Raw genomic sequence first — 57671 nt, 5'->3', positions numbered from 1 at the left:
ACCGCCGGAGCGCGGCGGAGCTTCGGGTTCACCATGGCGTCGGTGAGACCCTCGGCCAGGATGTTCAGTGACAGCACGGTCAAGAGGATGGTGAGGCCGGCGAAAGTGGTGGCCCACCAGCCGCCGGACAGCACCAGGTTGCGGCCGTAGGAAATCACGTTGCCCCATGAAGGTGCAGGGTCCTGGACACCTGCACCCAGGAAGGAGAGTGAGGCTTCGAGGATGATGGCGTCGGCCACCATCACTGTGGCGAACACCAGCACAGGGGCTGCGGTGTTGCGGACAATGTGCTTGACCAGGATGTAGAAGCGGCCGGCCCCGATCACTCGCTCGGCACGGACGTAGTCTTCGCCGTACTGGGCCAGGACGTTGGCGCGGACCACCCGGGCAAGTTGCGGGGTGTAGATGATGGCGATCGCGATGATGATGGTGGGCACCGAGTTGCCGAACGCCGCCAACAGCACTGCCGCCAACGCGATGCCGGGGAACGCCATGAGGATGTCCATGAGCCGCATGATGATTTCATTCACGGACTTGCTGGACGTGGCGGCGAAGGAGCCGAGGAGTCCACCAACGAGGATGGCCAGGGCAACTGCGCCGAGGCCGATCATCAGGGATGACTGCGCGCCAAAAAGCAGGCGGGAGAAAATGTCGCGGCCCAGCCGGTCGGTGCCGAAGAAGTGCTCGGCGCCCGGAGGAGTGGCGGGAATGAAGGTCTCCAGAGGATCGTGCGGGGCGATGACCGGCGCGAAGATGGCCGCCAGCACAATCAAGATGAGGAAGAGCAGGGCGATGCGGGAGCCCCAGGGCAGGGCCTTGAAACGAATGCCCGGGGCACTTAGCCGTTCTGCGAGCTTGCTGCGCATGAGCTATACCGTCCTGATTCGGGGGTTGATAAGCAGGTAGAGAAGGTCCACCACGATGTTCACCAGAACAAAAGTGACCGAGATGGTGAGAACCACGCCCTGGACCAGGTTGACGTCCAGGTTGGTGATGCCGTTGAGGATCAGCTGGCCCATTCCTGGCAAGGCAAAGATCATTTCAATCACGACGGCGCCACCCAGCAAGTAGCCCACGCGAAGTCCCAGCACGGTCACCGGGGTGACGAGCGCGTTGCGGAGGACGTTTTTGGAGACAACTTCTCGGTAAGGGACGCCGTTGCCGATAGCCGTGCGGACGTAGTCGCGGTCAAGCTCCTCCACCATGGAAGTGCGGACCACACGGATCAGCGATGCTGACACAGGGATGCCCAGGGCAAGTGCCGGAAGGGCCATGGAGTTGAGCCAACCGCCAAAGCCGGATTCCGGCGTCGCAATTCCGCCCGAGGGGAACATCGGGTTCTCACCGAGCGCGAACCACTGGATCAGCAGGATGCCCAACCAGAACGACGGCGTGGCAATGGCGGCGATCGAGAAGACGCGGACCAGCTGGTCCTGCCACTTGTCGCGGTACAGGGCGCCCATGATGCCGAAGGCCAGGGAGAGGACGATCGCGATGAGGACGCCCAGGAATGTCAGTTGCAGTGTCAGCGGGAAGGCCGAGCCGATCATGGACGCCACCGACTTTGCCGGTGGGGTAGTGACGCCGAGGTCCAACTGCAGGAGCTTGCCGAGGAATCGGAAGTACTGCAGGACCAGGGAGTCGTTCAAGCCATTGTCCTGGCGGTATTGCTGCTTCGCTTCTTCGCTGGCGCCATCGCCAAGTGCTGAACTGGCTTGATCGCCGGGAGCGGCTTGAAGGACGAGGAAGACGAGCAACGTGATGCCCAGGATCATCAATGGCAATGCTGCAAGTCTGCGGCCTAGCAAACGCAATATGGTGACCAATGTGTTCTCCGGTTTGGTTGGGGTGCTGCTGGTTGTGGGGCCCGCTCTGCGGGCTATTCGGGGGATTTAAGGCGCAGAGCGGGCCCCACAACGTGAAGGGTGCTTAGGCGGTTCGTCCGACGTCGACGAAGGAAAGGCCAGTGGTGGGCAGGGGCTGGAAGCCGTTGAGCTTCTTCTCATCCCAAGCACTGGGCAGTTGGCGGTGGAAGACCGGGTACAGGGGAACTTCATCGGAGACCATGTCCACGATTTCGCCCACAATCTTCTTGGCCTCTTCACCGGATGCCTGGGAGCCCTTGTTCATGAGTTCCTGCAGTTTGGTGCGTTCCGGGGTGGTCCAGAAGGCGCGCTTGTCCATCCAGGTGGCACCCGAGTAGAACCAGCTCAGGAGGAGATCTGCATCATTGCCGAAGACGGACGGATCGCCGGGTGCTGCCACCACTGAGTAGTCGCCCTTGCCCACGCGGTCGCTGTACAAGGCACCGGACTGGAGGCTCTTCACGGTGACCTTGACGCCCGGAATCTTGTTCCAGGATTCGAGGATCAGCGGTGCAACGTCCTTGACCCATGCAGTGTCCGTGGTGAGGAGCTCGAACTCGAGGTTGGTGACGCCGGCCTGCTTCAGCAGTTCCTCAGCCTTGGAAGTATCAAAGCCGTAGACGTTCTTGGCCTTGACGTAGTCCGGGTGGCCTTCCTGGAAGTAGGACGTGGCGGCCTTGGCGTTGCCGAACAGGGCCTTCTTGATGATGGATTCCTTGTCCAAACCGAAGTGCAGGGCTTGTCGGACCAGCTTGTTATCGAATGGAGCTTTGGCGCAGTTGAACATGAGGAAAAGCAAGCCGAAGGACTGGACTGACTCCACCTTGACCTTGGACTTCAAACCGTCAACGTCCAGGTAAGGAACATCTTCAATCGCCTGGACGCGTCCGGACTGCACGGCCGTGACACGGGCGGCGGCGTCGGAGAGCAGCAGCCAGTTCATGCCCTTGGCCAGTGCAGGCTTGGGGCCGTTGTAGTCCGCGAAGGCTTCGAACACGATCTTGTCGTCTTTGACTGCCGAGATCAGCTTGTAGGGGCCGGATCCCACCGGCGCGGCGTCGAACGCCTTGAGGTCGGTGGCGAGGGCTTTGGGAACGATCTTGACCACAGAGATACGCGGTCCGAAGCCGGGGAAGGCGTACTTGAGCGTGAACTCCACGGTCTTCTCATCCAGCGGCTTGACGTCCTGGATGAAGGGGATGAACTGTGAGAACAACGATTTGTTCGCTGGGTCCATCACGCGGGTGAAGGAGAAGGCAACGTCTTCGGTGGTTACCGGGGAGCCGTCGTGGAACTTGGCGCCGTCGCGGATGGTCACCTGGTAGGTGGTGTCGTTGACCTTCTTGGGGTCCGTGGCCGCCAAGGCGTTGTAAGGCTGACGCGTGGCGGGGTGCAGTTCGATGAGGCCTTCGAAGATGTGCAGGTTGGCGGCCATCGGGGTGGCGCCGGAGGAGCTCAGCGGGTCAAAACCCGTGGAAAGAGCGTACGAGATGCCGGCCTCGATGATGAGGTCCTTGTTGACCGCAGCCGTGTTGGTGGTTGTACCCGTAGTGGTGCTGGCAGCGCCGCCGCACGCGGAGAGGGTTGCCGTGAAGGCGGCTGCTGCACCAACTGCGCCGCTTAGCTTCAGGAAGTTCCGGCGGCTGGCGTCGTTGACCAGCGGCAGGCTTTGAATCGTCTTGCTCATAGGGTGCCTCACCATTCGCGTTTCGTGGGTTATCGGATGTAGGACGTCCGATGCTCGTATGGAAACTGTAAGCGCGGTCACAGCGGCTCGTCAAGTGAGAAAGAGTGGCCATGCGCCGGGAGGGATCGCCGGCTGCGGCCGGTCCGGAAGGGAAATCTCAAGGATTTCACGGCACATAGCTATCACGGAGGTGGGACATCCGATATTGTATGTTGCGAGTCACCCGTTCTTGGGTGGGCACTAAGCTCGCCTCAATATTAACACCGCACATGCTTCCCGAGCTGGCCTACGCCAGCACGGGGGCAGGTGCATCGGCAAGGAGAAAGCCATGACAACTTCCGGTGTAGTTCCGCAGGCGCGGTTCAGTGCACAGGCCCGGCTGCGTGCCTTGCAGTCGGACATTATGGAACTGATCCTTGAGCGCGAGCTCGAAGCGGGCGACCCACTTCCGACGGAGAGCGAACTTTCCGGAGCCCTTGGCGTTGGCCGCAATACGCTCCGCGAATCCCTCAAAGTCCTACAGGCCCTTGGCGTCATTGAGATCCGGCATGGTTTTGGCATGTTCGTGGCACCCAGCAACTTTGATGCCTTGGCTGACGGCCTGACATTCCGCGGGCGCCTTTCCCTGCGCCACCAGGGACTTGAGGCGTTGCAGCTGGTGGACGTCCGCCAAGCGTTGGAATCGGGCCTCATAGGCTCGTCCATGGATGTCATGACGCCCGAGCAGCTTGCCTCCATTGAAGAAGCCGTGAAGCAGATGGAAGAGCTGGCTGCCGCTGGCGAGAACTTCGTCGCAGCCGATGCCGAGTTCCACCGGCGGCTCTTCGAACCTTTGAACAACGAGCTCCTCATCAATCTCATGGGGGTTTTCTGGAAGGTGTACCGGAAAATTCATGTAGAGATCGGTCCGGGCAATGAGGACCTGGCAAAAACCGCCGCCATGCACCGCAGCATCTATGCAGCAGTCGCGGCCGGGGACAAGGTTTCGGCGTCCGAACTGCTCAACCGGCACTTTGATGGCATCCGTCGCCGTATTACCGAGGCCGTGGGGGACTGACCCGCTGCGCATAACGGCAAGGGCCGTCGTCGTACTTCTTTGAAAAGTACGACGGCGGCCCTTGCCGTTTCTGCGTGTGGGTCACCTGCCGCTGCGAGCTACTTGGGCCCGCCCAGGCAAAGCAAAAGACCCGCACCGGCGAACCGGTGCGGGTCTTCATCTGTGCGCCCAAAGGGATTCGAACCCCTGACCTTCTGTTCCGTAGACAGACGCTCTATCCAGCTGAGCTATGGGCGCATTTCGTGTGATTCACGGCGGTCTGTTTCTCTGACCCCCTCGAACCTCAATAAACTTTACAGAAGTTCATGTGAAGTTCCAAATCGAAAAGCTGTAATCTACGCAACTAGACCGGTCTACGTGACCTTCGTCACTTAAATTCCGCTTCTTGGTTCCCAGAACCCTTATTTCTAGCGGTTTTCGCCTCCTGCCCCTTCGGATGTCCGATGTCTGACAGCGGATTGGTCTGGTCCGCGGCCCCTATCGTTTAGGACACACCACTGAACCCGAGGAAGGGAACCGCAATGGGCGATCTGGCGCGACTGCCGCTGCTTGAGAAGGCACCTACTACGCATGCACGCCTTCTGGCCTGGGTTGAGGAAGTTGCCGAGCTGACTCAGCCGGACCGCATCCACTGGGTTGATGGCAGCGAAGCAGAAAACAAGAAGCTCACCGACGAACTGGTCGAGGCCGGCACGCTGAAGCGGCTCAACCCGGAAACGTTCCCGAATTCCTTCGCGGCGTTCTCTGACCCCGCCGACGTTGCCCGTGTGGAAGAGCAGACGTTTATCTGCTCCGAGAACGAGCGCGACGCAGGCTTCACCAATAACTGGATGGCCCCGGCCGAAATGAAGCAGAAGCTGCGCGGACTATTCGCCGGCTCAATGCGCGGCCGCACCATGTACGTCATTCCGTTCGTCATGGGCCACCTGGACGCCGAGGACCCGAAGTTTGGCGTCGAGATCACCGACTCCGCCTACGTTGTGGCCTCCATGCGCATCATGGCCCGCATTGGCACGGATGTCCTTGACCGCATCACTCAGACTGATGCCTTCTTCGTTCCGGCCCTCCACTCGCTGGGCGCGCCGCTGGAAGCCGGCCAGGCTGATGTCGCATGGCCCTGCAACACGGACAAGTGGATTGTGCACTTCCCCGAAGAGCGCTCCATCTGGTCCTTCGGCTCCGGCTACGGCGGCAATGCCCTCCTGGGCAAGAAGTGCTACGCGCTGCGCATCGCTTCGGTGATGGCACGCGACGAAGGTTGGTTGGCCGAGCACATGCTCATCCTCAAGCTAACCTCCCCGGAACAGAAGACCTACTACATCTCCGCTGCTTTCCCGTCTGCTTGCGGCAAGACCAACCTCGCGTTGCTTGACCCCACCATTAAGGGCTGGAAAGTTGAGACCCTTGGCGACGACATCACCTGGATGCGCTTCGGCAAGGAAGGCGAGCTCCGCGCTGTAAACCCTGAGGCCGGCCTGTTCGGTGTGGCACCGGGCACCGGTTGGGGCACCAACCCCAACGCCATGCGTGCAATCGCCAAGGGCAACAGCATCTTCACCAACGTGGCATTGACCGACGACGGTGGCGTCTGGTGGGAAGGCATGACGGAGGAAACTCCGGCACACCTGACCGACTGGCGCGGAGAGTCCTGGACCTCGGACTCCGATGCACCCGCTGCGCACCCGAACTCCCGCTTCTGCACGCCGATCGACCAGATCGACATGCTGGCCGAGGAGTACTTCAGCCCGGACGGCGTGGAGCTGTCCGCGATCCTGTTCGGTGGCCGCCGCAAGACCACCATCCCGCTGGTCACCGAGGCCCGCAACTGGTCGAACGGCATCTTCATGGGTTCAACGCTGTCCTCCGAGACCACGGCAGCTGCCGCCGGTGCCGTTGGCGTGGTTCGCCGCGACCCCATGGCCATGCTGCCGTTCATCGGCTACGACGCAGGCGACTACCTGAACCATTGGGTGAACCTGTCCGCCAAGGCCAACCCGGAGCGTTTGCCCAAGATCTTCCTGGTCAACTGGTTCCGTCGCACGGCTGAGGGTGGCTTCGCCTGGCCTGGCTTCGGAGACAACGCCCGCGTGCTCAAGTGGGCCATCGAGCGTCTCGAAGGCAAGGCTGACGCTGTGGAAACCCCCATCGGTTTCGTACCCACCGGTGAATCCATCGACCTCGAGGGCCTGGACATGACTCCGGCCGAGGTTGAGTCGGCTGTTCGCGTCGATCCGCAGGAGTGGGCAACCGAGCTGGCGTCCATCGAAGAATGGTTCGCCAACTTCGGCGAGTCGCTCCCGTCGGCACTCCAGTCCGAACTGGACGGTCTCAAGACCCGTCTGGGCTAGACCTCTTAGGAACAACGGCGTTCTTAAGTGAACGACGACGGCCCGTCACCTTTTTGAGGAAAGGTGACGGGCCGCCGTCGTTCTTCGTGCAGGTGGGTTGCCGGCCTTTAGTTGGCGAGCCAAACGTCCGGGCCAAAGACTTCGTAGTGAATACGGGTTGCCGGAATCCCGGCGTCGATGGCTTCGTTGCGAATCTTCTTCATGAAGGGAAGCGGCCCGCAAAGGTAAAGCGAAGCATCGGCCGGCATGTCCACTTCGCGCAGTGACATGAAACCCTGGCTGGCCGAGGCGTGCGGTGTTTCGAGCCAAAGCCTGAGATCGGCGTCGATCTTTGCTGCGTCCGCGGTCATCTGGCCGCTGAGGGCCCAGTTTTCCATGGTCTTCTCGGCGTGAAGGACCATGACCTGCCGGTGGGTGCCGTTCTGCGCCAGCGAGCGAAGGATGGACGCCGTGGGGGTGCAGCCAATACCTGCGGATGCCAGGATGACCGGACCATCTCCTTCTTTGAGGACAATTTCGCCGTAAGGGTTCGAGATTTCAAGAATATGGCCAGGTTCGACGCCGGCGTGAAGGGCGGTGGATACTTCACCGCCGTCGTTTAGCTTGGTAGTGAAGACCCTGCTGGTGCCGGCATCACCGGAGAGCGAATACTGGCGAACTTGACGCAGTCCATCCGGAAGTTGGACCTTGACGCTGACGTACTGGCCAGGCTTTGCCGGTGTCACCGGAGTATCGTCGGCCGGTTCCAAAGTGAAGGTCATGGAATCCACCCCTGCGGCCTCTTTGCCGGTCACTCGCCAGGGCATCCACATTTTGTTGTTCGCCTGGGCAGCGTAGAGGTCCTTCTCAAGCTTGATCAGGGCATCTGCCATCAGCCAGTAGACCTCTGTCCATGCTTCGGCGATTTCGGGCGTGATGACCTCGGCCAAGTCCGCGGCGATGGCTGCGAAGAGGTGCTCGTAGACCACTCCATACTGATCCTCGCTGATTCCCAGCGATGCGTGCTTGTGGGCAATGCGGGACAGTACTTGCTCGGGGAGGGTGCCCGGATTGTTGATCAGGTGGGTAGCGAATGCCGCGATGCTCCCGGCCAAGGCCCGCTGCTGATCTCCGGAGCGCTGGTTGGAACGGCTGAACAACCCATCGAGCAACTCAGGGTGCGCTGCAAAGAGCCGATTGTAAAAGTCGACCGTGATGGTGCCGATCCGTGAACCAACCAGGGGCAAAGTGGCTTCGATGATGGGGCGGGACTTTTCCGAGAGCATGGTTCTCCTGGTGTAGGGGCCGATTTCCGGCTGGATATATAAGCATTTGGAATGCTTATATTTACACCTCAATTTCTACACCCTGTAGAAGAGTTGTGCAAACCGTGTAGGACGAAACTACGACTGCGTGGCGGGGGTCCTGATCTCGGGCCGCAGACCTATGGATTGGAACACCGGGTTCATCTGGCGTGCATGGGGGAGGGAGGCAATAACCACCGAATCGAGCTCGGTGTAGAACGCTTCCCTGGCCCTGTTCATGGCATGACGCAGGCCGCACTCATTGATGAGAGGGCAGTTTTTTGTGGGGGACTGGCATTCCGCTGGATCCTGCCTGCTGTCCAGGTGCCGTAGGACTTCCCCAACTGTGGCCCTCCGCCCGGCTTCATTGAGCCGGGACCCGCCGAGCCGGCCCCGTTCAACGTCGATGTAGCCCAAAGCCCGCAAGCGAACCATCGCCTTGCTCACGTGGTTGTACGGAGTTCCCACGGCATCGGCCACTGCTTGGGTGGTCAGCAGGAGGCCTTCGGGAGCCGCAGCCAACACCATGATGGCACGGAGGCTGACATCTGCGAAGGCGTTGATTTTCATGGGATCAGCTCACGGTTAAGGGTCTAGTCCACCCAAATGGATGGTTCATGGGTATCGGGCTCCATGGCGCTGAAGGCGAAACCGTCCACCGTGGGATTGTACGGAATAATCGCTGCAAGGACTTCGCCATCCCTGTGTTCGGCTGCACCATGGATGCCGTCAGATCCATGATCCGGCAGACTGACGTCACTCACAACAGCTACAGCCTTGAAATCGTCGCGGCCTTGGCGCAGGAGTTCCTGGATGTCGATCAACATCTGGCCGGCATCCACCTCGCCATTCTCGTCCGGCTCACCCGGGGCGATCATCACGATCCGCAGTTCATCATCATTCGAGAGTGTGACGCCGAACGGAAAGAAGCCGCCGTTCTGCTGGATGTGCTCCTGGGCTGTCCCCAGTGCTGTACCCAGGGTCTCGCGGAGTTCGCGGTCCTGGACTGATTCTCCCTCGGTGGGCGCGCTGGCAGGCTGTTCGCTCATACGGGTTCCTAGGCCCGGACCAGCGCCAGTACGCGGTCGCGGATCTTTTCCATGGTGGCCTGGTCCTTCGCTTCTGCATTCAAGCGCAGGAAAGGCTCCGTGTTGGACGGGCGGAGGTTGAACCACCAGCTGCCGTCCTTGGCCGTAAAGGTGCTGCCGTCCATGTGGTCGATGTCGATGTCTTCGGTTTCGAAGTCGACACGAACGCGCTCCACGGCACCAACCTTGTCCTCGATCTCGGAGTTGATCTCGCCTGAGGAGACGTAAGGCTCGTATTGGCGGCCGAGCTCGGAGAGCGGACCGTCCTGCTCACCCAGGGCGGCGAGGACGTGCATGGCGGCAAGCATTCCGGTGTCAGCGTTCCAGAAATCCCGGAAGTAGAAGTGCGCTGAGTGCTCCCCGCCGAATACGGCACCTTCCTCAGCCATGACGGCCTTGATGAAGGAGTGTCCAACGCGGGTCCGCACGGCACGGCCGCCGTCCTTGGCAACGAGCTCGGGCACCGCTTTGGAGGTGAGGAGGTTGTGGATGATCACGGGGGTCTCTTCGCCTGCCGCCTGAGCGCGGGCAATCTCCCGCCGGGCCACCATGCCGGTGATGGCAGACGGAGAAACGGGCTCGCCCTTTTCATCAATGACAAAGCAGCGGTCCGCGTCGCCGTCGAATGCGAGGCCGATGTCGGCGCCATGCTTGACCACCGCGGCCTGGAGGTCGCGAAGGTTCTCCGGCTCCAGGGGGTTGGCCGGGTGGTTCGGGAACGAGCCGTCGAGTTCGAAATAGAGGGGAACAATCTCGAAGGGCAGCGCCGGGAGGAGTTTGTCGCCGAGTACGGCAGGGGTGGTGAGGCCGGCCATGCCGTTGCCTGCATCCACCACGATCTTCAGCGGACGGGACCCGGAAAGGTCTACGAGCTTCCGCAGGTACTCGGAGTAGTCCTTCAGGACGTCATGGACCCCGATTTCGCCCCGTGTGGCTGCCGCGGGGATCATGCCTGTGTTCAGGTACTGCTCGGCGAGGGCCTGAATTTCCTTCAAGCCGCTTTCGGAGGAGATGGGCTGGGCGCCGGCCTTGGACATCTTGATTCCGTTGTATGCGGCCGGGTTGTGACTGGCGGTAAATGTGGCGCCGGCAGCGTTCAGTGCACCGCAGGCGTAGTAGAGCTCGTCGGTTGAGATGAGGTCAAGCAACTGGACGTTCGCACCACGCGTGGCTGCCCCGTTGGCAAAGGCTTGGCTGAACTCCGGAGAGGAGGGGCGCATGTCGCCGCCAACCAATACAGTTTCACCTTCCAAGCCCAGAACGTCGATGAAGGCAGCGCCAACGGCCTCGACGATTTCGGCCGTGATGGTTTCACCCACGATGCCCCGGACGTCGTACGCCTTGAAGGAAGCCGAGAGGTCGAATGTCTTGTTCTGCTCACTAGTCACGGGCTCAATCCTACTGTGGCAAGGCAATTGGGGTTGAACTGAATGCCAGGCCTGTGGAAAACCCTTGTCCACATAGCAGAACCGCCGGGTTCTGGCAGTCAGGGTCGGCTGGAATACTGGGTTTATGGCCAACAACTCCCCAGTCTCTGCCGTTTCCGTGCAATCAACAACCCATCAGCAGGCGCTGGCTTGCCTCCGTGAGTTGGTGGGCCACCCCGAAGCACAGTTCCATGACGGACAGTATGAAGCTATTGAGGCCTTGGTGGACGCCGGCCGGAGGGCCTTGGTGGTCCAGCGTACCGGCTGGGGTAAGTCAGCGGTTTACTTCGTAGCATCGTTGTTGCTGCGTCGACGGGGCGCCGGACCAACGCTTATTGTGTCGCCTTTGCTTGCCCTCATGCGTGATCAGGTGGCCGCTGCTGCCCGGGCAGGGGTGCGGGCCGTCGCCATCAACTCCGCGAACGCCTTGGAATGGGACACGGTGCTGGCACGGTTGGCCGCGGACGAGGTAGATGTCCTTCTGGTTTCCCCTGAACGGCTCACCAACCCTTCCTTCAGGGAGAACCAGCTCCCGGAGCTCATTCGTAGGACCGGTCTCCTGGTCATTGACGAGGCACACTGTATTTCGGACTGGGGACACGACTTCCGCCCTGATTACCGCCGCATTGCGGACCTCATTGCCCAGTTGCCGGACTCTGTCCCCGTCCTGGCCACCACAGCCACCGCCAACTCCAGGGTGGTTCATGACATCGAGGAACAGCTTGGCGCGGGAGTGCTGACCATCCGTGGCGCGCTGGGTCGTGAATCGTTGAGGCTCGGTGTCCTGACGCTGCCCGATTCCCGGGATCGCCTTGGATGGCTGTTGACTCACCTTGCAGACATGCCCGGCAGCGGCATTATCTACACCCTTACTGTTTCGGCAGCCGAGGACACTGCGCGGCTACTTTCGGAGGCCGGGCACAACGTCCTGTCCTACACGGGACGGACGGACCCCGCAGACCGGGAGCGCGCTGAGCAACTCCTCAAGGACAACCAAGTCAAAGCCCTTGTGGCAACTTCTGCACTAGGTATGGGTTTCGACAAACCAGACCTTGGCTTTGTGATCCATCTGGGCGCGCCGTCGTCTCCGGTGGCCTACTACCAACAGGTTGGGCGCGCAGGCCGTGGAGCAGCAAATGCGGATGTCCTGCTGCTTCCGGGCTCCGAGGACCGCGAAATCTGGCAGTACTTCGCTACAGCATCCATGCCCTCGGCCGAGAAAGCCGACGCCGTGCTGAGCGTGCTGGGGGAGGCGGGGGCAGCTCTTTCCACTGTCGCATTGGAAGCCCGTGTAGATCTTCGCCGGACACCGTTGGAACTCCTCCTCAAAGTCCTGGCGGTTGATGGTGCAGTGGAACGCGTTGGAGGCGGCTGGCGATCAACCGGCACACCGTGGAACTATGACGCCGAGCGCTACGCACGCATTGCCGAGGCCCGGGTGGACGAACAGGACTCAATGGTGATCTACCAGGACACCGCGGGCTGCCGCATGGAGTTCATTACCTCCGTGCTGGACGACGAAACTGCAGCCGCGTGCGGACGCTGCGACAACTGCGCCGGGCGATGGTTCCCTGTGGATGTATCCGATTCGGCCGCCGATGCCGCGGGCCAAACTCTCCGGCGAGCAGGCATAGCCGTTGAGCCGCGCCTTCAGTGGCCCAGTGGCATGGACCGGCTGGGTGTTGCCGTCAAGGGAAAGATCAAGCCGGACGAGAACGTCTCCGAAGGACGGGTCCTTGCCAGGCTCACGGATCTGGGGTGGGGCGGTGCTTTAAGGGAGTTGTTCGCGGCCGGGGCCCCGGACCGCGCCGTAGATCCAGCCATGTTGCAGGCCTGTGTCCAAGTATTGCGCGAATGGTCAGGGGCAGAAGGGGGAACACCGTGGAGCGGCGTAGGACGCCCCGCGGCGGTTGTCAGTATCCCATCCCGCAGTAAGCCACAGCTGGTGGAATCCCTGGCGCAGGGCATTGCCGGAATCGGGCGTATGCCTTATCTCGGCCAGCTGCAGCCCCAACACGGAGGACCAACCGGAGCACGAGGAGGCAACAGCGCCTACAGGTTGGCCGGCGTCTGGGACCGCCTTGTTGTTGGTCCCGAGCTCGCTCAGGCGTTGGCCGGTGCGGGAGGCCAGCCCGTGTTGCTGGTGGACGACATCATTGACAGCCGCTGGACCATGACTGTTTCTGCCCGGGTCTTGCGCCAAGCCGGTGTCGGCGCGGTCCTCCCACTAGCGCTGGCACAAGCCGGGTAGCTTCCCGACGGTAGTTTTCGGCAGGATGGTCCCTGCGCCGGCACGGTTACGTACTGCTAGGGGCCATGCCCGTAGGACTACGTCATCTTGTGATCGCTCTCATCGCACAAATATAGGATCGAGCAAACACGCCTGCTTATCCATCGCGGGCCGCCAGCGAAGAACTTGGACCGGAGCAATGAGCACAAAACCGAGCGCCGACGTCGAAACTCCCGGCCAAACCAGTTGGCGGCCACGCCTGGCCCTTCTGGTGGCAGCTACGTTCTTCATGGAGTTCCTCGACGGCACCATCCTGACTACGGCCATTCCCAGCATCGCCTCCGACTTCGGCGTGGCACCAGCAGACATCAACATCACCATGACCGCCTACTTGGTGACGGTGGCGATGGGTATCCCGTTGAGCAGTTGGCTGGCCGAGCGATTCGGTGCCCGCAGAATTTTCTGCCTGGCGATCTCGGTCTTCACTATCGCTTCTCTGCTCTGCGCCATCAGCACGGACCTGACAATGCTGACTTTGAGCCGCATAGCCCAAGGAATGGGCGGAGCCATGATGGTCCCAGTGGGCACTCTGGTAGTTCTGAGGGGCACGCCCAAATCCGAGCTTCTCCGCGCCACCGCATATCTCGTATGGCCTGGCTTGCTGGCACCGGTCCTGGCGCCGTTGGTGGGCGGTGCGCTGACCACCTTCCTGTCCTGGCACTGGATCTTCATCATCAACGTCCCGCTGGGCCTCGCCGCCTTCCTTGCAGCACTCCGGCTGGTGCCGCGAACAACGTTTGATGCCAAACGCCGGCTCGACTGGTTCGGGCTCCTTCTCACCACGGTTGGCGTGGGTGCCTTGGTAGTGGGACTGGAAACCCTGGGAGGCCACTCCTCCAATGTGCTCGCTGTGATGGTGGTGGTCGGAGGCCTGTTGTCCTTGGCTGGTGCCGTGTGGTGGATGAGAAAAAGGCGCGTTCCCCTGTTCAATCTCAGCGTCTTTGGCACCCGGACTTTCAGGGCCACCTCCACTGGTGGATTCATCTACCGACTGACCATCAGTTCGGTTCCTTTCCTCCTGCCCCTGATGTTCCAGGACGGCTTTGGCTGGGATCCCTTGAAGGCAGGGGTGATGGTGGCGGCCGTGTTCGTAGGCAACATCGGCATCAAGCCGGCCACCACGCCCTTGATCAGGCGCTTTGGGTTCAAAGCGGTGCTCGTCTTTGCATCGCTTGCTTCGGCTGTGACCTTTGCCTTGTGCGCTTTCCTGGACGCTCAAACACCCGAACCCCTCATCTTTGCCCTGCTGCTGTTCAGCGGCGCGTTCCGCTCCATCGGATTCTCCGCGTACGCCTCGGTTCAGTATGCGGACATCATCCCGGAGCAGTTGCCCTCAGCCAACGCCATTTCCGCAACGCTCGTTCAGCTGGCGGCGGCAGCAGGAATCGCGGTGGGTGCCCTCTTCCTGCGCCTGTTTGAAACCACACATGTGTTCGGGGCGGATCAGGTGGCGGCGTACAAGGGGGCGTTCATTGCCATGGCCGTCCTGATGCTGATCAGCACTGCGGACAGCCTGAGCCTCCACCGTCACGCCGGGGCCGAAGTCAGCGGCGGAAGTAAGGCCGGCGGCGGAGCCAAGCGCGGCTGAGCTCCTGCCCTTGGCGGATACCCGGGCAGGGTGATCCTTAAACGCAAAAGGTCCCGGTTCGAAAACCGGGACCTGTTCGCGGAGACGGGGGGATTTGAACCCCCGGTGGAGTTGTGCCCCACACTTCATTAGCAGTGAAGCCCATTCGGCCGCTCTGGCACGTCTCCCTTTGCTATTGCTAGCCCACCAAGGATACGCAGAACGTGCCGTCCAGCGCAAAACAGCTTCGGCCAAGCTCGCCAATTCGATGATTCCCTGCCAGCCATGCCGAGCGCGCGGCACTCTCAGCAGGGAACCATCGAAGCGGGGAAGGTCAGCGGCTCCCGGCCAAGGAACGCCACAGGAAGTGGTTGCTCCGGGCCTGCAGGGCTGCGGCCTGCCGGTTGTCCGATGCTCCTGCGTGGCCTCCTTCCAAGGCCTCATGGAACCAGACGTTCGGGATGCCCATGGCCTGCATGCGTGCCGCCATTTTGCGGGCTTGGACTGGTCCCACACGGTCATCGGAGGTGGCAGTCCAGATGAACGTCTCCGGGTATTCCACGCCATCGCGCAGCAAGTGGTACGGCGAGAAAGTGCGGATGAACTCCCACTGCGCCGGGACATCGGGGTCACCATATTCGGCAATCCATGAGTATCCTGCGGAAAGCTTGGTGTAGCGGCGCATGTCCAGGAGCGGCACCCCGCAGGACACAGCACCGAACAATTCCGGGTACTGGGTCAGCATGTTGCCCACCAAGAGGCCTCCATTGGAACCGCCGACGCACCCAAGCCTGCGGCGGCTGGTGACGCCCCGCGAAATGAGGTCCTTGGCCACGGCTGCGAAGTCCTCGTAGGCGCGGTGCCGGTTTTCCTGCAGGGCTGCCCGGTGCCAGGAGGGCCCGTATTCGCCACCTCCGCGTATGTTGGCAACCACGTAGACCCCGCCCCGTGAGTGGGCGACGGTACCGTCGTCGGACGCTACACCAGAGGTTCGGCGCTCAAGCCATGCCCGGCCGATGGTTCCGCTGTACGCAGGCGTCCGGGAAATCTCGAAGCCGCCGTAGCCGGACAATTGCGTGGGATTCTGGCCGTCCAGGACCAAGTCCTTGGACGCTACCTGGAAGTAGGGAACCTTGGTGCCATCGGCGGAAACGGCGAAGTGTTGCTGGACTTCGTAGTCGGACTCGTTGAAGAACGACGGCGACCGCTTCACCTCGGCATGTTGGCTCGCCACGCCGGAGTCCCCGGCGCCCTCGGAGTCCCCGGACGTGGAGGCAACAAGCGTCCCGCGAGTCAGCGTAGTGGGCGTGGTGAAGCCGGTTGCCACCAGCCAGAAGTCGTTGCCTTCAGCTCCGGCGTCTTCGTCGTCCACAGCGTAGGCATTGACGTCGTGCAGGGGTGGGCAGGCATCCAGGACGCTGGACGCCCAGCCGCCCTCGGAGTCAACAACAGACGGGTCAAGCACGCGGATTTCGGAGGAGACGTCACGCAGGAGGTTCAGCAGGAGGTAGTCCTTGGTCCAGTTCCAGGACTGCAGTGACGTGTGCGCATCTGGGGTGAACAGGACCAGCATTGAACGGTTGCCTGCCAAGTATGAGTCAAAGTCGGCGGCCAGCAACGAGCCGGCCGGGTGGACAACTCCTGAAACATCCCAGTCTTGCTGCGGACGGAACAGCAGCCAGTCCCGGTGGGCGCTGATGTTCACATCGGTGGGAACGTCGATTGCCACCCAGGAATCGTCGCGCAGCAGGGACGTCCTCCGGTTGTAAAAGTCGATGTAGTCCACGGCGAACGTCCGCTCATAGCCGGGGGTAGAGTCGTGGGCCACCATGGCCAGCATGTGGTCCTCAGGGATTTCGAAGAGCCGCTCAGCCTGGGCAATGGTCTGGCCGCGGCGAAGCTTCACGCCGGTCCGCGCATAGGACGATGTGGTGGCCGGCAGCCCGTCCGCGGTGCTTGAGACGAGCAAAGTATCGGCATCCAGCCAGCTGACATTGCCCTTGGCGGTGGGCAGGTCAAAGCCGCCCTCTACGAAGGCGCGGGATTCGACGTCGAACTCGCGGTGCCTGTCAGCGTCGCCGCCGTCGGGGGAGAGCGAGACCATGGCCAGGCGGTACTCGGAACCATCGGCCGGGCGGAGGAAACCCGCACCATGGAAGACCCACTCAACGCCTTCACTGGCGGCAAGGGCGTCGATGTCCAACAGGACATCCCATTCGGGTTCATCCGTGAGGTAACTTTCCCAGGTGGTGCGGCGCCAGAGTCCCTTGGGGTGCTCCTGGTCTTTCCAGAAGTTGTAGTAAAAATCCCCGCGTTTGGACACCATGGCGATGCGATCGGTGGAGTCGAGGACCTCCAGGATGCCCGCCTCAACCGCCGCATACTCGGAGTCTTCCAGCAGTTCTTCAGTGCGGGCATTCTGCTCGCGGACCCACGCCAGCTGCTCTTCGCCGTGGATGTCCTCAAGCCAAACGTTCTCATCCGTGGGCTCAGGCGCCACGTCCGCTGCATGCCTCGGGCTGCGGGGCGGCGCGGTCTCATTCTCTGGAAGTGGCGACTGATCAGCTTCTGTGGTGGTCATCGCCCCATCCAAGCAACACTCTTCAACGGTAAGCAAGTCATAGGAAGTTAGGCTTGAGCGTGGCTAAATCGCAAACCAACCGTGTTGCCCTGATCGGGGCCGGCCCTCGGGGCACCAGTGTCCTTGAGCGGTTGCTCGCGAATTGGGCCGCGGACAGCCCCACGGGTGCCAGGCTTCGCATCGATGTTGTGGACCCGTACCCCGCAGGTTCGGGTCACGTGTGGCAGCCGGAGCAGTCACGTCTGTACTTGATGAACACTCAGTCTTTCTATCCCACCCTTATTCCTGAGGATCCTGAGCTTGCTCCTCCACTCACAGGTACGTCGTTCGATCAGTGGCGGGAGGCCCGTCGTCGGGATGACGAGGGACTGAACGACGCCGAAAAGGCGGAGTTGTCCACGCTGGAGTCCCACGACTTCCCCAGCCGCGCGCTGTACGGGCGGTACCTTCGCCAAACGTTGGCGGGCTTGCTGGAACGGCTGCCCGACGGCGTCGAGGTCACCTTCCACCAGACGCTCGCCGTTGCTGCGCGTCCTGTGAAGCGGGAAAAAGAAGACGGGTTCGACGTCGAACTCGCCAACGGCGAAAAGCTTGCCGTCGGTGCCGTGGTCCTTGCACTGGGACACATTGAGTCTCGGCTGAATCCGGAGCAGCGATCTTTCAAGAGCGCTGCGGCGGACCAGGGGCTGCTCTATTTCCCGCCCGCCCCACCGGCCGACGTCGATTGGCAGGCTGTGCCGGACAACGAGCCCGTGCTGGTCCGAGGCATGGGGTTGAACTTTTTTGACGTCATGGGGCAGTTGACGGAGGGTCGGGGCGGCAAGTTCGTCGAGGCCGGTTCACCTGGCGCAGGTGTCCTGGAATACCGGGCATCGGGCAGGGAGCCCAAGATCATTGCTGCTTCAAGAAGGGGCACCCCGTACCGTGCCAAGGCGGGGCTGGCCGGCTATTACCCCAGCAGCATCACCATGCGGTACCTCACAGAAGACGCTGTGGACCGGTTCCGCGCAGCCGGTATCCAGCCGGGGTTCGATCATGACCTCTGGCCGTTGCTTCACCGCGATGCACTGTGGGCCTACTATTCCACTCTCGCCCGGTCCCAACCGGCCTCCATCAAAGATCCTCCGCAGTTCCTGGCCGATCTTGAAGATGCACTCCAACCCCATGCGCACACCACTGCCAACTGGGAGATTGAGGTGGGAAACCTCGTTGAAAAACACGTGGTCGCTTCCCGGCGCTTGAATCTGAGGGGCCTTGCAGCGCCGCTCGCGGGAAGGACGTTCGCTTCGCGGGGCGAGCTGGATGCCGCTATCACCGCCTATCTTGATGATGATGCCCGCCGATCAGCACTGGGTGAGGAGGACCCCGTCAAGATGGCCATTGGTGCCCTGCACACTGGACGGGCCATTCTCAAATCCGTGGTGGCGGACGGTGGAATCACCGATGAATCCTGGTTGGCCGGGTTGCGCGGCTGGTTCGAGTCCTTCGTTGAAGGTTTGGCCAGCGGGGCCCCTGCCCTGCGGTCGGAGCAGTTGGCCGCTTTGGCGCGTGCCGGCGTCGTGAGTTTTGTGGGTCCGGACCCGAAGTTCAGTGTGGATCGGGGAGCCAAAGTGTTCCGGGCGGTTTCGCCGTGGGTTCACGACTCTCCGGTTGAAGCACGCACTCTTATCGAGGCGATGTCGCCGGCCAACAGGGTGGGCATCAACCTCTCGCCCCTGCTGGAGCAGCTCATGGCCGATGGCCTGGTGCGCACCAAGATCATGATGAGTGTTGAGGGAACCCCCATGCAGACCACGGGGCTTGATGTGGAACCGCACCCTTACAGGCCGTTGGCAGCCAACGGATCCATCACGGAGAACCTGTACGTCCTGGGCCTCCAACTCTCAGCTTCGCAGTGGGGGACGGCCATTGCCGCGGAGGCCAGGCCCCGCACCGGACCGGCTTACGCGAGCGGGCAGCGGACCCTGCGCGATGCCGACGAGATTGCCCGGAGCATTCTGGGCCGCTAGCGACTCGAGTTGTCAAAGGACCTCCAAGCCAAACAGCAGGGCCCCTCACCGCTGCGGTGGAGGGCCCTGCTGTTGTCAGTGGGTTAGCCCCTCAGGCACCTCTGATACTCCAGCCATGCAAAGGCGTACCGGAGCCATCCCGCGATGTCGTACCACTTGGACGGCTTGGTAGGTGCGGTGCACTGCGGCGGGTTCGGACCGCTCTCAGCCACCTGCACCAGCGCCTTCACCACGGTTCCACTTTCGACGGCGGTGAGCACCAAGGTCCCGGTGCCTGCAGCTGCCGCTGCGGGAACCTTGAGGTCCACCGTGGCGGCCCCCGCAGTGACGGGTACCGCGCCGAGGGCAACTGCCGCGCCCTTGGAATCAACGAGCACAGCGTTCAGCGTTGTGTTCGCCGGGCTGCCGATGGAGGTGAGGTTCAGCTTGGAGACCGCCAGGGCGATGGAGTCTCCGGCCTTCACCTCAGCCGCGGTGGTGTTGGCTACGGCGACGGAACGGCGTGCGAAGTCCGGTGAGACCGGATTGTGCTCGCGGAGGTACTTGATCCATGCATCGCGGTCCACCAAGCCTGTGTCCTTCGTGTTGCTTCCTTCCTTGAAGATCCGGAAGTTGTCACCTCCGGTGGCGAGGAAGCTGAAGGTTCCGATCCGGTACTGCTTGGCAGGATCGATCACGGCACCATTCACCCAGATGCCGGTGATGCGGTCCCCCGCGGGGCGGGCGGCGTCGTAGGTGTAGTTGACGTTTTTGGACACGCCCAGCTGCTGGTAGGGGCGGCTGGGAATGGTGCCGTCGGCGTTGGTCTGCCACTGCTGCTCCAGGAGCGTCTTGAACTGCGCGCCGGTGAGGGACGTGGTCCAGAGGTTGTTCACGAACGGCAGGACCGCATTGGCCTCAGCGTAGGTGATGGTTCCATCCGGCGCATAGTACAGCTCGTTGCGCAGACCGCCCGGGTTCACGACGCCGATCTCCGCCGCACCCAGCTCGGGTGCCTTGAGCGTGTCCACCAGTGAGTCCGCTACGAGGTTTCCGAGCGTGGATTCGCTGGCGCGGTCGTCCCGCTTGGGCGCGCCGCCCACAGGATCCGGGGTGAAAGCAGTGGTGATATCAGCGGTTACGGCACCTACGGGCTGGTTGCCGATGACGGCAGCCTCCGCAAGGGCTTTGTCCACGATGGTCTTCACCGCGGCCACCCGCGGGTAGGCAGCAACGAGGCTTTCAGCGGTATCGGTGGTGCGGTCCACGACTGCGGCCTTGTAAGCCGTCACCGTTTTGCTTGCCGTGTCCACCGTGAGGGTTACGCTGCCCACGTTTTCACCGTAATTGCCGGTCTGCACGATGGGCCGGGTTTTGCCGGTCGGCTGACCGTTGGCGTCCAATACCGGGGCATCCCAGGCATATTCCTTGTGAGTGTGTCCGGTGAAGATCGCGGCAACGTCAGGCGTGGTTTCGTTGACCAGCTTGGCGAACGGTCCGCCGGCTGCGACTTCCTGCTCCAAAGTGGCGCCTTCGGGAGTTCCGGAAGCAGCGCCGTCGTGGTTTTCCACGATGATGAGGTCGGCCAGGTTCTCGGCCTTGATCTTCGCGGCCACCCGGTTGATGGCTTCCACAGGATCGCCGAACTCCAAGTCCGTAATACCGGCCGGCGTCACCAAGGAAGGAACTTCCTGTGTGACAGTACCGATCACTGCCACCCGCATGCCGTTCATGTCCAGGACCTTGTACTCCGGCAGGACAGGCGTGGTGGTGCCCTTCTGGTAGACGTTGGCACCCAGGTAGGCAAATTTTGCGTTGGTACCTCCGGCTACGACGCGATCCCGAAGGTCCGCCCATCCGCCGTCGAACTCGTGATTACCCACAGCGGAGGCCTGCAACTCCAAGGCGTTCAGGACGTCAATGGTGGGCTGGTCCTTCGCTACCGAAGATGCGAAGAGGGAAGCGCCGATGTTGTCGCCGGCGGAGATGAAAGCGGTAGCGCCGGGGGCAGCCGCTGCCCGGAGCTTCTCAACCGTCCCGGCAAAGAGCACCGTGTTGGAGTCGATGCGGCCATGGAAGTCATTGATGCCCAGGAATTGCAGGTCAACGCTTGCCGGTGCCTCGGTAGTCAGGTTCAGGCCCACCACCACGGGATCGTGGTCGCTGGCCCGGAACTCGTCCGGAGCATAGTAGTTGGTCACATTGTTGTTATACCTGCTGTACTCCAAGGCGACGGACTCCACGGAGTTGATGTTCCAAATGTCGGTTCCGGTGACCACCTTGTGGGCGGCAGGGGAAGCCAGGATGTGGTCCAGGGAGCCCACCATCCCGCCGAAGAGGTACGAGTGCTTGCCTGTGCCCACCTCGAGGTCGGTGTAGCCGGCACCGGTGAGGACGTTGATGGGATCTTCCTTGGCGTAGGCGTTGAAGTCACCGATCAGGAAGACCTTGTCCGTGCCCTTGGAGGCCTGGAGGTCCTTGGAGAAGGCGAGCAGTGATTCAGCCTGCTTGGTGCGGGCAATGTTCGAGGCACCCTGGCCCTTGTCCGTGTCATCCGGGGTTGCTGCGGAGCCCTTGGACTTGAAGTGGTTCACGATTGCGATGAACTTCTTGTCATCAGCACCGCCAACCGGTTTGAAAACTTGTGCCAGCGGCTTGCGGGCACTTGCGAAAACCACGGTGTCGTTGTGGATGATGGACTCACCAACGGGCTCGGCCACTGCCTTCTTGAAGATAAATGCAGTACGGATCATGTCCTCATCGCCCAGCGGGGGAGCGTTGGCGGGCGTCCGCACGTAGTCCCAGACGCCGGGAGTCTTGACGTTGAGGGCGTCCACCAGCTTTGACAGAGCGTCGTCACGGTTCTTGCCGAACTGCGCCGAGTTCTCTATCTCTTCAAGGGATACGACGTCGGCGCCGGACTTGGTGATGGCCGCGACGATCTTGGCCTGCTGGCGCTCGAAGTTCTCGGCGTTTGCAGCACCGCGGGCGTTGCAGCCCTCCTTGACCGTGATCGGGTTGCCGTCACGATCTGTGTAGAAGACGCAACCGGCCAACTGGTCGCCGGTGGTGGGGAAGTAGTTCAGCACATTGAAGGAAGCCAGTTTGAGGTTGCCTCCAACATCTGCTGGCCCCTCGGGGCGGGAGGCGGTGAAGCTCGCAGGCTGTACGGAGCCGGCGTTGGCCGGAGTCAGCGCAGTCAACGGCTGGAACTTCCAGGAATTGTTGCCGTAGCCCAGGATGACATCGGTCCTGAACTGCGCCGGGGAGCCCACGCGAACGGGATCAGAGGTGGTCAGGTACGGCAATTGCTGGGCCTTGGTGGTGGCGTCCTTGAGGAAGTTGGTGGACGCGCCGTCGTCGAGCTTGATGCCGCGCAGCGCATTGTCCGCAACCACGGCGGCGTACTCCGCCGAACCGTACGTAGCCACGGCTGTCGGCTGTACCAAGGGGGATGTGCCGGCCGCGAGGCCGATCTCGCCGTACTGGTTCAGGGAGTAGTTGTCCGTGACCGTGAAGTCACCCTGAGGAGCCAGCAGCATGCCCTCCAGGCTTTCCCGTGCAGCCTCATTTGCAGGCAGCGAGAATGGCGTGGGTTTGACCTCCGGTGCCGCCTCGGTGAGTTTTTTCAACCCTGCGGCCTCTACGGTGAGCTGTGTTTGGTTAGCGAATTCGCTGACAACGCCCGTGAGTTGCACGTAGTCGCCGGGCTGGACCGTTGTAGTCGTCGAGGGTGAATAGACGAACAAAGCGTCCGACGCCGTCCTTGCCGCCCCCGCGCCTTCACCGCCGCTTCCGGCGGTCTGGACGTAGTAGCCGTTGAAACCACCGGTTGCGTAGACGGCAGTGACCTTGCCAATGGTTGTTACGGTGCTGCCAACAAAGGGACTGGCTGGACCGGTTCCCTGGATTTCGGCAATGGCCTTCACTCCGGGTTCCGGTTGGGGATCAACCGGTGGAGTCCCTCCGCCGTTGGAGGCAGTGGGGGTGATGGTGGCGCTGAGGCTGAAATCAGCGGCGTTGGAGTCGGTATCCGCGCCGTTGGTGCGGTTCAGGCTCTTGACGTCTGTGTTGCTGCCGGGCGCTGTTGCAGCCGCGGTTTCAAAGGTATTCGAGGTGCCGTAGCCGAGGAGGTCGGCGATGGCGTCGTTGCCCGTCACCGAGCCCACCGGAAGAGGCGAGACCGCCGTTGCCTGCTTGGCCAGGACGAGGGTTCCGGCGGTCCCGCCGGGGTTCAGCGTGCCGGTTGCTTGAACATCCGCGGCGGGCAGTTCCGGCGCCGTGGAAGTGCCGCTATTGGTGGCGCCCTTGACCAGGAAGTATCCCTTGGCAGGAATGCTGCCGGTCAACGGTGTGATCCCCGTGGGCGCTGCCGTAGCGGTGGCTGACCGGTACTGCAGCGACCAGCCCGCCAGGCTGACCGGTGCATCCGAGGAATTGTAGAGCTCCACAAACTTGTTCTTGAACGCGGCACCGCTGCTTCCGCCGCTGAGATACGCCTCGTTGATCATCACCGGGGAGGTTCCGGATGCGGCTGGATCATCCGCCGCCATGGCAGGGACGGCTGTCAGCGGGGCTGCAAGCAACCCCACTGACAGGACCGTTCCCGACAGGTATTTCCAATGCATAAGTTTCATCCGTTTGAACTTTCATCAGTGAGCCCCGAGGGGCTCCATGAATTGCGCCCACTCTTTTGTGAAGTGGGCGAGTGCCGGGAAGTTACTCCCGGGTAAAGCTGCCTCGGACCTAGCTGAACACGAACGGATGAATGGAGGGTTGACCGGGGGTCAACAATGAGGGACCGTGCTAAGGCCCGAATAATTGGACGACTAGGAGGTCTGGCCCAAGTCCTGGATGACCTTGAAAACAGCTCCAGTGGGGTCCGACAACGTGGCCAATCGTCCGAAGGGAGTGTCTTCGGCAGGCTGCATGATGGTGGCCCCCAGGGCAGCGGCTTGCTCTACGGTGGCGTCCGTGTCCTTCACCGCGAAATACACACTCCACATGGAGGGAACCTGTTCGGGCAGGAAGCCTGAGGCGTCCATGATGCCTGCCTTGGCGTTATCACCGGAGCCAAGCGTTGTGTACCGGAATTCGGGGGTGTCGCTCATGACCGACGTCTCCCAGCCGAAGACCTTTTCATAGAAGGTGACAGCGGACCCATAGTCCTTCGCAAGGAGTTCATGCCAAGCCGGAGCTCCTGCTTCCGCTGCTACCTCGTAGCCCTTCATTTCACCGAACTGCCACGCTCCAATGGCAGCGCCGGAGGCATCCCCGTACATGGCCATGCTGCCTTGCTCCGGGACCTCCATGGGTTCCAGAAGCACCTGGCCACCGTTGGCGGAAGCGGCCTCTGTGGTTGCCTTGATGTCATCGGTACGCAGGTAAGTGGACCAGAGGTCCGGCATGGCACCCATGTCCGCCTGCTTCTCCATGATGCCCGCTACCATCCGGCCGTCCTTGGAAGCTGTGATGTACCCGCCGTACTTCTCTTGATCTCCGGTTTCGTAGGTCCAACCGAAAAGTGCCGTGTAGAAAGCCTTTGCCTTCTCCGTATCGGAGGTCATGAGGTCGATCCAGCAAGGGGAACCGGGAGTGATGTCAGGCTTGGGCATATGTGAGGCTCCTGTTGTTATGCCGCGGCCAAGGCTGCGGCTGGTGTCTACGGTATGGAGACAGAAAGAACACTATGCGGGGCCTCTGACAGTTTCAATGATCTTCCGGTTGTCAGTTCTCAGTTCCGTAAGCAGCCCCACCGCAGACACAAAAATGCCCCGGGTCCTCAGACCCGGGGCATCCTCTTGGCGGAAGGTAAGGGATTTGAACCCTTGGTACGGGGTTACCGCACACTGGTTTTCAAGACCAGCTCCTTAGGCCGCTCGGACAACCTTCCTCGCCTAGTAGTGTTTCATAGGGAGTTCGCTGTTCCAAAACATCACGTCTTCCAGCGCCTGCCCCGGAGCTGGAAGACAAGCAAGAAACCGGGAGTTCGTCATGAAAGCCGTCTACATCTCAGAGCCGGGCGGGCCCGAAGTCCTCGAAGTCCGGGAGGTCCCTTCTCCGGTGCCCGGCGAGGGCGAGGTCCTGATCGACGTCGTGGCCGCAGGCTTGAACCGTGCCGATGTCCAGCAGCGCAGAGGGTTCTATCCTCCGCCCCCGGGGGCATCGGAAGTACCAGGCCTGGAAGTCTCCGGCCGTATTGCCGCTTTCGGCCCCGGAGTCACCAAAGCGTTCTCCGTGGGAGACAAGGTGGTGGCACTGTTGTCCGGCGGCGGCTACGCCCAACAGGTGGCAGTCCCGGCGGAGCAAGTACTGCGGGTTCCCGAAGGAGTGGACCTCATAACAGCGGCCTCGCTGCCGGAAGTTGCAGCCACTGTGTACTCCAACCTGATCATGACGGCACAGCTGCAACCCGGCGAGACTGTACTCATCCACGGCGCAACCGGCGGTATCGGCACCATGGCCATCCAACTGGCCAAAGCCTATGGTGCGAAGGTGGCAACTACGGCGGGCACGGACGAAAAGGTCGGCACAGCCAAGGCATTCCTCGGCGCCGATATCGCCATCAACTACACCGAAGAAGACTTTGCTGAAAGCCTTAAGGCACACAACGGAGGTAAGGGCGCGGACGTGATCCTCGACGTCGTGGGTGCCAAATACCTTCAAAAGAACATCGATGCGCTCGCCGATTATGGGCGACTCATTGTCATTGGCCTGCAAGGCGGTACAACGGCAGAGATCAACCTGGGGCAACTCCTCAGCAAAAGGGCCGCCGTCATCGGGACGGCGCTGAGGCCGCGGCCGGTCGCCGAAAAGGGAATCATCATGTCCGCGGTCCGCGAGTTCGTCTGGCCCATGCTGACCGACGGCAGGATCCGGCCGCTCGTGGCCAAATCCTTCCCTTTGGAGCAGGTTCGCGAAGCGCATCAGTACTTTGACTCCGGCGAGCATGTGGGCAAGGTCCTCTTGCTCCTCTGATTCACCCCACCACGTGTGTCCGTCACTGCAGCAAGGAGCCACATGTCCATCCGGCACAGCCTGCTGGCCCTGCTCCAGGACCAGCCGCGGTACGGCTATGAGCTGCGTGTCGAATTCGAGGACCGTACCGGTGCCGCATGGCCCTTGAACATCGGCCAGGTTTACACCACCCTGGACAGGCTCGAGCGCGACGGCCTGGTCAGCAAAGACGGTGACGACGGCGGCGGGCACGTCATCTACAGCATCACTGACGCCGGGGCTGAGGAAGTCGAGGCGTGGTTTGCGGGCGCAGTGGACCGCGGTAGTCCTCCGCGGAACGAGATCGCCATCAAGTTGGCGCTGGCAGTCACCCTCCCGGGAGTGGACACTTCTGCCGTGATCCAGTCCCAGCGCGAGGTCTCGGTCAGAGCCCTGCAGGAGCACACACAGACCAGAAAGATGGTCTCGGCCAATCAACGCTCCTCCGATACCGCCTGGCTGCTGGTGCTGGATTCCTTGATTTTCCAGGCCGAAGCAGAAGTTCGCTGGTTGGATCTCTGCGAGGCGCGCATGGTGCAAGGCCTGGCGAACGGTGGAGCGAGCCAAGCGGCTCCCAAGCGGTAGAGCTGACGTCCGGCGCAAGGAAAGGACCGTTCACCGCGTACCTGCAGACGAATGGCGTGTACCGCCCTATCCTGTCCGTGTCGGTTGTTAAGGTGAGGAGAAAATAGCTGACGCAGCGTTTCCCGCCGCAACAGTCGTGGATGCAGCAACGTGAAGCACCGCAGCAGTTCTCAAGGAGGAGATATGGGCAAGATTTCTGACCAAACCGGACTCGCGGAAGGACTGGATCCCACCCTGCCTCCTCCTGCCGTGGAGGACTCCGTGCGTGAAGCTGAGGAAAACCGGTGGACCCCGGCCAAGATCGGTCTTTGGATTGCCATTTCGCTGCTGGGAGCGGTGGCTTGGTTCATGCTGGCGCTGGTGCGCGGCGAAACCGTTAATGCCATCTGGTTCGTTTTCGCGGCTGTTTGCACCTACCTGATCGGCTATCGCTTCTATTCCAAGGTCATTGAGCGTTACCTGCTCAAACCCGATGACCGCCGCGCTACTCCTGCTGAGTACAAAGCTGACGGCAAGGACTACGTCCGCACTGACCGAAATGTGTTGTTCGGCCACCACTTCGCCGCAATCGCCGGCGCCGGACCACTGGTGGGACCCGTTATCGCGGCCCAGATGGGCTACCTTCCAGGCACTATCTGGATCATCATCGGCGTCGTTCTTGCCGGCGCAGTCCAGGACTACCTGGTCATGTTCTTCTCCATGCGCCGCGGCGGCCGTTCACTGGGCCAGATGGCGCGCGAGGAACTCGGCGTGATCGGTGGCACGGCAGCCCTGGTGGCCACGCTGCTCATCATGATCATCATTGTGGCCATCCTTGCCCTGGTAGTGGTCAATGCCCTTGGTGAAAGCCCATGGGGCGTGTTCTCGGTGGGCATGACCATCCCCATCGCGTTGTTCATGGGCGTTTATCTGCGGTTCATCCGGCCGGGCAAAGTGATGGAGGTTTCCATCATCGGCTTCGTGCTCCTGATGGCAGCCATCATTGGCGGCGGGGCTGTTGCCGGTACCGAGTGGGGTGCGGCCTTCTTCCACCTGGACAAGGTCACCATTGCCTGGGGCATCATCATTTACGGGTTCATCGCCGCGATCCTGCCCGTCTGGCTGCTTCTTGCTCCGCGGGACTACCTCTCCACCTTCATGAAGATCGGCGTGATCGTGATGTTGGCGCTCGCCATCATTGTGGTGCGGCCGGAAATTACGGTCCCGGCGTTCAGTGAGTTCGCCAGCCGGGAAAACGGGCCGGTGTTCTCCGGTGCACTGTTCCCGTTCCTGTTCGTTACTATCGCCTGCGGCGCGCTTTCGGGGTTCCATGCCCTCATTTCTTCAGGAACCACGCCCAAGTTGATTGAGAAGGAGCGGCAGACCCGCTTCATCGGGTACGGCGGCATGTTGATGGAGTCCTTCGTGGCCATCATGGCCTTGGTGGCAGCGATCTCGATCGACCGCGGCATCTACTTCGCCATGAACGCGCCCCTCGCCCTTACCGGCGGCACTGTGGAGTCGGCAGCACAATGGGTCAACAGCCTTGGCTTGGCCAACGTGAACATCACCCCGGACGTGCTGGCTCAGACCGCGAAGGACGTGGGTGAGGAAAGCATCATTTCCCGTTCGGGCGGCGCTCCCACTTTGGCTGTCGGTTTGGCTCACATCATGCAGCAGTTCATCGGCGGGCCCGGAATGATGGCTTTCTGGTACCACTTCGCCATCATGTTCGAGGCACTCTTCATCCTCACCGCCGTTGACGCCGGAACCCGTGTTGCACGTTTCATGCTCCAGGACTCCATTGGCAACTTCATTCCCAAGTTCAAGGAAGCCTCATGACGTCCCGGGGCTTGGCTGTGCACAGCCATCATGGTGGCCGCCTGGGGTGCAGTGCTGATCATGGGCGTGACGGATCCGCTGGGCGGAATCAACACCCTGTTCCCGCTGTTCGGCATCGCAAACCAGCTCCTGGCAGCCATTGCATTGGCTGTGTGTATGGCCATAACGGCCAAGCGCGGAGTGTTCAAATGGCTGTGGATCGTGGCAGTTCCGCTGGCTTTTGCAGCCGTGGTAACCATCACTGCCAGCTTCCACAAGATTTTCTCGCCCGTTCCGGCAGTGGGCTACTTCGCCAATAACCAGGCGTTCTCCAAGGCACTCGCTGACGGAAAGACGGAATTTGGTACTGCCAAGACAGTCGCTGCCATGGAAGCCGTGGTCCGTAACACCATGATTCAGGGCGTGCTTTCGGTAATCTTCGTGACCCTGAGCATCATTGTGATCATCGCGGCCCTCCTGGCAACCATCAAGGCGATCCGTGCAGGCGGCGGCCGGGACCATGAAGACCCGGCTGTTCCTTCCAAGGTATTTGCACCGGCAGGGCTGTTCCCCACGGCTGCCGAGAAGAAGTTGCTCGCAGAATGGAACGCCCTGCCCGCGGAGAAACGGACCCAGAAGGCCGGCCATCACTGATGCAGTCCTCGGCTGATGAAGGAGATAGCTGATGAACACGGTAGTTAGGGGTCTTCGGGGCTTTGCCACTTACATGGGCTCGCTCATGGGTGCTGATGCCTACCGGAAGTACCTTGAGCACTTCGAAGCCAGCGGCCATTCCGGTCCGGCCATGACTGAACGTGAGTTCTGGCGGGACCGGATGGACCGGCAGGACAGCAACCCCCAGGGCAGGTGCTGCTGAGGTAGGGGACGGCACTAAGTTTCGCTACGAACGAAGTCCAAAATCAGGGCTTGGACAGGGGTTCGCGTGAAGCACGTGAGAGTATGAACGGATGAGCGATCTGAACAACATTCAGCCCTCGGATGAGGCTTCGGACGACACCCCTTCGGACGACACCCCGGTGGAGGGAACCACGCTGGACGAGGGCCTTGAGAAGCCCGCGGGACAGCAGCCTCTTGCGGAAGACGTGGCCAAGGATGCCAAACCCAAAGGTAACCTTCACGAACTCGTTGATGAGCCGGCCAAGGTGATGAGGATCGGCACCATGGTGAGGCAGCTCCTTGAAGAGGTGAAGTCCGCACCACTGGATGACGCTGCCCGCGGCCGCCTTGCTGAAATTCACGAGAGGTCCATTAAGGAACTCGAGGATGGGCTGGCTCCTGAGCTCATTGAGGAGTTGGAACGGATCAGCTTGCCTTTCCCTGATGAGAAAGCGCCCTCCGACGCGGAGCTTCGCATTGCGCAGGCACAACTCGTTGGCTGGTTGGAGGGTCTGTTCCATGGCATTCAGGCTGCGATCGCTGCGCAGCAGGCCGCCAAGGAACACGCTGCCGCTCAGATGCAACTCCGTCAGCTCCCGCCGGGAACTGTTATTGCACCGGGCATCGTCATTGGCGAGAACGGCCAGCCGCAGCGGGCGGCTGCACCCGGCGCTGCCTCCCAGGGCCGCAGGGAAGACCCCGACCACGGCCCGGGTCAGTACCTCTGAGTTCGCAGGTGGGTTTCTTTGGGGCCGTCCGACAAGGGCGGAAGGACGATCTGGAGCTTGGCAAGGGGCTGTGGCGCCGTGCCCACGACCGTTTTCACCGGGGACTGGACCGGTACCACCAGGTCCTTGAAGGCGTTGATGATGAGCAGCTTTACAACGAGCTGGTAGAGATAGCCAATGAGCTGGCCGAATTGTCGGCACGGGTGAGGACCATCTGCGTCGAGGCACAGAAGAGGTCTCCGAGTGACGGACTTGATGTTCCGGGAGCACTTGCCGGCGTTCATCGTGCCCTGTCCAAAGCCGGAAATTCCCTGGCCACAACGGCAGAAGCGGCGGCCATGTTGAGGTTGGCGGTGGGACCCGTTCCCGTTGGTGCGTTGTCAGTCCGGCGCAGGGCAGAATCGGTGTTCGAGCAAGTTGCTGACGCGGAGCGCCAACTCAGCCAGTGAGCCGCCCGTTCGCATGCCTGAGTCGCCCCCTCATAAAGGAGGGCGTGCGCAACTACCGGCGTACGCCCTTATTCCTTGCATGCAAGAAGTTAAGCGCATAGCTGATCTGCGTAATAATGGACGCTTTTGCGGGCCTCGTGGTGGCAGGATGGCAGACATGACTTCGTCACCAACACTTACTTTCAACGACGGCAACACCATCCCCCAGCTCGGCTACGGGGTGTGGCAAGTTGAAGACGATGTAGCCGAAAAGGTAGTGCGCCAGGCGTTCGATGCCGGATTCCGCCACATCGATACCGCCAAGATCTACGGCAACGAGGCAGGCGTCGGCCGTGCCATCGCTTCTTCCGGCCTGTCCGCGGAGGAAATCTTCATCACCACCAAGCTGTGGAACGCAGACCAGGGTTACGAATCCACGCTCGCAGCCTTCGAGGAATCCATGGACCGTCTCGGCCTGGAGACCCTGGACCTTTACTTGATTCACTGGCCGCAGCCCAAGCAGGAAAAATACGTTGACACCTGGAAGGCCCTCATCGAGCTCAAGAAGCGCGGCCGGGTCAAGTCCATCGGTGTTTCCAACTTCACCAAGGAAGGCCTGCAGCACATCATCGACGAGACCGGCGTTGTGCCGGCCATCAACCAGGTGGAGCTGCACCCCTTCTTCAACCAGGCTGACCTCCGCGAATTCAACGCTTCCAAGGGCGTCCTCACGCAGGCCTGGTCCCCGCTGGGCCAGGGTGGAGAGCTGCTGGAGAGCGCAACCGTGGCTGAAATTGCCGCGAAGCATGACGCCACCCCGGCTCAGGTCATCATCGCCTGGCACCTGGCAATCGGCAACGTGGTGATCCCCAAGTCCGTCACCGAGTCCCGTATCCAGGAGAACTTCGCGGCGCTCAGCGTCGCGCTGGACGCCACCGACGTCCAGGCCATCAACGGCTTGGACCGCGGCGCCGAAGGCCGCATTGGCCCGGACCCGGCAGTCTCCGACTTCGCCTAGATCCGAATCCCTAAACTGCAAGTGCCCCGTCCCCTCAATTGGGGGCGGGGCACCTGCCGTTAAGGCCCGACGACGCCGCTCGTGTTCGCGGCATAGCGTCGCCGGAGTCCGTGGTGAAATTGAGCGACGCACACGGACGGAGTTGGCATGGTGGTGTTTGACGCATTGGAGCGGCAGATTGTTGCTGCCCTGCAACTGGATCCGCGTTGCCCGTGGCGGAAAATGGCCGCCGTCTTGGGAGAAGCGGAACGAACTGTTGCCCGCCGGGGATCGCAGTTGCTGGAATCCGGGGCAGTGGCTGTGGTGGGAATCCGCCCTAAAGCCTCGGTGGTACTGGTGGAAATGCGGTGCATGCCCGGGACGGTTCGTGCCGCAGTCCACGCGCTTTCACAACGCTCCGATACCACTTTCGTCTACACCACCACGGGTACCGGTGACTGTGTGGCAGAGGTGCTCACAGAACCGTCGCGCATGGGGGAGGTCTTGTCCGATGAGTTGCCGGCCACCATTGGTTTGCGTGATTCCACCAGTTATCCCGTTCTTCGGTACTTCCGGACCATCCGTGGTTGGCGGCCGGAAATTCTCTCCGCAGACAAGGCCGAAGCACTCCGCTCAACGTTCACCCAGGATTCCGGTGCCTTGGTGCCGCGACAGGATTTGAGCCGCCAGGACAACGAGCTGGTGGACGCGCTGTGTGCCGATGGTCGGATGAGTTTTGAAGCCTTGGGTCGCAGGGTTGGCGTTTCGGAGGCGACAGCCCGTCGCCGCAGCGAATGGTTGCTGACCAATAACCAGGTCCACTTGAGGGCAATCGTTGAGCCGGCATCCTTTGGCCTTGGCGTTGAAGCGCTTCTCTGGATCCGCGCTTCGCCGCAGCACGTGGAACATGTTGGAAAGAGCCTCGCTGAGCTTCCCACGGTCCGATATGCTGCGGCGATCGCCGGAAATTACCAGATCATGGCTGATGTGACCGTAGAGGACATGGCAGGCCTCTACCGCTTCATTACTACCTCCGAATGGGCACAGGACGCCGCCGGCGTGGACGTTTCCATCCTTCTCGATGCGAGAAAGCGTGGCGGCAGGATCATGCGCTTACCGTCGTAAGGGGCCTCCGGCCTGCTGCGATAACCGGGGCGACGGCGGCGTACCGGGTTTGCTGCTCGAAGGCGTGGCCATACCTGAGCAGCTGCATATCCGTGTAATGATTCCCCGCGAGCTGCAGGCCGATGGGTAGCCCGGCCGAGCTGAAGCCCGCCGGAACGCTGAGCACGGGCAGGCCGGTTGCAGACAGGAGGCAGGCGGATCGCATCCAGTCCAGGTATGTTTGCGAGGCCGTTCCGGCAATGTCTGCCGGGTACCTCAGCGTGGCGTCAAAGGGGAGGACCTGGGCGCAGGGGCTGGCGAAGAGATCGAACCGTCCAAAGAAGTCCTGCACGCTCAATTCGAGCCGCGTCCGGGCAGCCGCGGTCTCAATGACATCCCGCGCCGTCAGGGCAAACCCCTTCTCCACATTCCAGTGGACTTCCGGCTTGATAACGTCACCGGCACGCTCCAGGATCGGCCCAAGGCCTGCCGCGAAGTCAAGGGCCCGGGTGTTGCCGAACACCAAGTCTGCTTCGCTGAAGTCCGGGGTTGCCTCTTCGACGATCGCGCCGAGGTCTTCGAAGACGGCCAGCTGCCGCTCAAGATGATCCGCTATCTCCGGGTCCACCGGCACCCCAATGCCGAAGTCTCGGGACCAGCCGATCCGCACTCCGCGCATGTCCGTCCTTAGGCTGGATCGGAAGACTTCGGGGTCCAGGCCGGAGGGGTAGGGGACGCGTGGATCACTGCCCGCGGTCACGGACATGAACAAGGCGATGTCCTCCACGCTTCGGGCCATCGGGCCGGTTCTTCCCAGCCACGCATAGGCGTTGACGTCGGAGGGCATGGGGATCACCGCCGTCGACGGCCTGAAGCCCACCACATTGCAGAAGGAGGCCGGGATGCGGAGCGATCCGCCCATGTCGCTGCCGTCGCCGATGCTCTGGATGCGGGATGCCACCACTGCCGCCACCCCGCCGCTGCTCCCGCCGGCGCTCAGGGTGGGCGCGTAGGGGTTGGTGGTGGTTCCGAAGAGGTCGTTGAACGTGTGGGAGCCGGCGCCGAACTCGGGAACATTGGATTTTCCTGTGCTGATGACTCCGGCCGCCTTCAAGCGCGCGATGATGAGGTCGTCGGCGTCGGGAACAAAGTCACGCAAGGCGAGCGAGCCTTGGGTGGTGCGCATCCCGGCTGTGTTGTTGGTGTCCTTGTGGGTCATGGGAACGCCGTGGAGGGGCGGCAGTTCCGTTCCGGAGGCCGTGAGCTGATCGGCGCGGTGTGCCAAAGCGTGGGCACCTTCTGCCTCGAGGGTCACTACGGCGTTGACCACCGGATTTATCTCGGAGATCCGTGCCAGGTGGTCGGCCAAAGCCTCACGAGCCGAGACCTTCTTGTTGCGGATGGCTGCGGAAAGTTCGACGGCGGACAGCTCGCCAAGGTTGTCAGGCATGGTGCTCCTTTGCTGGATTGCTACTGCCTGAAAGTGTGCCGGGTCACATTGACCGGGGGGAAGCCCTGAATCAACCAATGGCAAGCTTTGAATGATTCGGCCACAGGAAAGGCTGATTTCGTCAGCTATTGTGTGTGATCCGGCTCATAGCAGAAGGTGTTGGTAACCCATTGGCCGATCTGGTTGATAGTTAAGGATTTGCCCCACAGCACCGCATCCGCACAACGTGGTCCGGATGCGGAATTGCGGAGGGGCCAACACCGGAGGTTCCCATGCACCAACCCCTGGCTCTTCAACCGCTCGCCCCCACTGAATCAACCGACATCATGGCTATCGCCAACAACCCCGTTCTGTGGATCTGTGTGGCCGGCGTCTTCGGCGTGATCATCATCCAGTCCTTGATCTTCATGAAGGCGGCCAGGCGGGCCGCCCCATCGGTGGACATGAGCGCGCAGGACATCAAGACCTCGTTCCGCTCGGGCGCAGTCTCTGCGATCGGTCCCTCCCTGGCGGTGTCGCTGGTGGCCATCGCGCTGCTGGGTCTCTTCGGGGCGCCGGCCGTGTTGTCAAGGATCGGCCTGATCGGTTCGGCTGCCTACGACGTTTCGGCCGCCGGCATCGCAGCAGGTTCCATGGGCGCCAAGCTGGGTGATGCCAGCTACACACAGAGTGTCTTCGCCGTCGCGTTCTTCGCCATGAGCATCGGCGGAGCAATGTGGATGCTCGCCACCCTCATTCTGACTCCGCTGCTCCGCAAGGGTGACGCCAAGATCCGCTCCGTGAATCCTGCCGCCATGGCGATCGTCCCCGCGGCGGCGCTGATCGGTGCCTTCTCCTGCCTGGGACTTACTGAACTGCCAAAATCGGGAATCCACGTGTTGTCCTTCGTCGTTTCCGCAGCGGTCATGGGCACGTGCCTATTGCTTGCCAAGAAACTGGGCAAAAGCTGGTTGCGTGAATGGGGGCTCGGAATCTCGATCGTCATTGGCCTCAGTGCCGCCTACCTGGCCGTCGGCGCCTAAGCCGCGCTGTCCTAAGCCGCCTACCGACGTCGTCATCCCCTGAGCCCGAAAGGAACACCCTTCATGTCTTCCATCACTTCCGCCCCAGCCACCAACAACACCGCAATGGCTGACTTCAGCCGCACCACGTCCCGCTGGGGCCAGATCACCATGATCGCCGGCCTCCTGATTTCCGTGGCGGGTCCGCTGTACCTGGTTTTCGCCACCGGACTGGATATTGCGCCCGCCCAGCTGTGGATCGCCTTCGCCGCAGTGGCCGCAACGTTCGGCATCATCTGGATCGTGGAACCGCTCACGTACTATCCCATCCTGGGGCCCGCCGCGATGTACCAGGCGTTCATGATAGGCAACATCTCCAACAAACTCCTTCCAGCGGCACTGATCGCCCAAACCAATATCGGCGCAAAGCCGGGCAGCAAGCGGGCCGAACTTGCCGCCGTCGTTGCTATCTGTGGTGCAGCGGTAGTCCACCTGACCTCCCTGGCGATCTTCGTCGGCCTCCTGGGCAGCTGGCTGATCAGCGTCATTCCGCCGTCCGTACTGCTCGTCACCCGGCTCTATGTGCTGCCCACCGTTCTGGGAGCCGTACTGGTGCAGGCAATCGTGTCCATGAAGCAGCCCCGCACCACCGTGTTCGCGCTGCTGGTCTCGGCCGTCGTCGTCTTCGTGGTGCTGCCGCTGGTGCCCTCGCTCGCCATGGTGTCCACCGCCATCGCCGTGCTGGGCACCATCCTGTTGGCGTGGTTCTTCCGCGGAAAGACCTCCGTAACTGAAGCGAAGCCCATCCACATCGAGTAGCAACGCCCTTCGATCCTCACCAAGCCGAAGCCCCTCCACAGCGCCCGCAACCACCAGGAAGACAGGACCCATGACGTCAACAGCCACAGCCCTTGCCCTTGATTCACAGCAGACCGCCAAACTTCACTCTTTGTACCGGCACCTGCACGCACATCCGGAACTGTCCATGCAGGAGTTCGCCACGGCCACGCTGATCGAGGAACAACTGGACGGCCTGGGCATTGAGCATTTCCGCTGTGGTGGCACAGGGGTGGTGGGTCTCCTGCGAAACGGTGCCGGTCCCGTGGTGGCCTTCCGGGCCGATTCCGATGGCCTGCCCATTGAGGAAGCCACCGGGTTGGACTACGCCAGCACGGACACGGCCATACTTCCTGATGGCACCACGGTTCCGGTGATGCACGGCTGTGGGCACGATACCCACGTTGCCAGCCTGCTGGGTGCCGCTGAAGTGCTCGCCGGTAGCCGGGACGCTTGGGCCGGGACTCTGGTGCTGATCTTCCAGCCTGGCGAGGAGACTGCCGCGGGTGCGCTGGCCATGCTCGACGACGGACTATGGGACAAGGCACCTCGGCCTGAGGTGGTCTTCGGGCAGCATGTCATGCCCCGGCAGGTAGGTACCGTTGCGATTTCCAGCGGGCCGGTGGCTGCGATGGCTGATTCGCTAAGGGTCACCGTCCATGGCCAACAGTCGCACGGTTCACAGCCGCAGGATTCCATTGATCCCATCGTCATGGCCGCGCACATGGTCACCCGGCTGCAGGGCATCGTGTCCCGCGAGCTGGATCCGCGGAAGTCCGCCGTCGTCACCGTTGGGACGTTCCATGCGGGCCTCAAAGAGAACATCATCCCTGCCTCGGCCGAGTTCACCCTCAATATCCGAACCTTCGACGAGGACGTCCGCGGCCAGGTCCTCGCCGCTGTTCGGCGCATCATCGAGGCCGAATCTGCCGCGTCGGGGGCGCCGGGGCCGGATATCGAGGAGATGTACCGCTTCCCGCAGTGCTTCAACGATCCCGACGCCGTCCCTCCCGTTATTGAGGCACTGCGGCTTGCGCTTGGCCCCGAGGCTGTGGAAATCACGCCTCCGATGATGGGCAGTGAGGACTTCGGGCACCTGGGTACCGCAATCGGAGTGCCGTCGGTGTTCTGGATGTTCGGCGGCACACCCAAGGCCGGACATCAAGGACCTGGTCCCATCCCCGTCAACCACTCGCCGTTCTTCGCACCCGAGCTGGAAGGTTCGCTGGCCGGGGGAGTCTCTGCCGCCGTCGCAGTGTTGATGTCCCGGCTGGGCCACTGACTCCCGCGTTCCAGCGTTCCCGCGTTCCAAGGCCCAGGCCCAAACAGACCCTGCCCGCCCTAGGATGGGCTCATGGGGGACATTGAAGATCTTTTTGACGGGCCTGCATCAGGATTGCCGGCACCGCTTTGGAACAAAGCTGTACTGAGCCGACGGACGGCCCAATACAGGCCAGCGGCGGTGGAAGGGGCCTCGGTCAAGCATCTCGCCGGGTACGCGCCCTTCGTAGTGTTCTGCGAAAGCAAGGGAGTTTCCGCTGGGCAGCTCGCCCCGGACCTGAGCGCGTTGTTGACCTTTGTGCGCACCAACATCGGCGACCTCTCGGCTGAGCCCGGGTTGAGTGAGGCCGCCACCATTTTTGTTGGGAACGTCATTGCGGCCATGCGCCCGGAAGCGCACTGGAGGGTGATGCCGGACGGATCCCGTGAAGTAGGGGACCGCAGCATGATGATTACGGCGGACCGCTTGATTGAGGGACTGAAGGAGGCCGACGACGGGATGGTGGCCGGGCTCCTCACGCACCTCATGGAGTGGGCAGCTGACGATCCGGACGGTCCCGCGTTACCGGAGTTGCGGCCGGTCCCCAGCGGGCAAGCCCGTGAACCTTTTGTACGGCCGGAGCTGCCATCACGTGAGTATCGCAGTGCTGACGGCAAAGTGATTGAGTACGGGAACCGATGGGGCGCAGATAGCCCACCCGAGGACTCCTACAGCGTGGAAACTCACGCGGAACGATTCGAAGGGCTCCACCAGGTGGCCCGGGCTTTGATCGAGTACCTGGAGAGAGCGTACGACGTCGAGGTGAGCTGGGATCCGGCCCACGCGGCGGACGTGTCCATGAACACCGACGAGGTGATCGACGTCGCGCGTCTGACACCTCGGGACCCGCTCGCCGCACCGCTGACTTTGGTGATGACCGGTTCCCCGGGGGTGGTGGTCCACGCCGGTGCGCTGCACGACTTTCCGTTCCCTATCTGCGGTTGCGACGCTTGTGACGAGACCGTTGAGAGCGAAGCGTCCCGCATGGAGGAGCTGGTCCTTGGTGTTGCAGCAGGCGGTTACGGCGAACGCTACCCCGTGGGCCGGAAGAAGTGGGCGGAGTACGCGCTCTTCGCCGCAGACGGATCCGGCAACCGCAGCGGTGCGGGTCCTTGGTCGGCCACACCGGATCGGCTGGCCGCCGCTGAAGAGCGACTCCACGCCGTCCCGGATGGGTGGAGCGCGTGGCCACTTAAGAGGAGCGGGACGTCTACTGGTGTTTCGGGGCCAGGACCCGCCTAGCTGTTCCGCCGTTGATCAGGTCCTGAGCGCGGACCGCGATGAGCTCGGACAGGAAGCCGAGGGACTCAGGTGGCGTTGTTTCCGCCGCCGCTGCTGCCACCCTCTCCAGTGTTGAAGCCGCTGTCTGCCGGGCATCGTCGTCGTCCATGCCCCAGGCTGCCCCTTCGGCGACCAGATGTTCCAAGGTGATGTAGCCCAGCCGGATCTGGCCGCTGACGGCGTGCCCGGCAAGGCCACTGGGCTGGTACAGCAGCAGGGTGGGCGCAGTGTCATAGAGCGGAGCCAGCAGCACTTCTCCACCGTCGCGCAGAGTGAGGGAGTAGTTCTTGGAGTGTGCATCGCCGTTGCCGATCAGCAGGTTGAACGTCACGGCGCGCAACAGGTCACGGCGAAACGCGGCCTCATCGCGGGTGTGCGGCGCCGCGGCGTTGACCAGCCGGGTCAGGCGCGAGGGCGGTGCGGTGGTGCCTTCGTGTTTCGCTTCACTGGCCAGGGCCAGGGCCTGGGTGAAGTCTTCCTGGTGCAGCCGGCTGCCCTCACCTGTGCGGTCGAAGCGCTCCACGATGATGGCCCGACGGGATCCGAAGCTTTCCAGATGGGCTTTGGCCGCGGGAAGCCCTGCCGCGGCTGCTGTCCGCAAAGCCCAGTCCTCGGCGGGGAGCAGCTCCGGGATGGTGGACTCGAGTGGTTCGGGCTTGATGATGTGGGTCGACACTGAACCACGGCCTGGCCACGCCCAGCCGTCGCCATGTTGGGACAGCAGCACCTTGGACTGGACGCCGCCCAAGGACGCAGTGACCAGGAAATTCTCCGGCAGGTCCCACGTAGGCAGGGATTCGACCACGTTGATGACCTCCTCTGCGGTCATGGGCGCTGCAGTGCCCTCCCGCGCGGGGGGTTCCCCTGGCGGCAGGACTTGGACGGCCCCGGCGCAGTCGGCGCCCAGGACGCGGAGCAGCCCAAAGGCGTCCGGGACGGTGACACCATGTTCTTTGGCCAGGTTGGAACGGACCTGGCCTTCGGGCAGGAGACCGTCAAAGAAGTTGTAGACTTCCACCCCGTCCAAGCGCTTTCTGGTCAGCGGCAGGGACAGTGATAGCAGGATGGACCCGGCACCGTAGGCGGCCAGCACCTGCGGGGCGTACTGGAAGGACAGCTTGAGGCCGTTGCCGCGCAGCTCACCGATTCGGTCCCCGCGCAGGTACACATCAAGGGTCTTGCGGGGGCTCATGGCCGCACCTGCAGCTTCGAAAAGCGCGGTACCAGGGCCACGTCGCGGCCCACGGCCCTGATGGCTTGCATAGCCACGACCATGGAGACTGCTTCGCCGGCTTCAAGGCGCACGATGGTCCCGCGGGTGACGCCCAGTTTCACGGCAAGCTCGTGCTGGGTGAGCGCGGCCTCTTTGCGTGCCTCGGCGATGGACCGCCCCAGGGAGGCGGCGTCGACAGCCCGGTAAAACGGTGTCAGCTCATCGGAATGTTCCATATATCGATCATAAGACTCAAAACTCCAAATGTCCTATATCTTGAACATTTCAATGACTTGGGCAAATGTTCGATATCTCCATCATCAGGCACGGACGGCTCTTTCTTGGACTTCGGCAAACGAAAAGCCCCGCCGGTTCAACGAGCCAGCGGGGCTTTTTCTCTGAGCTTCCTATCAGAATCGAACTGATGACCTTTTCATTACGAGTGAAACGCTCTACCGACTGAGCTAAGGAAGCACCGCGTTCATCACCGGTTTCCCGGGCGATCACGCAAGACATAACTGTAATAGAGGCACCGTACCCGGGTCAAAACGAGGGCGGCGGCGGCCGTTGCGGGGATGTTCACCCGGGCGTCGGACCCGGTTCAGGCGGTGGTTTCCCGGTGGCCGGAAGCTGGGGAATCAACTGTGGCGAGGTACTACACCCGCCACCCATACGCGCCGAAGGAGCCGCTCCATGACGGGGGACGCAATGAACGTAAATGCCATGAACGGTGACGCATTGACGGGGCACGCACTAACCAAGGACGCCAGCCATACACCGAACAGGCTTCGCCTTGCTGTGGTGGACATGGTGGGCACCACCATTACGGATGACGGCCGCACCGAGCGGGCAGTTTCCCGGGCCCTGGTGGAACACGGCGTAGACCCGGGCAGCACCCGGTTTGAGAGCATGCTTGGCTACGCCCGCGACACCATGGGCTTCTCCAAGATGACTGTCTTCAGCCACCTTTTCGAGGATCAGGCCGTGGCCGAAAGCGCCAATAAGGTTTTCGAAAACACCTATGACGAGCTCATTGAAGACGGGGGTGTCCGTGCCATCCCCGGAGCGGAGGAGGCCATCCTGTGGATGCGTGAATCCGGCATGCAAATTTGCCTGGCCACGGGCTTCGGCCGTCATACCCAAAACATGGTGCTGGAATCGCTCGGGTGGATGGGCCTGGCGGACCTAAGCCTGTGCCCGGCCGATGCCGGACGGGGACGGCCTTACCCGGACATGATCCTGACTGCCGTTCTCGCCCTGGACCTCGACGACGTACGGGAGGTGGCAGTGGTGGGTGACACCAGCTCGGACATGCTTTCGGGCGTCCGTTCCGGAGCGTCCCTCGTGGCGGGAGTCCTTACCGGTTCCCATTCCGAGGCGACGTTACGCTCGGCCGGAGCCACCGTCGTCGTGGATTCCATCAAGCAGCTCCCGCTTCTGGTGGAGAAGCACGAAGCCAGGCGCCTTTAGCACTTGAGACCGTCCTGCGGCACTTTGCCATCAACAAAGTAGTCGTCGACGGCGGTGCTGACGCACGAGTTCGCGCGGCCGTAGGCTGTGTGCCCCTCGCCTTCCCACGTGACGAGGGAGGCGTTCTCCAACTGTTTACGGAGCGATTGGGACCACTGGAGGGGAGTCGCCGGGTCCCCGGTGGTGCCCACCACCACAATGGGGGCCGAACCGTTGTATTTCACCGGTGCCGGGGTGCGTTTGCTCGGGTAGGGCCAGTCTTTGCAGGTGACGCCGCCATAGGCAAAGAACGCGCCGAAGGTGGGGGATTCCTGCATGAGGCGGACTTCCTCGGCCCGCATCTCTGCGGTGTCTGTGACCATGGGGTAGTCCAGGCAGTTGATGGCCTGGAACGCGAAGGCGGAGTTGGAGCTGTAGGTGCCGTTAGGTTCGCGGTCGGCGCCAAGATCGGCCAACCGCATCATCTGGGACACATCACCGGAGAAGGCGCTGTCCAGCGCTTGGGTCAGGGCCGGCCAGCTTTGGTCGTTGTAGAGGGGCAGGATGAGGCCGTTGACGAAGTCGTTTGCGGTAACCAGCCTGCCGTCCTTGGCCGTCTGGGGGTTCTGGTCCACGGCGGTAATGAGATCCCTGATCTCCTGGACACCGTTATCCGTGGAGCCACTCAGGGGGCATTGTTGTTGCCGTTGGCAGCTGGCCACGTAGGTGTGCAGGGCTTTTTCGAACGCAACCGCTTGGCCCGCCGTCAGTTCTTCGTTGCTGATGGCAGGGTCCACGGCGCCGTCAAGTACCACCCGGCCTACATTGTCCGGGAAGAGCGAAGCATAGGTGGAACCCAGGAACGTGCCGTAGGAGAAGCCCAGGTAATTGAGCTTGGCATCGTTGGACACCGCGCGCAGGACGTCCAGATCCTTCGCTGCGCTCACAGTGTCGATTTGCCCCAGAACATCACCGGTTTGTTGGGCGCACTGATCCGCGAATGACTTATTGAAGGCAAGGGCGGCAGCCAATCCCTCGTCAGTGTTCTTGCGGAACACTTTTTCGCGGGCGGCGTCACGTTCGGCGTCGGTCATGCAGGTGACCGGAGCGGAGCGACCTACACCCCTGGGATCAAAACCGACAACATCGTAGTTGGCACGCAGCTTCTCGGTGAAGTGGGTGTTGCCGGCGTCCTTGACGAAGTCCACGCCGGAACCACCTGGTCCGCCGGGGTTTACCAGGATGGACCCTTGCTTGTTGCCGGTGCTGGGCAACTTGATCACGGAAAGCGTGATGTCCCCGGCCGCCGGATTGGCGTAGTCCTTGGGCACTTGGACTTTGCCGCAGTGGAAGCCGTCCTCACACGAGGTCCACTCCACCGGCTGCGAGTAGTACTTCTCCAGGCCCTCAGGAGCTGAAGCAGCTATGGACGGATCCACCGTGCTGGTGGAGGGCTTGGCTGTTGGAGCCGGCAGGAACGGCACGGTGCACGCGCTCAGGACCAGCATGGACGCAAGCGCAACGCATATCGCCGCAAACCCACGGCGAGGCTTGCCGCCTGCAAAACTGCGCCCTCCTGCACCCGGGTTCGCCGAACCACCGCCCGCAGCAACCTGGGCAGACCGGTCCCGTGGAGGGGCACCGGCGGACCGGCGGTGTGCGGACTTCATGCATTCTCCTATTGCTGGATGAGGCTTGTGGCCATGGACTCAACCGCCAACAACGGTGCCACGTTGGTGGTGGTAATTCGGACACGGGCTTTGTTGATGGCGTCCATTCGGGCCAGGGTAGTTTCCGGCGTTGAATGGCCTGCGTATTCTTCCAGTTCGCTCTTGAGCTCAACGTTGACCAGTTCCACTGCGTTCCCCAATTGAATGATCAGGACGTCCCTATAGAAGGACAACAGATCCGTCAGCGTGCGGTCCAAAGAGTCAGTGATGGAACGCTTGGCACGCCGCTTTTGGTCGTCTTCAAGTTGCTTGACCTGGCTGCGCATGGAGGGCGGCAGCGTGCCGGATTCGGGAGCCCCCAGGCTCGCCAGCAGTGCGATCTTTTCGGCAGCGTCGCGTTCGTCGTTTGAGCTGTTGGCTTCCTCGGTAGCAATCTTGACCAATTTCTCGGCCATCATCACTGCCGCGGTGACGCCGCGAAGGCCAAGCGGTATCCGGACAGTGTCCATTCGGCGTTGCCGCGCATCGGCGTCCCGCGCCAACCGGCGTGCGATCCCTATATGGCTTTGCGCAGCCCGGGCCGCGCGGTCGGCGAGGCCACGTTCGACGCCGTCGCGCCTCACCAAGAGGTCAGCGACGTCCGAAGCCGGCGGCAGCCGCAAGCTCACCGGGCGGCATCGGGAACGGATGGTGACCAGGACATCGGCAGGGGAGGGGGCGCACAGCATCCAGATGGTCCTGGGGGTGGGTTCCTCAATGGCCTTCAGCAACACGTTGGTGGTGCGCTCGGCCATGCGGTCAGCGTCCTCCACCACGATGATCCGCCACCGTCCCGTGGCAGGCCGATCACCTGCCTTGGAGACCAGCTCACGGGCTTCATCAATGGTGATGGTGACCTTTTCGGTACGCACGAACGTCACATCGGAGTGGGTCTCACCGAGGATCGTGTGGCACGCCGCGCACTGCCCGCAGCCGCGCATGGTGACGTCGTCCTGCTCGCAGTTCAAGGCGGCCGCGAAAGCCTTGGCTGCATTTGAACGGCCCGATCCCGGGGGGCCCGTGAAGAGCCATGCATGGGTCAGGCCGCTGTCGCCCTGTGCAGCCTGCTTGAGCTGGGCAACCACGGGATCCTGCCCTTGGAGGTCGTCCCAGACGCTCACGGGTGGTCGCCCACAACAGTTTCGCCGTCCAGAGGCGCAGGCACGCTGCTGGCAGCGATCAGCGACTCCACCCGCTCCAGGATCCGGGCGGCCAAGGTTTCAACTTCGGCATTGGCGGGCAGCACTAAATAGCTGGAAGGCGCAGCCGCTGCGAGATCCAGGAAAGCGTGCCGGATGGCGGCATGAAAATCGTCCGGCTCGGACTCCAGCCGGTCCTCGGTTGCGTCCCCGGCGGTCCGCCGCTGCCGGCCATCGGAGGGGTCGACGTCGAGCAGTACAGTCAGGTCCGGATGGAGGCCTTCGGTGGCCCATTCGTTGAGTGACAAAACACCTTCGGCGCCGAGACCGCGCCCGGCACCTTGATAGGCGACCGACGAGTCGATATAGCGGTCCGTGATGACCACGGTTCCGTCAGCGAGTGCGGGCCGGATCACCTGACCCGCATGGGCAGCACGGGCCGCTGCAAACATGAGGGCTTCAGTGCGGGGATCGATCGTTCCGTGACCGTGGTCCAGGACCAGGGAACGCAATTTCTCCCCGATGGGGGTGCCGCCGGGTTCGCGGGTGCGCAGAACGGAGAGCCCCCGCGACTCAAGCGCGTCAGAGAGCCGGGCGGCCTGGGTGGACTTGCCCGCTCCGTCCCCGCCTTCGAAGGCGATGAAAAGGCCTGGGCTCTTAATACTCACTGGACTAGCCTACCGATCACCGGCATACGAGACGGCTTTTATCCACAGCGTTGCCCGCCGCTACGCTGAAACCATGAGCCTTTCCGATCAGCACGCCGCCGATTTGTCTCCGGAAACCGTCGTAGTTGCAGCCGGCCGCCCCGACCGCGCCCACGACGAACCCGTAAATCCGCCCATCGTCCTGTCCTCCACATACTTCGGAACAGGTTCATTGGGCGATGGAGACCGCGGTTACGGTCGATACGCAAACCCCACCTGGGACCCCTTCGAGGATGCACTGGCAAAACTCGAAGGTGCCACCCTGCCGGGCCTGCTCTATGCCTCCGGACTGGCAGCAGTCAGCTCGGCCTTATCCCTGGTTCCCGCCGGGGGTGTGGTGGTGATGCCATCCCACAGTTACGCAGGCTCCCTGGTCATGGCCACCGAACTGGCGGAGAAAGGTTTCCTGGAACTGCGCACCGTGGACATCACGGACACGGACGCCGTGAAAGCCCTCATCGGTCCCGGGAACGGCAAGAAGGCAGACCTGCTCTGGCTCGAAAGCCCCACCAACCCCATGCTCGGCATCGCCGACGTGCGGGCCCTCACCGAGGCCGCGCACGCAGTGGGGGCAATCGTGGTCACGGACAATACCTTTTCCACGCCTTTGGTGCAGCAACCCCTCAGCCTGGGGTCCGACGTCGTTCTTCACTCGGTGACCAAGTACCTGGCAGGGCATTCGGACGTAGTCCTCGGCGCCCTTGTCACGTCCAACCCGGAACTGCGCGCCAAGCTCCTGCACCACCGCATCATCCACGGCGGCATCGCCGGGCCGTTCGAGGCCTGGCTGGCGCTGCGCGGCCTCCGCACCCTTGCGCTGAGGATTGAGCGCTCGCAGGCATCAGCGGCAACCCTCGCCGAACGCCTCAGCGCCCACCCGCGCGTGGAGACCATCCGCTACCCGGGCCTCCCCACCGATCCCGGGCATGAGCGCGCCAAGGTACAGATGAAGGGCTTCGGATCCATCCTCTGCATCCAGATCGCCGGCGACGAACAGCGCAGCGGCGCCGATGCCGCGGACGAGCTGGTCCGGGCCCTGCAGCTTTGGCTGCCTGCAACATCCCTTGGCGGAGTTGAGTCCCTGATTGAACGCCGACGCCGGCACACGGCTGAGCCGCTCAGCGTTCCGGAAAATCTGGTCCGGTTGAGCGTGGGGATCGAGAACGTGGAAGACCTCTGGTCCGACCTTGAGCAAGCGCTGAAGTCGCTGGACGGCTAGGCTAAAGGGCGTGGACGGAAAAATTTTGATCGCTACTGTTACCAGCGGGGTTTACTGGATCCTTGGCCTGGTGGCACTTGCCCTGGAACTGTGGGCCTTCGCGGACTGCTTGCGGCACAAGCCGACGCTTTTCGTGGCGGCCTCCAAGCGCACCAAGACGTTCTGGCTTGCGCTGACCGGTGTGGCGCTTGCGATCGGCGGGCTGACTGTCCTCACAGGTGGCAGCGGCATCGGGTTGTTCGGCATCGCTGCTGTCACCGCGGCGTGCGTCTACCTGGCTGATGTCCGTCCCGCTCTCCGTGAGGCCGGCAGCGGAGGCAACCGCAATGTGGGCCCGTACGGTCCCTGGTAGCCAGCACTCCTGGTGAATCAGCGGGGCGCCACCGCGTCCCACGCCACCGTCACTTCACCCAACCGCCACCTCGCCGGACCATCCTGAAGCGGCCACCCGGCGTCGCGCAGTGACCGGCACATACCCGTCCAGCGTTGCCGGTTTCCGAACGAAGCCAGGGGCGCCGCTTCCAGCCACGCTTTGTCCATGGCCTGCAGGAACGCATGGATCGGTTCTCCCGGTACGTTCCGGTGAATAAGAGCCTTGGGGAGCCGCTCCGCCACCTCGGATGGCAACTCAAAACTGCCGAACCGCACGGAAAAACTGAGGCTTAGAGGGCGCTCGGCGTCCAAGGCGACCCACGTTACGCGACGCCCGATTTCGTCGCAGGTGCCATCAATGAACAAACCGCCGGGCGCCAACCGTGACTGCACCAGCTGCCAGATCCCGGCGACGTCCGATTCTTCATATTGCCGCAGCACATTGAAGGCCCGCACCAACACCGGGTCACCGGGAACGGGAACCTCGAAACCGCCCAGGTGAAAGCTGAGCCCGGGCCTTTCGAGGGCCTTGGCTGCCCGCACGCGCTCCGGTTCAATCTCAACCCCGCAGACCCGGACATCCGGCCGCACGGCCTGCAGCCGTTCGAAAAGCTCCACCGCGGTGGTGGGCGAGGCGCCATAGCCCAGGTCCACCACAAGGGGGTCGACGGCGGTGCGCAGCCGCCACGCCTGCGGCCCGGCAAGCCACCGGTCCAGGCGGCGCATCCGGTTGGGGTTGGTGGTGCCGCGGGTGATGTTGCCAACGGGCTTCCCGCCCCGACTCCGGGGAGAGCCCACCCGTTCCGCTTTTTGCACCACGGCCCCACCTTATCCCGCGTTGCTCTTCGTAACGCCGGGCAGGGCACGTAACTGCTCAGCTAGGATGAAAACCATGACTTACAAGCTGATTCTGCTGCGCCATGGCCACAGCGAATGGAACGCCAAGAACCTGTTCACCGGTTGGGTGGACGTTGACCTGAACGATCAAGGCCGCCAAGAAGCAGTGCGCGGTGGAGAGCTCCTGGTTGAGAATGACATCCTCCCGGACGTCCTCTACACCTCACTCCTGAAGCGCGCCATCAACACCGCCAACATGGCACTGGACAAGGCCGACCGTGGCTGGATCCCGGTCAAGCGCGACTGGCGCCTCAACGAACGCCACTACGGCGCGTTGCAGGGCAAGGACAAGGCCCAGACCCTGGCCGAGTTCGGCGAAGAGCAGTTCATGGAATGGCGCCGCAGCTACGACACCCCGCCGCCGCCCCTGTCCGACGACAGCGAGTTCTCCCAGGCACACGATGTCCGCTACAAGGACCTGGGCGATGCACTGCCGCGCACCGAGTGCCTCAAAGACGTCCTGGTCCGCCTGCTCCCTTACTGGGAATCGGACATCAAGGAAGACCTCAAGGCCGGCAAGACCGTCCTGGTCACCGCCCACGGTAACTCCCTGCGCGCGCTGGTGAAGCACCTGGACGGCATCAGCGACGACGCCATTGCCGGGCTCAACATCCCCACGGGCATCCCGCTGGTGTACGAACTGGACGAGGACTTCCAGCCGATCAACCCCGGTGGAACCTACTTGGATCCCGACGCCGCAGCCCAGGCCATACTCGCGGTGGCCAACCAGGGCAAGAAATAACGCTTAAGTACATCTACGACGGCGGCCGGTCACCGGCGGTTTCTAGTGGTCGTTGCAACACTGCTGGTGTTATGTGGTCATTAGTAGATCACGCAGACGCTCGGCTGGGGTATCCCAGTCGAGCGTTTTGCGTGGGCGGCCGTTGAGTTCCTGGGCGACGTAGCCTCCCTCTGCTCAGGGGTAGATCTCGCAAACTTCCGGGACTCCGAGGAAACATCGCTTAAATGCGGCACGGTCGTTGCAACTCCCAAAAATCTAGGGTGTTGCAACGACCGCTAGAACCCAAGACCTGAGGTGACCGGCCGCCGTCGTGGTTAATGCTGTAGGACTAGAAGCCTTCGGGCTGCCATTCGCCCGTCACCAGGTAGGTGACCTTGCGGGCAACGGAGACGCCGTGATCGGCGAAGCGCTCGAAGTAGCGGCTGGCCAAGGCCACGTCCACGGTGGTGGAAGGGCTTTCGCTCCACTCGGGGGAGGCGATCGCCTTGAAGACGCTGAGGTGGAGGTCGTCCACGGCGATGTTGATCTTGAGGATGTCGCGGGCAACCTCAAGATCGCGGGTCTCCAGGAGTTCAATGACCTTCGCGGTGATCTCGATGTCATGCTGGGCCATGGCTTTGAAGGTCTGGGTCAGAGATGCGGGAATCACCGTGGCCGGGTAGCGCAGGCGTGCCAGCTGGGCAACGTGGCGGGCGAGATCGCCCATGCGCTCCAGCGATGCACTCATGCGCAGTGAGCCAACAATCATGCGAAGATCGCTTGCCACGGGGCCCTGCAATGCAAGGATGTCGATGGCACGCTCGTCGAGGCTGTTCTGCAGAAAGTCGATTCGGGCATCTGCTGCGATGACGTCCTGGGCAAGATCCACGTCAGCGCCTTCGAAGGAAGTAGTAGCCTTCGTGATTGCTTCGTGAACCAGCTTGGAGATCTCGATGAGGTCGTCACCTACCTGGGTGAGCTCCTCCTGAAAAACCTTGCGCACTAAGGCGTCCTTTCCTTGGAAATCCTGTTCCCATGCGGGGCCACGGATTTCAAAACCATTGACAGTCCAACCAGTAACTGTGTCAGGGGCCAGTGAACGGTTCGGCACCTTTAGATGAACGTTAGTTGAACCGTCCGCGTTTGGAGCCGGATCACTCCTTGGCCGTGTTTCCACAGCATAAGCTGGACACGTGGATCCATTGCTCATAGGTGTCGTCGCTGGCCTGGTAGGCCTGTCGTTGGGCGTCCTTGGCATGCTCGCTTTCAGGATCAGTGAGCGGCAACGCAGCATCGTGGATCTGGACGTGAGCGAACCACTGCTTCCTGAGGGCGCCGCGGAGGTGCTGTCCGTCGTCGGGCGTGCGTTTGTAGTGGTGGACGCGATCGACGGCGTGGTCCGGGCAAGTCCCGCGGCCTATGCGTACGGACTGGTGCGCGGGCACACCGTGGTCCACAAACAGCTCCTGGATATGACCGCCAAGGTTCGCCGCGACGGCGTGATCCTTGAGGAGCAATACGAACTCCCGCGTGGCCCGCTGGGCAAAGGCACCATTGTGGTCCAGGTCCGGGCAGCCATGCTTGGGTGGGAATACATTGTGCTCCTGGCCGATGACCGTACCGAAATCACCCGCACCGAGGAGATCCGGAACGACTTCGTGGCCAACGTTTCCCACGAACTCAAGACCCCCGTGGGTGCCATCTCGCTCCTGGCCGAGGCCCTCGAAGCCTCGCCCGATGACGAAGAAGCGGTGCGCCGGTTCGCCAAGCGCATGCATAAAGAATCCGGTCGATTGGCAGCCCTGGTTCAGGACATCATTGAACTTTCCCGGCTGCAGGGCGCCAATGTTGCCCAGCAGGGTCTCCCGGTGGATATCAACACCGTGATCACTGAGGCCGTGGATCGCTCGCAGCTGCCGGCGGAGAGCAAGAACATCCAGATCGTGGTGGGTGGCCATTCGGATTCCCTGGTGTTCGGGGACCGGGACCTACTGGTCACAGCCCTGCGCAACCTGATAGACAACGCCATCCGCTATTCGCCGGAAAACACCCGCGTGGGTGTTGGCGTCCGGACGCGGGAGGGCGTGGTGGCCATCTCTGTGACAGACCAAGGCGAAGGCCTCACCCCGGAGGACCAGGAGCGGGTGTTCGAACGCTTTTACCGCGTGGACGCTGCACGCTCCCGTCACACCGGCGGCACGGGCCTTGGCCTCAGCATCGTTAAGCACGTAGTCTCCAACCACGGCGGAGAGGTGACCGTGTGGTCGCAGCCCGGCCAAGGGTCAACGTTCACTGTCCGCCTGCCGGAGATGGAAGGCCAGGATGACGACGCCGGCCTGCCGCCTTCCGCTGCAACCGTGCCTTCGGAACTTCAGGCCGCCGCCGTCGTCGATCCCCGTGCCGTGAGTCAACAACCCCATCGCGTGAATCATCAAAGGAGCGCCAACGGCGCCCAAGACCAAGGAGCCAGCGCTTGAGCCGGATTTTGATAGTGGAGGACGAAGAGTCCTTCAGCGACCCCCTGTCCTATCTTTTGGGCAAGGAAGGGTTCGACGTCGAGGTAGTGGATAACGGCAGCGACGCCTTGGTGGAGTTTGACCGCAACGGAGCCGACCTCGTCCTTCTGGACCTGCAGTTGCCCGGGACGCCGGGGACCGAAGTGTGCCGCCAACTCCGTCAGCGCTCAAGCGTCCCGGTGATCATGTTGACGGCCAAGGACTCCGAAATCGACAAAGTTGTTGGCCTGGAACTCGGCGCCGATGACTACGTCACCAAGCCCTATTCCTCCCGTGAACTCGTTGCCCGCGTCCGTGCGGTGCTCCGCCGGCAGGGTGAGCCGGAGGAACTCATCACCTCCACCGTGCAGGCCGGCCCTGTTCGCATGGACATCGAACGCCATGTGGTGAGCGTCAACGGTGAGCAGGTTTCCCTGCCGCTCAAGGAGTTCGAGCTGCTGGAAATGCTGCTCCGTAACTCGGGCCGCGTACTGACGCGTGGCCAGTTGATCGATCGTGTGTGGGGTTCAGACTATGTGGGGGACACCAAAACACTCGATGTGCACGTGAAGCGCCTTCGCAGCAAGATCGAGCCGGATCCTTCCGCACCCAGATACCTGGTGACGGTGCGCGGCCTGGGTTACAAGTTCGAGCCGTAAAGCTGTGTAGTAGCCGGTGATAAGACAAAGGAAGGGTCCCGCCGCGGCGGGGCCCTTCCTTTTGATGTGTCGCTTGGTGCTGTTGTGTCGCTTGGAGCGCGATGCCTGCTAGTGGCCGGCCGCGGCAGACTCTGACGGCGTCGCGGAGGACGTCGAGGTGGACGTTGGCGTTGCCGTGGGGGTCGCGGAGGAGGAGGGCAGGTACTTGGCGTACTCGGGCAGGGTGCCGTCTACCACCGGGACGTTGATGGTGGCGGAGTCGGATCCGCTGCGGATGGTCACCGGAGTCAGGCCGCCAGGGATAACGCCTGCGGTGCTGAGGATGGCAGCATCTGCGGTGTCGTTCAGGTACGTCTCCGAGTTGGCCTTGACCGGGATTTCGGTCTGGGCGCCGTTGGCGCCGCTCACCGTGAGGGTGACGTCGTTGCCGGACTGGTTGAAGACGGCGCCGATAACACGGCCCGGCTCCTTCTCGCCCGAAGCAACAATCAGGATGTTACGCAACTGCAGGGGACCGAGATCAGCTTTGATCCCGTCCGATGCCGAGTACTGGTGGGTAGTCTGCTGGGCGTTGACGAATCCACAGCCGGTGACGGACAGAAGACCGACGCCGATTGCAGCCGCCGCAATTGCCAGCTTGCCGCGCTGGACAGGGTTCATCGCAGTATTGCGCACGACACCTACTCCTCAAGAGTCATTGGAACACTTTTCAGCCATAGCCTATCGGCAAACCCTCCGAAATATGGATTCGGGAAAGCTATGTGGCGCCACCAACGGAGGAGATCTTGCTCGCATGCGGGGTCGCGGAAGCATCTTTCGGGGAATACGTCAAGACCTTGGACGAAGTCGTTTAAGGCCTTATTCCCTTTATTGGCGCGGTAGAAGCGCCTGCCGGGTGCCAGTCGTATGCCTTAATCGTGATAGACTAATCTGCGGGAAAGGGGAAAGTCCACATGGTTTTTGAGGTCGGCGAGACAGTAGTTTACCCTCACCACGGTGCAGCAAAAATTGAGGAAATCAAGATGCGCACCATCAAGGGCGAAGAGAAGATGTATCTCAAGCTCAAGGTGGCTCAGGGTGATCTGACCATTGAAGTTCCAGCAGAGAACGTTGACCTTGTTGGGGTCCGGGACGTAGTGGGCAAAGAAGGCTTGGAGCACGTATTTGACGTTCTCCGCGCCGAGTTCACTGAAGAGCCTACCAACTGGTCACGTCGTTACAAGGCGAACCTGGAGAAGCTTGCTTCAGGCGACGTCATCAAGGTGGCAGAGGTCGTTCGCGATCTTTGGCGTCGTGATCACGATCGCGGCCTTTCCGCAGGTGAGAAGCGGATGCTGGCCAAGGCGCGGCAGATTCTGATTTCAGAACTGGCCCTGGCTGAGAAGACAGACGAAGAGAAGGCTGCAAGCGTTCTTGACGAGGTCTTGGCTTCCTAAGAATTGAGCCCGGTGGTGCGAAAGCGCCGCCGGGTTTCTTTTTGCCCGAATACTGCCGGAGATACTTGGAAATCGAGTATGTTGGGGCGCCTGCAAGTACTTTCCAAGTAATCTTGGGCCCATGAGTATTCCTTCCAAGCGCGCCGTCACGGCCGTGATCGTGGTTGCCGCCGGTTCCGGTGAACGCCTCGGCTACGGCATGCCCAAAGCCCAGGTACCGTTGGGCGGCGAGACCATTCTGATGCATGCCCTCCGCGGCGTGGTTGCCTCTGATGTTGCGCGCCAGATCTGCATCGCTGTGCCCAAGGGGGACACGGCACTGCGTGAGTCCATCTCCGAGTTCACCATCGACCTCGTGGACGGCGGTCCGGAGATTTCAGTGGTGGACGGCGGTTCCTCCCGCGCCGATTCCGTTCGCGCCGCAATGGCTGTTTTGGAAGAAGGGACCGAACTGGTCCTCGTCCACGATGCCGCACGTGCCCTGACCCCCGAGCGGGTGTTCCAGCGCGTCTCTGATGCCTTGGCCTCAGGAGCGAAGGCCGTCATTCCCACCATGCCCGTAGTGGACACCATCAAGACCGTGGCCGAAACGAACGGCACGGATACCTCCATCGCCCCGGAAGTTGTCACAGGCACAGCTCCCCGCGAGCAGCTCCGCGCCGTCCAAACACCTCAAGGTTTTGAGCTGGCCGTTCTGCGCAAGGCACACGAAGCCGCCGGGCTCTTCGATGACAAACAGTCCGCCGCCGTCACCGACGACGCCATGCTGGTGGAGCTCCTCGGCGTTCCGGTCCACGCCGTTCGAGGTGCGAGCCAGTCGCTGAAAATCACCACCCCGTTGGACCTCATCATTGCCGAGGGCTTGCTCGAGGGGCCACTGGGAATTCGTTGGGTGGAAGGCTGATGGCGCTGAACATGGTCCTTCCCCGCACCGGTGTTGGAATCGATGTCCACGCATTTGCTCCCGAAAATGATCCGCAGCCACTGTGGTTGGGCGGGCTGTTCTGGCCGGGCGAGCAGGGGCTCTCAGGGCATTCCGACGGCGATTGCGTGGCCCACGCCGCTGCCGACGCCCTCTTCTCTGCCTGCGGGATCGGAGATCTGGGAACCCACTTCGGCACGGACCGCCCCGAGTTCGCGGGTGCTTCCGGGGTCAAGCTGCTGGGCGAAGCGGCGCGCATTGTTCGCGAGGCCGGCTTCGAGATTGGCAACGTTGCAGTGCAGTTCGTGGCCAATCGTCCCAAGTTCGGTCCACGCCGGGAAGAATCTCAACGCGTCCTCAGCGAGGCAGCGGGGGCGCCGGTCAGCGTCACGGCAACCACCAGCGACGGACTGGGTTTCACCGGGCGCAGCGAAGGAATTTCTGCTGTCGCCACAGCCCTTGTGTATCCGGTGTCCGCCAACGAGGCGTCGGCCCCAGAGCCCGGTCCCGCGAAAGGTGCCCCGCATGCCTAAGCCAAGCGCCGGCGTCGTGCGTTCCGCTGTGATTGCTGCCGGCTTGGCCGCCTCGCTCCTGCTGAGTGGTTGCGGAGGTGGGCAAACCATGGACGTGACAGCCAGTTGCGCGTTCCTCAACGAGGACACTTTCAAGCCCGACGGCAACCAGCAGCAGCAGTCCAAACAGATCGCCGAGCACTATCACCAGATCGCGGGCAAACTCGCGCCGGAGATCGGGAACCCCATCAAAGAGATGGCGGCAATCATGGACGAAGCGGCGGCATCCTCCCTCGGGGCGGCCACCCAGGACCAGCAGGAAAAGCTCAAGGTGCAGTTCAACAAGATCGGCGAATACTGCAAGTAGGCAGGTCACGCTTCGTCATCGGCTAATCTGGAGCGGTGACCCTGCGCTTCTATGACACTGCCTCCGCCGAAGTCCGCGACTTCGTTCCCCTCGAAGACGGCAAGGCCAGCGTGTACTACTGCGGGGCCACCGTCCAGGGAATGCCGCACGTGGGCCACGTCAGGTCGGCCATCGCTTTCGACCAACTGACCCGATGGCTCGAATTCCGTGGCCTCAGGGTCACCGTGGTGCGCAACGTCACGGACATCGACGACAAGATTTTGGCGAAGTCCGCTCAGTCATTCGGGCCGGACTGGGACGCCGAACCCTCGGCACGCCAAGCCGAAGAGTGGTGGGCCCTGGCGTACCGCTACGAGCAGGAATTTGAGAGCGCCTACGAATCCCTGGGCGTCCAACGGCCCACCTACGAGCCCCGCGCCACAGGCCACATCCCGGAAATGCACGCGCTGATCCAGCGCCTCATCGACCGCGGCCACGCCTACCCGGCGCTGGACGACTCCGGCGACGTCTACTTCGACGTCCGCTCCTGGAGCAAGTACGGCTCGCTGACGCGGCAGAATATTGACGACATGCAGGGAGCGCCCGACGCCGACCCCCGCGGCAAGCGTGATCCCCGCGACTTCGCGCTGTGGAAGGGTTTCAAAGACGGTGAACCCGTCACCGCCAAATGGGAGTCGCCCTGGGGTGCCGGACGTCCCGGCTGGCACCTCGAGTGCTCCGCCATGGTCACCAAGTACCTTGGCCCGCGGTTCGATATCCACGGTGGAGGACTGGACCTTCGCTTCCCGCACCATGAGAACGAGATGGCACAGTCCCAAGCTGCCGGAGACGATTTCGCCAACTTCTGGATGCACAACGGCATGGTCACGTACGAGGGCGAAAAGATGTCCAAGTCCATCGGCAACACTGTGAGCCCGGCCGAAATGCTGGAGCTCGCCTCGCCGCGCGTGGTCCGCTATTACCTCGGCCAGGCCCACTACCGCTCCATCCTGGACTACCGCCCCACCTCGCTGCAGGAGGCCGCGGCCGCCGTCGAGCGCATTGACGGGTTTATTCACAAGGCATCCGCCAAAGTGGGAGCGGGCGCCTCGGATGTATCCCCGCAAGCCAACATGCCTGCTGCTTTCATTGCGGCCATGGATGATGACCTCAACGTGCCCCAGGCCCTCGGGGTATTGCACGAGACCGTGCGGGCGGGAAACACTGCATTGGCCTCGGGCGACGTGGAAGCCGCAAAAACCGCACTCTACAGCGTGCTGTCCATGACCGAAGTGCTCGGCCTGGACTCGGTAAAACGTCCCGAAGCCGTCCAAGGACGCGAGCATACCGCCCTGGAAGTGCTGATCGAAGCCCAACTCGAAGCCCGTGCTGCCGCAAGGGCCACCAAGGACTGGGCCGCTTCCGATGCCATCCGCGACACCCTCGCTGCCGCCGGCGTCGTCGTCGAAGATGGTGCGGATGGCGCCACCTGGAGCCTCAAACGCGACTGACAAACCGGGGCGGCACCCGAATTGCATCGGGTCAGTAGACTTGATTCCAGACTTACTCACAAAATCAAGGATGGAATCTCATGGCCAATAATGGTCGCCGGTCGGTCAAGCAGAAGAAGGGCCCCACCACCGGAACCGGTGGCCACGGCCGCAAGGCTCTGGAAGGAAAGGGTCCCACGCCCAAGGCGGAGGAACGCACCTACCACAAGGCATACAAGAACAAGCAGCTGGCTGAGCGCTCAGCTGCCAAGCGCGGCACGGGCCCCCGTCAGGGTGGCGCCGGCGCGCGCTCCGGTCCCAAGGGCCGTGCAACTGAAGAGCTGGTCACTGGCCGTAACTCGGTAGTCGAAGCCCTCCGTGCCGGCATCCCGGCCAAGGCACTGCACGTCGCCATCCGCATCGAGATGGACGATCGCGTCAAGGAGTCCCTCAAACTTGCGGCCGAACGCGGCATCCCGCTGCTGGAAACCGGCAAGGTTGAGCTGGACCGCATGACCGAAGACGCAGTCCACCAAGGCCTCGTGCTGCAGATCCCGCCGTACGAGTACGAAGACGCATACGACCTCGCCGAGACAACCCTCGCCAAGTGGAAGAAAGGGCACATTTCCAACGCCCCCATCTTCGTTGCACTGGACGGCATCACCGACCCCCGTAACCTCGGCGCGATCATCCGCTCCGTATCGGCCTTCAGCGGCCACGGCGTCATCGTCCCCGAGCGTCGCTCCGTCGGCGTCACCGCGTCCGCTTGGAAGACCAGTGCCGGTGCCGCTGTCCGCGTCCCGGTTGCCCGTGCTGCGAACCTCAACAATGCGCTCAAGCAGTTCAAGAACATGGGCATCTACGTTCTTGGCCTGGACGGCGACGGCGACGTCTCGCTGCCTGATCTCACCGTTGCAACCGAGCCCGTCTGCATCGTAGTGGGCTCCGAAGGCAAGGGCCTGAGCAGGCTCGTCCGCGAAAACTGCGACCAGATCGTTTCCATCCCCATCGACTCCGCCATGGAGTCGCTCAACGCATCCATGGCTGTTGGCATCTCGCTGTACGAAGTCTCGAGGCAGCGCGCCGCCAAGTAGTTCCTGTTCCCGGGTAAGGCGCCGCAAGCGCCGTCCTAACTAAAGGCGCCGCAAGCGCCATCCTGGTTAAGGCGCCGCAAGCGCCATCCTCCGCGTGCTGCTCCTTCGTCGCTTTGACGCACGCTTCCGGATGGCCCCTGCGGCGCCTTTCGTGTGCCCCCGTGTCGGACGAATGTCAACGCTCTCTCACATCCCTCGTGCTTGGGCTGGACGCTCTTTCACATCCCTCGGGTTTGGGCTGGACGCTCTCTCACATCCCTCGTGCTTGGGCCGGACGCTCTTTCACATCCCTCGGGTTGGATCCGGACGCGCTGAACCCCTGGAAGTCAGTTACCGTTGCTTCGCGCTGGAAGTCGCTGAGCTTTCCCAGCAGCTCGACCTCAGCCTTCAACCGCTCGTTTTCGGCCAACGTAGCCCGATGCTCTTCCCATGACACCGGCCCGTGTCCCTCGGGCTGTGCGGGTGCCACGTTCTGCTGACGCGCGCGAGCCCGGGCGAGCCAGTTTCCTAATGTGCTTTCGTTCACCCGATCTCTTCGGAAACTTGTTCCACCGACCGATCCGTGGACAAAACAAGCCGCACCGCTTCCTCACGGAACGCGGCAACATATTTTCTTCTGGGCATGCTCATCCGAAGCACGATCTCCCATCAAGCTGTCTCAAAAAACCATACAAACGCAACGGCC

Annotated in this window: 48 protein-coding genes, 4 tRNA genes and 1 pseudogene (1 of these 53 running past the window's edge); 29 read left to right on the top strand and 24 right to left on the bottom strand. The window is 62.3% G+C overall.

Annotation, left to right across the window (positions count from 1 at the left end):
• The 3 genes from BACI9J_RS17360 to BACI9J_RS17350 all read right to left on the bottom strand — a co-directional run.
• A protein-coding gene (locus tag BACI9J_RS17360) for a dipeptide/oligopeptide/nickel ABC transporter permease/ATP-binding protein (RefSeq protein WP_159735462.1) crosses the window boundary here: on the bottom strand, positions 1–866 show its 5' portion. 1252 nt of this gene lie to the left of the window's left edge; 866 of the gene's 2118 nt are visible here — the first part of the coding sequence; it begins with the start codon at positions 864–866; its stop codon lies off the left edge, out of view.
• Positions 867–869: 3 nt separating this feature from the next.
• Complete coding sequence (locus tag BACI9J_RS17355) at positions 870–1826, bottom strand: ABC transporter permease (protein ID WP_268891978.1); 957 nt, start codon at positions 1824–1826, stop codon at positions 870–872.
• Positions 1827–1929: 103 nt separating this feature from the next.
• Positions 1930–3567 (bottom strand): ABC transporter substrate-binding protein, encoded by a 1638-nt coding sequence (locus BACI9J_RS17350; RefSeq protein ID WP_159735461.1) that lies wholly within the window; start codon positions 3565–3567, stop codon positions 1930–1932.
• Between the two features lie 313 nt (positions 3568–3880).
• On the opposite strand from BACI9J_RS17350, the gene BACI9J_RS17345 reads away from it, so the two are divergent.
• Positions 3881–4609: a FadR/GntR family transcriptional regulator gene (locus tag BACI9J_RS17345; protein ID WP_159735460.1), complete on the top strand. Its 729-nt coding sequence runs from the start codon at positions 3881–3883 to the stop codon at positions 4607–4609.
• 163 nt (positions 4610–4772) lie between these two features.
• Here BACI9J_RS17345 and BACI9J_RS17340 read toward each other — a convergent pair.
• A tRNA-Arg gene (locus BACI9J_RS17340) sits at positions 4773–4846 on the bottom strand.
• Between the two features lie 284 nt (positions 4847–5130).
• On the opposite strand from BACI9J_RS17340, the gene BACI9J_RS17335 reads away from it, so the two are divergent.
• Positions 5131–6957: a phosphoenolpyruvate carboxykinase (GTP) gene (locus BACI9J_RS17335; protein ID WP_159735459.1), complete on the top strand. Its 1827-nt coding sequence runs from the start codon at positions 5131–5133 to the stop codon at positions 6955–6957.
• A 107-nt stretch (positions 6958–7064) separates the two neighbouring features.
• Here the strand turns inward: BACI9J_RS17335 and BACI9J_RS17330 are convergent, their stop codons facing one another.
• The 4 genes from BACI9J_RS17330 to BACI9J_RS17315 all read right to left on the bottom strand — a co-directional run bounded on the left by BACI9J_RS17330 (position 7065) and on the right by BACI9J_RS17315 (position 10716).
• Positions 7065–8222, bottom strand: a complete 1158-nt coding sequence (locus BACI9J_RS17330) for a globin domain-containing protein (protein ID WP_159735458.1) — start codon at positions 8220–8222, stop codon at positions 7065–7067.
• 117 nt (positions 8223–8339) lie between these two features.
• Positions 8340–8810, bottom strand: coding sequence for an RrF2 family transcriptional regulator (locus BACI9J_RS17325; RefSeq protein WP_159735457.1), 471 nt, complete (start codon positions 8808–8810; stop codon positions 8340–8342).
• A gap of 23 nt (positions 8811–8833) precedes the next feature.
• Positions 8834–9289 carry a hypothetical protein gene (locus BACI9J_RS17320; RefSeq protein WP_159735456.1) on the bottom strand — a complete coding sequence of 152 codons (456 nt, stop codon included), beginning with the start codon at positions 9287–9289 and terminating at the stop codon, positions 8834–8836.
• Between the two features lie 8 nt (positions 9290–9297).
• Complete coding sequence (locus BACI9J_RS17315; RefSeq protein WP_159735455.1) at positions 9298–10716, bottom strand: phosphomannomutase/phosphoglucomutase; 1419 nt, start codon at positions 10714–10716, stop codon at positions 9298–9300.
• 124 nt (positions 10717–10840) lie between these two features.
• Between BACI9J_RS17315 and BACI9J_RS17310 the strand changes: the two genes are divergently transcribed.
• The gene (locus BACI9J_RS17310; protein WP_159735454.1) at positions 10841–13006 is read left to right on the top strand and encodes a RecQ family ATP-dependent DNA helicase; all 2166 of its coding nucleotides are present in this window, start codon (positions 10841–10843) and stop codon (positions 13004–13006) included.
• Positions 13007–13184: 178 nt separating this feature from the next.
• A complete protein-coding gene (locus BACI9J_RS17305; protein ID WP_159735453.1) occupies positions 13185–14633 on the top strand; it encodes an MFS transporter in 1449 nt (482 codons plus the stop codon).
• Between the two features lie 79 nt (positions 14634–14712).
• Here BACI9J_RS17305 and BACI9J_RS17300 read toward each other — a convergent pair.
• Positions 14713–14800, bottom strand: a tRNA-Ser gene (locus BACI9J_RS17300).
• Positions 14801–14946: 146 nt separating this feature from the next.
• On the bottom strand, positions 14947–17193 hold the full coding sequence (locus BACI9J_RS17295; RefSeq protein WP_159735452.1) for a prolyl oligopeptidase family serine peptidase: 2247 nt from the start codon (positions 17191–17193) through the stop codon (positions 14947–14949).
• Between the two features lie 59 nt (positions 17194–17252).
• Between BACI9J_RS17295 and BACI9J_RS17290 the strand changes: the two genes are divergently transcribed.
• Positions 17253–19202, top strand: a complete 1950-nt coding sequence (locus tag BACI9J_RS17290) for an FAD/NAD(P)-binding protein (protein ID WP_159735451.1) — start codon at positions 17253–17255, stop codon at positions 19200–19202.
• A gap of 83 nt (positions 19203–19285) precedes the next feature.
• Here the strand turns inward: BACI9J_RS17290 and BACI9J_RS17285 are convergent, their stop codons facing one another.
• The 3 genes from BACI9J_RS17285 to BACI9J_RS17275 form a co-directional block, all read right to left on the bottom strand.
• Complete coding sequence (locus BACI9J_RS17285) at positions 19286–23809, bottom strand: ExeM/NucH family extracellular endonuclease (protein ID WP_159736531.1); 4524 nt, start codon at positions 23807–23809, stop codon at positions 19286–19288.
• A 201-nt stretch (positions 23810–24010) separates the two neighbouring features.
• Complete coding sequence (locus BACI9J_RS17280; RefSeq protein ID WP_159735450.1) at positions 24011–24796, bottom strand: VOC family protein; 786 nt, start codon at positions 24794–24796, stop codon at positions 24011–24013.
• A gap of 187 nt (positions 24797–24983) precedes the next feature.
• A tRNA-Ser gene (locus BACI9J_RS17275) sits at positions 24984–25074 on the bottom strand.
• A gap of 101 nt (positions 25075–25175) precedes the next feature.
• Between BACI9J_RS17275 and BACI9J_RS17270 the strand changes: the two genes are divergently transcribed.
• The 8 genes and pseudogenes from BACI9J_RS17270 (at position 25176) to BACI9J_RS17235 (ending at position 32737) form a co-directional block, all read left to right on the top strand.
• The gene (locus tag BACI9J_RS17270) at positions 25176–26159 is read left to right on the top strand and encodes an NAD(P)H-quinone oxidoreductase (protein WP_159735449.1); all 984 of its coding nucleotides are present in this window, start codon (positions 25176–25178) and stop codon (positions 26157–26159) included.
• 42 nt (positions 26160–26201) lie between these two features.
• Positions 26202–26762 carry a PadR family transcriptional regulator gene (locus BACI9J_RS17265; RefSeq protein WP_159735448.1) on the top strand — a complete coding sequence of 187 codons (561 nt, stop codon included), beginning with the start codon at positions 26202–26204 and terminating at the stop codon, positions 26760–26762.
• Between the two features lie 183 nt (positions 26763–26945).
• A pseudogene (locus BACI9J_RS17260) lies at positions 26946–29216 on the top strand (carbon starvation CstA family protein).
• A gap of 31 nt (positions 29217–29247) precedes the next feature.
• The gene (locus tag BACI9J_RS17255; RefSeq protein ID WP_159735447.1) at positions 29248–29439 is read left to right on the top strand and encodes a YbdD/YjiX family protein; all 192 of its coding nucleotides are present in this window, start codon (positions 29248–29250) and stop codon (positions 29437–29439) included.
• Between the two features lie 91 nt (positions 29440–29530).
• Positions 29531–30187, top strand: coding sequence for a bacterial proteasome activator family protein (locus BACI9J_RS17250; protein ID WP_159735446.1), 657 nt, complete (start codon positions 29531–29533; stop codon positions 30185–30187).
• Positions 30188–30195: 8 nt separating this feature from the next.
• On the top strand, positions 30196–30636 hold the full coding sequence (locus tag BACI9J_RS17245) for a hypothetical protein (RefSeq protein WP_159735445.1): 441 nt from the start codon (positions 30196–30198) through the stop codon (positions 30634–30636).
• 157 nt (positions 30637–30793) lie between these two features.
• Positions 30794–31633, top strand: a complete 840-nt coding sequence (locus BACI9J_RS17240; RefSeq protein ID WP_159735444.1) for an aldo/keto reductase — start codon at positions 30794–30796, stop codon at positions 31631–31633.
• Positions 31634–31780: 147 nt separating this feature from the next.
• The gene (locus BACI9J_RS17235; RefSeq protein WP_159735443.1) at positions 31781–32737 is read left to right on the top strand and encodes an AsnC family transcriptional regulator; all 957 of its coding nucleotides are present in this window, start codon (positions 31781–31783) and stop codon (positions 32735–32737) included.
• Here the strand turns inward: BACI9J_RS17235 and BACI9J_RS17230 are convergent.
• Positions 32718–34166 carry an amidase gene (locus BACI9J_RS17230; protein ID WP_159735442.1) on the bottom strand — a complete coding sequence of 483 codons (1449 nt, stop codon included), beginning with the start codon at positions 34164–34166 and terminating at the stop codon, positions 32718–32720. The genes BACI9J_RS17235 and BACI9J_RS17230 overlap by 20 nt on opposite strands.
• A gap of 272 nt (positions 34167–34438) precedes the next feature.
• On the opposite strand from BACI9J_RS17230, the gene BACI9J_RS17225 reads away from it, so the two are divergent.
• From BACI9J_RS17225 to BACI9J_RS17210, 4 genes are all read left to right on the top strand, one after another.
• Complete coding sequence (locus BACI9J_RS17225; RefSeq protein ID WP_159735441.1) at positions 34439–35188, top strand: DUF5058 family protein; 750 nt, start codon at positions 34439–34441, stop codon at positions 35186–35188.
• A gap of 63 nt (positions 35189–35251) precedes the next feature.
• Entirely contained in the window at positions 35252–35986 is a 735-nt protein-coding gene (locus BACI9J_RS17220) for a hypothetical protein (RefSeq protein ID WP_159735440.1), read from the top strand.
• A gap of 70 nt (positions 35987–36056) precedes the next feature.
• Positions 36057–37286, top strand: a complete 1230-nt coding sequence (locus tag BACI9J_RS17215; protein WP_159735439.1) for an amidohydrolase — start codon at positions 36057–36059, stop codon at positions 37284–37286.
• A 72-nt stretch (positions 37287–37358) separates the two neighbouring features.
• Positions 37359–38567, top strand: a complete 1209-nt coding sequence (locus tag BACI9J_RS17210; RefSeq protein WP_159735438.1) for a DUF6226 family protein — start codon at positions 37359–37361, stop codon at positions 38565–38567.
• Here BACI9J_RS17210 and BACI9J_RS17205 read toward each other — a convergent pair.
• The 3 genes from BACI9J_RS17205 to BACI9J_RS17195 form a co-directional block, all read right to left on the bottom strand.
• Positions 38536–39798 carry a type II toxin-antitoxin system HipA family toxin gene (locus tag BACI9J_RS17205; RefSeq protein ID WP_159735437.1) on the bottom strand — a complete coding sequence of 421 codons (1263 nt, stop codon included), beginning with the start codon at positions 39796–39798 and terminating at the stop codon, positions 38536–38538. The two genes, BACI9J_RS17210 and BACI9J_RS17205, sit on opposite strands and share 32 nt — an antisense overlap.
• A complete protein-coding gene (locus tag BACI9J_RS17200) occupies positions 39795–40055 on the bottom strand; it encodes a helix-turn-helix transcriptional regulator (RefSeq protein ID WP_159735436.1) in 261 nt (86 codons plus the stop codon). The genes BACI9J_RS17205 and BACI9J_RS17200 overlap by 4 nt, the downstream gene beginning before the upstream one ends.
• Before the next feature lie 165 nt (positions 40056–40220).
• A tRNA-Thr gene (locus BACI9J_RS17195) sits at positions 40221–40293 on the bottom strand.
• Positions 40294–40512: 219 nt separating this feature from the next.
• Between BACI9J_RS17195 and BACI9J_RS17190 the strand changes: the two genes are divergently transcribed.
• The gene (locus tag BACI9J_RS17190) at positions 40513–41289 is read left to right on the top strand and encodes an HAD family hydrolase (protein ID WP_236558743.1); all 777 of its coding nucleotides are present in this window, start codon (positions 40513–40515) and stop codon (positions 41287–41289) included.
• Here BACI9J_RS17190 and BACI9J_RS17185 read toward each other — a convergent pair.
• From BACI9J_RS17185 to tmk, 3 genes are read right to left on the bottom strand one after another with little or no spacing between them, the layout of a single operon-like run.
• Positions 41286–42938, bottom strand: coding sequence for an alpha/beta hydrolase (locus tag BACI9J_RS17185; RefSeq protein ID WP_159735435.1), 1653 nt, complete (start codon positions 42936–42938; stop codon positions 41286–41288). The two genes, BACI9J_RS17190 and BACI9J_RS17185, sit on opposite strands and share 4 nt — an antisense overlap.
• Positions 42939–42946: 8 nt before the next feature.
• The gene (locus BACI9J_RS17180; protein ID WP_159735434.1) at positions 42947–44098 is read right to left on the bottom strand and encodes a DNA polymerase III subunit delta'; all 1152 of its coding nucleotides are present in this window, start codon (positions 44096–44098) and stop codon (positions 42947–42949) included.
• The gene (tmk, locus tag BACI9J_RS17175) at positions 44095–44784 is read right to left on the bottom strand and encodes a dTMP kinase (protein ID WP_159735433.1); all 690 of its coding nucleotides are present in this window, start codon (positions 44782–44784) and stop codon (positions 44095–44097) included. The genes BACI9J_RS17180 and tmk overlap by 4 nt, the downstream gene beginning before the upstream one ends.
• Before the next feature lie 73 nt (positions 44785–44857).
• Here tmk and BACI9J_RS17170 point away from each other — a divergent pair, with 73 nt between their 5' ends.
• Positions 44858–46042 (top strand): trans-sulfuration enzyme family protein, encoded by a 1185-nt coding sequence (locus BACI9J_RS17170; RefSeq protein WP_159735432.1) that lies wholly within the window; start codon positions 44858–44860, stop codon positions 46040–46042.
• Between the two features lie 10 nt (positions 46043–46052).
• Positions 46053–46394, top strand: a complete 342-nt coding sequence (locus tag BACI9J_RS17165; protein WP_159735431.1) for a DUF2516 family protein — start codon at positions 46053–46055, stop codon at positions 46392–46394.
• Between the two features lie 17 nt (positions 46395–46411).
• Here the strand turns inward: BACI9J_RS17165 and BACI9J_RS17160 are convergent, their stop codons facing one another.
• Positions 46412–47233, bottom strand: coding sequence for a class I SAM-dependent methyltransferase (locus BACI9J_RS17160; protein ID WP_201296608.1), 822 nt, complete (start codon positions 47231–47233; stop codon positions 46412–46414).
• Positions 47234–47306: 73 nt separating this feature from the next.
• Between BACI9J_RS17160 and BACI9J_RS17155 the strand changes: the two genes are divergently transcribed.
• Positions 47307–48053: a phosphoglyceromutase gene (locus tag BACI9J_RS17155; protein ID WP_142936570.1), complete on the top strand. Its 747-nt coding sequence runs from the start codon at positions 47307–47309 to the stop codon at positions 48051–48053.
• A 328-nt stretch (positions 48054–48381) separates the two neighbouring features.
• Here the strand turns inward: BACI9J_RS17155 and phoU are convergent, their stop codons facing one another.
• On the bottom strand, positions 48382–49035 hold the full coding sequence (gene phoU / locus BACI9J_RS17150) for a phosphate signaling complex protein PhoU (protein WP_024819653.1): 654 nt from the start codon (positions 49033–49035) through the stop codon (positions 48382–48384).
• A gap of 199 nt (positions 49036–49234) precedes the next feature.
• On the opposite strand from phoU, the gene BACI9J_RS17145 reads away from it, so the two are divergent.
• Entirely contained in the window at positions 49235–50509 is a 1275-nt protein-coding gene (locus BACI9J_RS17145; RefSeq protein ID WP_236558862.1) for a sensor histidine kinase, read from the top strand.
• Positions 50506–51186, top strand: coding sequence for a response regulator transcription factor (locus tag BACI9J_RS17140; RefSeq protein WP_020608526.1), 681 nt, complete (start codon positions 50506–50508; stop codon positions 51184–51186). Before BACI9J_RS17145 ends, BACI9J_RS17140 begins: the two co-directional genes overlap by 4 nt.
• 108 nt (positions 51187–51294) lie before the next feature.
• Here the strand turns inward: BACI9J_RS17140 and BACI9J_RS17135 are convergent, their stop codons facing one another.
• The gene (locus BACI9J_RS17135; RefSeq protein WP_159736527.1) at positions 51295–51846 is read right to left on the bottom strand and encodes a hypothetical protein; all 552 of its coding nucleotides are present in this window, start codon (positions 51844–51846) and stop codon (positions 51295–51297) included.
• 293 nt (positions 51847–52139) lie between these two features.
• Between BACI9J_RS17135 and BACI9J_RS17130 the strand changes: the two genes are divergently transcribed.
• The 6 genes from BACI9J_RS17130 (at position 52140) to rlmB (ending at position 56986) form a co-directional block, all read left to right on the top strand.
• Positions 52140–52622 carry a CarD family transcriptional regulator gene (locus tag BACI9J_RS17130; protein ID WP_011690592.1) on the top strand — a complete coding sequence of 161 codons (483 nt, stop codon included), beginning with the start codon at positions 52140–52142 and terminating at the stop codon, positions 52620–52622.
• Between the two features lie 121 nt (positions 52623–52743).
• Complete coding sequence (ispD, locus tag BACI9J_RS17125; protein WP_159735430.1) at positions 52744–53526, top strand: 2-C-methyl-D-erythritol 4-phosphate cytidylyltransferase; 783 nt, start codon at positions 52744–52746, stop codon at positions 53524–53526.
• Positions 53526–54077 carry a 2-C-methyl-D-erythritol 2,4-cyclodiphosphate synthase gene (ispF, locus tag BACI9J_RS17120; RefSeq protein WP_159735429.1) on the top strand — a complete coding sequence of 184 codons (552 nt, stop codon included), beginning with the start codon at positions 53526–53528 and terminating at the stop codon, positions 54075–54077. Before ispD ends, ispF begins: the two co-directional genes overlap by 1 nt.
• Entirely contained in the window at positions 54070–54423 is a 354-nt protein-coding gene (locus BACI9J_RS17115; protein WP_159735428.1) for a hypothetical protein, read from the top strand. Before ispF ends, BACI9J_RS17115 begins: the two co-directional genes overlap by 8 nt.
• A gap of 35 nt (positions 54424–54458) precedes the next feature.
• Positions 54459–55913: a cysteine--tRNA ligase gene (cysS, locus tag BACI9J_RS17110; RefSeq protein WP_159735427.1), complete on the top strand. Its 1455-nt coding sequence runs from the start codon at positions 54459–54461 to the stop codon at positions 55911–55913.
• Positions 55914–55993: 80 nt separating this feature from the next.
• A complete protein-coding gene (gene rlmB / locus BACI9J_RS17105; protein WP_159735426.1) occupies positions 55994–56986 on the top strand; it encodes a 23S rRNA (guanosine(2251)-2'-O)-methyltransferase RlmB in 993 nt (330 codons plus the stop codon).
• 250 nt (positions 56987–57236) lie between these two features.
• Here the strand turns inward: rlmB and BACI9J_RS17100 are convergent, their stop codons facing one another.
• Positions 57237–57512: a hypothetical protein gene (locus BACI9J_RS17100; RefSeq protein ID WP_159735425.1), complete on the bottom strand. Its 276-nt coding sequence runs from the start codon at positions 57510–57512 to the stop codon at positions 57237–57239.
• Positions 57513–57671: the final 159 nt, after the last annotated feature.

The organism is Arthrobacter sp. 9V (assembly GCF_902506065.1).
Classification (GTDB): Bacteria; Actinomycetota; Actinomycetes; order Actinomycetales; family Micrococcaceae; genus Arthrobacter.
The sequence above is the reverse complement of the archived record's forward strand: the minus strand, read 5'-3'. Positions and strand labels throughout refer to the sequence as shown.

What these genes read in the sequence shown, in the direction of transcription:
- ispF (WP_159735429.1), top strand. Translation starts at nt 53,526, where the DNA reads ATGGCGCTGAACATGGTCCTTCCCCGCACCGGTGTTGGAATCGATGTC.
- BACI9J_RS17250 (WP_159735446.1), top strand. Translation starts at nt 29,531, where the DNA reads ATGAGCGATCTGAACAACATTCAGCCCTCGGATGAGGCTTCGGACGAC.
- BACI9J_RS17135 (WP_159736527.1), bottom strand. Translation starts at nt 51,846, where the DNA reads ATGAACCCTGTCCAGCGCGGCAAGCTGGCAATTGCGGCGGCTGCAATC.
- BACI9J_RS17115 (WP_159735428.1), top strand. Translation starts at nt 54,070, where the DNA reads ATGCCTAAGCCAAGCGCCGGCGTCGTGCGTTCCGCTGTGATTGCTGCC.
- BACI9J_RS17155 (WP_142936570.1), top strand. Translation starts at nt 47,307, where the DNA reads ATGACTTACAAGCTGATTCTGCTGCGCCATGGCCACAGCGAATGGAAC.
- BACI9J_RS17305 (WP_159735453.1), top strand. Translation starts at nt 13,185, where the DNA reads ATGAGCACAAAACCGAGCGCCGACGTCGAAACTCCCGGCCAAACCAGT.
- BACI9J_RS17270 (WP_159735449.1), top strand. Translation starts at nt 25,176, where the DNA reads ATGAAAGCCGTCTACATCTCAGAGCCGGGCGGGCCCGAAGTCCTCGAA.
- BACI9J_RS17200 (WP_159735436.1), bottom strand. Translation starts at nt 40,055, where the DNA reads ATGGAACATTCCGATGAGCTGACACCGTTTTACCGGGCTGTCGACGCC.
- BACI9J_RS17320 (WP_159735456.1), bottom strand. Translation starts at nt 9,289, where the DNA reads ATGAGCGAACAGCCTGCCAGCGCGCCCACCGAGGGAGAATCAGTCCAG.
- BACI9J_RS17280 (WP_159735450.1), bottom strand. Translation starts at nt 24,796, where the DNA reads ATGCCCAAGCCTGACATCACTCCCGGTTCCCCTTGCTGGATCGACCTC.
- BACI9J_RS17310 (WP_159735454.1), top strand. Translation starts at nt 10,841, where the DNA reads ATGGCCAACAACTCCCCAGTCTCTGCCGTTTCCGTGCAATCAACAACC.
- BACI9J_RS17205 (WP_159735437.1), bottom strand. Translation starts at nt 39,798, where the DNA reads ATGAGCCCCCGCAAGACCCTTGATGTGTACCTGCGCGGGGACCGAATC.
- BACI9J_RS17295 (WP_159735452.1), bottom strand. Translation starts at nt 17,193, where the DNA reads ATGACCACCACAGAAGCTGATCAGTCGCCACTTCCAGAGAATGAGACC.
- BACI9J_RS17225 (WP_159735441.1), top strand. Translation starts at nt 34,439, where the DNA reads ATGCACCAACCCCTGGCTCTTCAACCGCTCGCCCCCACTGAATCAACC.
- BACI9J_RS17325 (WP_159735457.1), bottom strand. Translation starts at nt 8,810, where the DNA reads ATGAAAATCAACGCCTTCGCAGATGTCAGCCTCCGTGCCATCATGGTG.
- BACI9J_RS17345 (WP_159735460.1), top strand. Translation starts at nt 3,881, where the DNA reads ATGACAACTTCCGGTGTAGTTCCGCAGGCGCGGTTCAGTGCACAGGCC.
- BACI9J_RS17210 (WP_159735438.1), top strand. Translation starts at nt 37,359, where the DNA reads ATGGGGGACATTGAAGATCTTTTTGACGGGCCTGCATCAGGATTGCCG.
- BACI9J_RS17130 (WP_011690592.1), top strand. Translation starts at nt 52,140, where the DNA reads ATGGTTTTTGAGGTCGGCGAGACAGTAGTTTACCCTCACCACGGTGCA.
- BACI9J_RS17190 (WP_236558743.1), top strand. Translation starts at nt 40,513, where the DNA reads ATGACGGGGGACGCAATGAACGTAAATGCCATGAACGGTGACGCATTG.
- BACI9J_RS17285 (WP_159736531.1), bottom strand. Translation starts at nt 23,809, where the DNA reads ATGCATTGGAAATACCTGTCGGGAACGGTCCTGTCAGTGGGGTTGCTT.
- BACI9J_RS17230 (WP_159735442.1), bottom strand. Translation starts at nt 34,166, where the DNA reads ATGCCTGACAACCTTGGCGAGCTGTCCGCCGTCGAACTTTCCGCAGCC.
- BACI9J_RS17215 (WP_159735439.1), top strand. Translation starts at nt 36,057, where the DNA reads ATGACGTCAACAGCCACAGCCCTTGCCCTTGATTCACAGCAGACCGCC.
- BACI9J_RS17185 (WP_159735435.1), bottom strand. Translation starts at nt 42,938, where the DNA reads ATGAAGTCCGCACACCGCCGGTCCGCCGGTGCCCCTCCACGGGACCGG.
- BACI9J_RS17350 (WP_159735461.1), bottom strand. Translation starts at nt 3,567, where the DNA reads ATGGTGAGGCACCCTATGAGCAAGACGATTCAAAGCCTGCCGCTGGTC.
- BACI9J_RS17255 (WP_159735447.1), top strand. Translation starts at nt 29,248, where the DNA reads ATGAACACGGTAGTTAGGGGTCTTCGGGGCTTTGCCACTTACATGGGC.
- BACI9J_RS17335 (WP_159735459.1), top strand. Translation starts at nt 5,131, where the DNA reads ATGGGCGATCTGGCGCGACTGCCGCTGCTTGAGAAGGCACCTACTACG.
- rlmB (WP_159735426.1), top strand. Translation starts at nt 55,994, where the DNA reads ATGGCCAATAATGGTCGCCGGTCGGTCAAGCAGAAGAAGGGCCCCACC.
- BACI9J_RS17330 (WP_159735458.1), bottom strand. Translation starts at nt 8,222, where the DNA reads ATGCTCTCGGAAAAGTCCCGCCCCATCATCGAAGCCACTTTGCCCCTG.
- ispD (WP_159735430.1), top strand. Translation starts at nt 52,744, where the DNA reads ATGAGTATTCCTTCCAAGCGCGCCGTCACGGCCGTGATCGTGGTTGCC.
- BACI9J_RS17240 (WP_159735444.1), top strand. Translation starts at nt 30,794, where the DNA reads ATGACTTCGTCACCAACACTTACTTTCAACGACGGCAACACCATCCCC.
- BACI9J_RS17235 (WP_159735443.1), top strand. Translation starts at nt 31,781, where the DNA reads ATGGTGGTGTTTGACGCATTGGAGCGGCAGATTGTTGCTGCCCTGCAA.
- BACI9J_RS17265 (WP_159735448.1), top strand. Translation starts at nt 26,202, where the DNA reads ATGTCCATCCGGCACAGCCTGCTGGCCCTGCTCCAGGACCAGCCGCGG.
- BACI9J_RS17170 (WP_159735432.1), top strand. Translation starts at nt 44,858, where the DNA reads ATGAGCCTTTCCGATCAGCACGCCGCCGATTTGTCTCCGGAAACCGTC.
- BACI9J_RS17220 (WP_159735440.1), top strand. Translation starts at nt 35,252, where the DNA reads ATGTCTTCCATCACTTCCGCCCCAGCCACCAACAACACCGCAATGGCT.